Source organism: Ruminococcus sp. N15.MGS-57, assembly GCF_000980385.1.
Lineage (GTDB): Bacteria > Bacillota > Clostridia > Oscillospirales > Ruminococcaceae > Hominimerdicola > Hominimerdicola aceti.
Window position 1 is genome coordinate 1 of sequence record NZ_LARF01000002.1, and the last position, 57,671, is coordinate 57,671.

The 57,671-nt window shown below is 41.3% G+C and carries 54 protein-coding genes; 48 read left to right on the forward strand and 6 right to left on the reverse strand.

Translation table 11 applies throughout. From position 1 onward, the window contains the following. Positions 1-243 precede the first annotated feature (243 nt). The 3 genes from WS40_RS00415 to WS40_RS00425 all read left to right on the forward strand — a co-directional run bounded on the left by WS40_RS00415 (position 244) and on the right by WS40_RS00425 (position 4,154). Positions 244-708 carry an NUDIX domain-containing protein gene (locus tag WS40_RS00415; protein ID WP_046439244.1) on the forward strand — a complete coding sequence of 155 codons (465 nt, stop codon included), beginning with the start codon at positions 244-246 and terminating at the stop codon, positions 706-708. 19 nt (positions 709-727) lie between these two features. Next, positions 728-1,459 carry a nucleotidyltransferase domain-containing protein gene (locus WS40_RS00420; RefSeq protein ID WP_038671901.1) on the forward strand — a complete coding sequence of 244 codons (732 nt, stop codon included), beginning with the start codon at positions 728-730 and terminating at the stop codon, positions 1,457-1,459. 136 nt (positions 1,460-1,595) lie between these two features. Further along, the gene (locus tag WS40_RS00425) at positions 1,596-4,154 is read left to right on the forward strand and encodes an NYN domain-containing protein (RefSeq protein ID WP_046439249.1); all 2,559 of its coding nucleotides are present in this window, start codon (positions 1,596-1,598) and stop codon (positions 4,152-4,154) included. Positions 4,155-4,197: 43 nt separating this feature from the next. On the opposite strand, the gene WS40_RS00430 is transcribed toward WS40_RS00425, so the two are convergent. The 6 genes from WS40_RS00430 to WS40_RS00455 form a co-directional block, all read right to left on the reverse strand. After that, positions 4,198-4,377, reverse strand: a complete 180-nt coding sequence (locus WS40_RS00430) for a hypothetical protein (protein ID WP_046439251.1) — start codon at positions 4,375-4,377, stop codon at positions 4,198-4,200. A 14-nt stretch (positions 4,378-4,391) separates the two neighbouring features. Continuing rightward, the gene (gene gltS / locus WS40_RS00435; RefSeq protein WP_046439349.1) at positions 4,392-5,564 is read right to left on the reverse strand and encodes a sodium/glutamate symporter; all 1,173 of its coding nucleotides are present in this window, start codon (positions 5,562-5,564) and stop codon (positions 4,392-4,394) included. 17 nt (positions 5,565-5,581) lie between these two features. Beyond that, on the reverse strand, positions 5,582-6,544 hold the full coding sequence (locus tag WS40_RS00440) for a TAXI family TRAP transporter solute-binding subunit (RefSeq protein WP_046439253.1): 963 nt from the start codon (positions 6,542-6,544) through the stop codon (positions 5,582-5,584). A gap of 150 nt (positions 6,545-6,694) precedes the next feature. Further along, positions 6,695-9,376 (reverse strand): transglutaminase-like domain-containing protein, encoded by a 2,682-nt coding sequence (locus WS40_RS00445; protein WP_325208341.1) that lies wholly within the window; start codon positions 9,374-9,376, stop codon positions 6,695-6,697. 10 nt (positions 9,377-9,386) lie between these two features. Next, positions 9,387-10,481 (reverse strand): DUF58 domain-containing protein, encoded by a 1,095-nt coding sequence (locus WS40_RS00450; protein WP_278945915.1) that lies wholly within the window; start codon positions 10,479-10,481, stop codon positions 9,387-9,389. A 110-nt stretch (positions 10,482-10,591) separates the two neighbouring features. After that, positions 10,592-11,560, reverse strand: a complete 969-nt coding sequence (locus WS40_RS00455; protein WP_046439257.1) for an AAA family ATPase — start codon at positions 11,558-11,560, stop codon at positions 10,592-10,594. A gap of 221 nt (positions 11,561-11,781) precedes the next feature. Between WS40_RS00455 and WS40_RS00460 the strand changes: the two genes are divergently transcribed. The 45 genes from WS40_RS00460 to WS40_RS00680 all read left to right on the forward strand — a co-directional run bounded on the left by WS40_RS00460 (position 11,782) and on the right by WS40_RS00680 (position 57,669). Then, positions 11,782-12,717, forward strand: coding sequence for a hypothetical protein (locus WS40_RS00460; RefSeq protein ID WP_046439258.1), 936 nt, complete (start codon positions 11,782-11,784; stop codon positions 12,715-12,717). 1 nt (position 12,718) lies between these two features. Then, a complete protein-coding gene (locus tag WS40_RS00465) occupies positions 12,719-13,207 on the forward strand; it encodes a stage III sporulation protein AB (protein ID WP_046439259.1) in 489 nt (162 codons plus the stop codon). 40 nt (positions 13,208-13,247) lie between these two features. Further along, positions 13,248-13,445: a stage III sporulation protein AC gene (gene spoIIIAC, locus WS40_RS00470; protein ID WP_022286844.1), complete on the forward strand. Its 198-nt coding sequence runs from the start codon at positions 13,248-13,250 to the stop codon at positions 13,443-13,445. Then, positions 13,445-13,831, forward strand: a complete 387-nt coding sequence (locus tag WS40_RS00475) for a stage III sporulation AC/AD family protein (protein ID WP_267300373.1) — start codon at positions 13,445-13,447, stop codon at positions 13,829-13,831. Before spoIIIAC ends, WS40_RS00475 begins: the two co-directional genes overlap by 1 nt. A 9-nt stretch (positions 13,832-13,840) precedes the next feature. After that, positions 13,841-14,980, forward strand: coding sequence for a stage III sporulation protein AE (locus tag WS40_RS00480; protein ID WP_046439261.1), 1,140 nt, complete (start codon positions 13,841-13,843; stop codon positions 14,978-14,980). A 1-nt stretch (position 14,981) separates the two neighbouring features. Next, on the forward strand, positions 14,982-15,452 hold the full coding sequence (locus WS40_RS00485) for a stage III sporulation protein AF (RefSeq protein WP_046439263.1): 471 nt from the start codon (positions 14,982-14,984) through the stop codon (positions 15,450-15,452). A 3-nt stretch (positions 15,453-15,455) separates the two neighbouring features. Then, entirely contained in the window at positions 15,456-16,007 is a 552-nt protein-coding gene (locus WS40_RS00490; RefSeq protein WP_325208342.1) for a stage III sporulation protein AG, read from the forward strand. A gap of 18 nt (positions 16,008-16,025) precedes the next feature. Beyond that, positions 16,026-16,568 carry a SpoIIIAH-like family protein gene (locus WS40_RS00495; RefSeq protein WP_038671921.1) on the forward strand — a complete coding sequence of 181 codons (543 nt, stop codon included), beginning with the start codon at positions 16,026-16,028 and terminating at the stop codon, positions 16,566-16,568. Positions 16,569-16,694: 126 nt separating this feature from the next. Further along, positions 16,695-17,051, forward strand: a complete 357-nt coding sequence (locus WS40_RS00500; protein ID WP_022286850.1) for an Asp23/Gls24 family envelope stress response protein — start codon at positions 16,695-16,697, stop codon at positions 17,049-17,051. Positions 17,052-17,086: 35 nt separating this feature from the next. Next, positions 17,087-17,500, forward strand: coding sequence for a transcription antitermination factor NusB (gene nusB / locus WS40_RS00505; RefSeq protein WP_278945920.1), 414 nt, complete (start codon positions 17,087-17,089; stop codon positions 17,498-17,500). Next, positions 17,497-18,438 carry a peptidase M22 gene (locus WS40_RS00510; RefSeq protein ID WP_046439267.1) on the forward strand — a complete coding sequence of 314 codons (942 nt, stop codon included), beginning with the start codon at positions 17,497-17,499 and terminating at the stop codon, positions 18,436-18,438. The genes nusB and WS40_RS00510 overlap by 4 nt, the downstream gene beginning before the upstream one ends. Further along, positions 18,435-19,628, forward strand: a complete 1,194-nt coding sequence (gene xseA, locus WS40_RS00515) for an exodeoxyribonuclease VII large subunit (protein WP_046439269.1) — start codon at positions 18,435-18,437, stop codon at positions 19,626-19,628. The genes WS40_RS00510 and xseA overlap by 4 nt, the downstream gene beginning before the upstream one ends. 13 nt (positions 19,629-19,641) lie before the next feature. Continuing rightward, complete coding sequence (gene xseB / locus WS40_RS00520) at positions 19,642-19,830, forward strand: exodeoxyribonuclease VII small subunit (RefSeq protein ID WP_117958207.1); 189 nt, start codon at positions 19,642-19,644, stop codon at positions 19,828-19,830. Further along, the gene (locus WS40_RS00525) at positions 19,823-20,716 is read left to right on the forward strand and encodes a polyprenyl synthetase family protein (RefSeq protein ID WP_195551706.1); all 894 of its coding nucleotides are present in this window, start codon (positions 19,823-19,825) and stop codon (positions 20,714-20,716) included. Before xseB ends, WS40_RS00525 begins: the two co-directional genes overlap by 8 nt. Before the next feature lie 25 nt (positions 20,717-20,741). Further along, a complete protein-coding gene (gene dxs, locus WS40_RS00530) occupies positions 20,742-22,598 on the forward strand; it encodes a 1-deoxy-D-xylulose-5-phosphate synthase (RefSeq protein ID WP_046439273.1) in 1,857 nt (618 codons plus the stop codon). Continuing rightward, complete coding sequence (locus WS40_RS00535; protein WP_046439276.1) at positions 22,591-23,397, forward strand: TlyA family RNA methyltransferase; 807 nt, start codon at positions 22,591-22,593, stop codon at positions 23,395-23,397. The genes dxs and WS40_RS00535 overlap by 8 nt, the downstream gene beginning before the upstream one ends. 19 nt (positions 23,398-23,416) lie before the next feature. Next, positions 23,417-24,292, forward strand: a complete 876-nt coding sequence (locus WS40_RS00540) for an NAD(+)/NADH kinase (RefSeq protein ID WP_046439278.1) — start codon at positions 23,417-23,419, stop codon at positions 24,290-24,292. Beyond that, a complete protein-coding gene (gene argR / locus WS40_RS00545) occupies positions 24,289-24,747 on the forward strand; it encodes an arginine repressor (RefSeq protein ID WP_046439280.1) in 459 nt (152 codons plus the stop codon). The genes WS40_RS00540 and argR overlap by 4 nt, the downstream gene beginning before the upstream one ends. 21 nt (positions 24,748-24,768) lie before the next feature. Beyond that, the gene (recN, locus tag WS40_RS00550) at positions 24,769-26,439 is read left to right on the forward strand and encodes a DNA repair protein RecN (protein ID WP_022286860.1); all 1,671 of its coding nucleotides are present in this window, start codon (positions 24,769-24,771) and stop codon (positions 26,437-26,439) included. A gap of 107 nt (positions 26,440-26,546) precedes the next feature. Further along, a complete protein-coding gene (locus tag WS40_RS00555; protein ID WP_046439282.1) occupies positions 26,547-27,218 on the forward strand; it encodes a vitamin B12 dependent-methionine synthase activation domain-containing protein in 672 nt (223 codons plus the stop codon). Continuing rightward, on the forward strand, positions 27,208-29,574 hold the full coding sequence (locus WS40_RS00560; RefSeq protein ID WP_046439284.1) for a homocysteine S-methyltransferase family protein: 2,367 nt from the start codon (positions 27,208-27,210) through the stop codon (positions 29,572-29,574). The genes WS40_RS00555 and WS40_RS00560 overlap by 11 nt, the downstream gene beginning before the upstream one ends. Positions 29,575-29,634: 60 nt before the next feature. Then, entirely contained in the window at positions 29,635-29,871 is a 237-nt protein-coding gene (locus WS40_RS00565; RefSeq protein WP_046439286.1) for a hypothetical protein, read from the forward strand. Between the two features lie 95 nt (positions 29,872-29,966). Further along, complete coding sequence (locus WS40_RS00570; protein WP_046439288.1) at positions 29,967-33,323, forward strand: PD-(D/E)XK nuclease family protein; 3,357 nt, start codon at positions 29,967-29,969, stop codon at positions 33,321-33,323. After that, the gene (locus WS40_RS00575) at positions 33,324-37,034 is read left to right on the forward strand and encodes a UvrD-helicase domain-containing protein (RefSeq protein ID WP_046439290.1); all 3,711 of its coding nucleotides are present in this window, start codon (positions 33,324-33,326) and stop codon (positions 37,032-37,034) included. A 210-nt stretch (positions 37,035-37,244) separates the two neighbouring features. Then, positions 37,245-37,799, forward strand: a complete 555-nt coding sequence (infC, locus tag WS40_RS00580) for a translation initiation factor IF-3 (RefSeq protein WP_022286866.1) — start codon at positions 37,245-37,247, stop codon at positions 37,797-37,799. Between the two features lie 22 nt (positions 37,800-37,821). Then, positions 37,822-38,019, forward strand: coding sequence for a 50S ribosomal protein L35 (gene rpmI / locus WS40_RS00585; RefSeq protein ID WP_046439295.1), 198 nt, complete (start codon positions 37,822-37,824; stop codon positions 38,017-38,019). Positions 38,020-38,067: 48 nt separating this feature from the next. Next, positions 38,068-38,421: a 50S ribosomal protein L20 gene (gene rplT / locus WS40_RS00590; protein WP_022286868.1), complete on the forward strand. Its 354-nt coding sequence runs from the start codon at positions 38,068-38,070 to the stop codon at positions 38,419-38,421. 118 nt (positions 38,422-38,539) lie between these two features. Beyond that, the gene (locus WS40_RS00595) at positions 38,540-39,361 is read left to right on the forward strand and encodes a TrmH family RNA methyltransferase (protein WP_046439298.1); all 822 of its coding nucleotides are present in this window, start codon (positions 38,540-38,542) and stop codon (positions 39,359-39,361) included. Further along, on the forward strand, positions 39,354-40,586 hold the full coding sequence (locus WS40_RS00600; protein WP_046439300.1) for a DNA-processing protein DprA: 1,233 nt from the start codon (positions 39,354-39,356) through the stop codon (positions 40,584-40,586). The genes WS40_RS00595 and WS40_RS00600 overlap by 8 nt, the downstream gene beginning before the upstream one ends. Positions 40,587-40,611: 25 nt before the next feature. Continuing rightward, positions 40,612-42,702 (forward strand): type I DNA topoisomerase, encoded by a 2,091-nt coding sequence (gene topA, locus WS40_RS00605; RefSeq protein WP_046439302.1) that lies wholly within the window; start codon positions 40,612-40,614, stop codon positions 42,700-42,702. Beyond that, positions 42,692-44,008: a methylenetetrahydrofolate--tRNA-(uracil(54)-C(5))-methyltransferase (FADH(2)-oxidizing) TrmFO gene (gene trmFO, locus WS40_RS00610; protein ID WP_046439304.1), complete on the forward strand. Its 1,317-nt coding sequence runs from the start codon at positions 42,692-42,694 to the stop codon at positions 44,006-44,008. Before topA ends, trmFO begins: the two co-directional genes overlap by 11 nt. A 10-nt stretch (positions 44,009-44,018) precedes the next feature. Continuing rightward, a complete protein-coding gene (plsX, locus tag WS40_RS00615; RefSeq protein WP_046439360.1) occupies positions 44,019-45,029 on the forward strand; it encodes a phosphate acyltransferase PlsX in 1,011 nt (336 codons plus the stop codon). Continuing rightward, a complete protein-coding gene (gene rnc / locus WS40_RS00620) occupies positions 45,029-45,727 on the forward strand; it encodes a ribonuclease III (protein ID WP_022286874.1) in 699 nt (232 codons plus the stop codon). The genes plsX and rnc overlap by 1 nt, the downstream gene beginning before the upstream one ends. Continuing rightward, positions 45,714-46,739 (forward strand): elongator complex protein 3, encoded by a 1,026-nt coding sequence (locus WS40_RS00625; protein WP_046439306.1) that lies wholly within the window; start codon positions 45,714-45,716, stop codon positions 46,737-46,739. The genes rnc and WS40_RS00625 overlap by 14 nt, the downstream gene beginning before the upstream one ends. Next, a complete protein-coding gene (smc, locus tag WS40_RS00630; protein ID WP_046439308.1) occupies positions 46,739-50,305 on the forward strand; it encodes a chromosome segregation protein SMC in 3,567 nt (1,188 codons plus the stop codon). Before WS40_RS00625 ends, smc begins: the two co-directional genes overlap by 1 nt. Positions 50,306-50,315: 10 nt before the next feature. Then, positions 50,316-51,221 (forward strand): signal recognition particle-docking protein FtsY, encoded by a 906-nt coding sequence (gene ftsY / locus WS40_RS00635; protein WP_046439310.1) that lies wholly within the window; start codon positions 50,316-50,318, stop codon positions 51,219-51,221. 50 nt (positions 51,222-51,271) lie between these two features. Next, a complete protein-coding gene (locus WS40_RS00640; RefSeq protein WP_022286878.1) occupies positions 51,272-51,772 on the forward strand; it encodes an isochorismatase family protein in 501 nt (166 codons plus the stop codon). Between the two features lie 10 nt (positions 51,773-51,782). After that, on the forward strand, positions 51,783-52,361 hold the full coding sequence (gene rdgB, locus WS40_RS00645) for an RdgB/HAM1 family non-canonical purine NTP pyrophosphatase (RefSeq protein ID WP_046439313.1): 579 nt from the start codon (positions 51,783-51,785) through the stop codon (positions 52,359-52,361). Positions 52,362-52,379: 18 nt separating this feature from the next. Further along, positions 52,380-52,676 (forward strand): YhbY family RNA-binding protein, encoded by a 297-nt coding sequence (locus WS40_RS00650; protein ID WP_022286880.1) that lies wholly within the window; start codon positions 52,380-52,382, stop codon positions 52,674-52,676. Further along, positions 52,676-53,293, forward strand: coding sequence for a nicotinate (nicotinamide) nucleotide adenylyltransferase (nadD, locus tag WS40_RS00655; protein ID WP_046439315.1), 618 nt, complete (start codon positions 52,676-52,678; stop codon positions 53,291-53,293). Before WS40_RS00650 ends, nadD begins: the two co-directional genes overlap by 1 nt. After that, entirely contained in the window at positions 53,283-53,861 is a 579-nt protein-coding gene (yqeK, locus tag WS40_RS00660; RefSeq protein WP_046439317.1) for a bis(5'-nucleosyl)-tetraphosphatase (symmetrical) YqeK, read from the forward strand. The genes nadD and yqeK overlap by 11 nt, the downstream gene beginning before the upstream one ends. 11 nt (positions 53,862-53,872) lie before the next feature. Beyond that, positions 53,873-54,250 carry a ribosome silencing factor gene (gene rsfS, locus WS40_RS00665; RefSeq protein WP_022286883.1) on the forward strand — a complete coding sequence of 126 codons (378 nt, stop codon included), beginning with the start codon at positions 53,873-53,875 and terminating at the stop codon, positions 54,248-54,250. 36 nt (positions 54,251-54,286) lie between these two features. After that, positions 54,287-56,695: a leucine--tRNA ligase gene (gene leuS, locus WS40_RS00670; RefSeq protein WP_046439319.1), complete on the forward strand. Its 2,409-nt coding sequence runs from the start codon at positions 54,287-54,289 to the stop codon at positions 56,693-56,695. Between the two features lie 258 nt (positions 56,696-56,953). After that, positions 56,954-57,127, forward strand: a complete 174-nt coding sequence (rpsU, locus tag WS40_RS00675) for a 30S ribosomal protein S21 (protein ID WP_002847085.1) — start codon at positions 56,954-56,956, stop codon at positions 57,125-57,127. Between the two features lie 62 nt (positions 57,128-57,189). Continuing rightward, a complete protein-coding gene (locus tag WS40_RS00680; protein ID WP_046439324.1) occupies positions 57,190-57,669 on the forward strand; it encodes a YqeG family HAD IIIA-type phosphatase in 480 nt (159 codons plus the stop codon). Positions 57,670-57,671 lie beyond the last annotated feature (2 nt).

Consider the following 57,671-nt stretch of genomic DNA (forward strand, 5'->3'; position numbering starts at 1 on the left):
GTTCCACCATTCCCTTGTACAATAGGGGTTGAGTATGTTTTTCGTTGAACAACCGAGCCACGTGGAGTGTGTGGTATTGATAACAAGGAAAGCGCAGTAAATCAGGACAGTTAGCTTAGCGGTGTTGTTTACACACATTGGTTAAACATGCCGCTTTTTATAGGGCATGGCAGTTTAGCGTATAGGATAATATGTTTGTGGTGACAACAGTTCCACAGCGATACAAGTAACGTTGGAGATATTATGGATAGAACTGTAAGAAATGCAGCAAAAGCATTAATTATTAAAGATGATAAGATGTTGGCAATCAAAATAAGTGACGGAAAAGAAGAATGGTATATTATGCCCGGCGGCGGACAAGATGTGGAGGAACTTCTTCCTGAAGCAGTTTGTAGAGAAGTGGCAGAAGAAATGGGATTGCGGGTAGTTGTGAAAGATTTAGCGTTTGTTATAGAGGGTTTACATGGAGAAAAATTTCATCGTGTAGATTTGGTGTTTTTATGTGAGTATATTGGAAAACTTGAAAATGTCGTCTTGCAAAGTGATACAAATCAAGTTGGATATGATTGGTTAGATATTAAAACATTAAATACAACACCATTATATCCTTCAAAATTACGCCGACAGATCATGAATTTGTATGAAGGAAAAGCGTATAAAGTTTATTTAGGAAATGAAGAAATTGGAGACCCGGAAGTAACAGACTAAATAATGAAGGAACTTGTTTATGAGAAGAGTGATACCAGCAAATAAAGTAAATCATGATTATGAGAAAGTATTGAGTGAATTTGTGTCAGCCTTAAAAAATAGATTAGGTGAATACTTATTAATGGTTTATTTGACTGGAAGTTATGCGAGAGGAGATGCAAATGATAATTCTGATTTAGACGTGTTTTGTATCTTTAGTACAATAAATCAATATGTCTTAGAAAATGTTGGGCATTGTGCAAGAAACACATCTATCCCTTATGATTTGTTGGAGATAAATACTCAATGCTTATCCGTAGACGAATATAAAAGCAAAATATTTGAAGATTGGTCAGAATATGCAATTGCTGAACTAAATAGTGTTTTATTGTATGGTGAGCAATTGGTGAAAATCGAAAATATAAATGAAAAGATACAGTTATCCTATAAGAAAAATTTAGCAAATATTTTAATGAGTGTTCGCCATTATATATGTGTAGATGAGCCAAAAGAATTACTTACGCACCAAAAAATTTCGACATATATTTTGAAGCCGCTCATGTTTGCATTAAGACAAGAACGCTTTTGTGCAACAGGAGTTTATCCCTTGTCGATAGAAAGTTTATTAGAATCGTATCAGGATGATAATAGAATTATGGTTGAATACTTTCTAAATAAGGAAAGATTTGAAACGGACATTTTGTCTGATCATAAGGATGTTCTGATGTTTCTTAATGATAAAATACAAAACTTTCTTGAAAATGATTTATAATTAGATAGCATGAAGAAAGCATATATACGAACCCTTTATATCGCAGAAATGGGCATGTCTTTATATGAAAAGTTTGGATTTGTGCAAATGAAGAATGAAATGGAGTACATTGAAATTTAGTAAATAGGAAGAAAATATGAAAAAAACAGTAATAGGCATAATCGCCCACGTCGACTCAGGCAAGACGACGCTTTCGGAAGCAATGCTTTATTTGTCTGGCAAAATAAGAAAGGTCGGACGTGTAGACCACGGCGACGCTTTTCTTGACACGGATATGATTGAAAAAAACAGAGGTATAACTGTTTTCTCAAAACCCGCAGAATTTGAATATAAAAACACATCTTTCACCTTGCTTGACACACCAGGTCATGTCGATTTCTCAGCGGAAACTGAGCGTGCATTACAGGTGCTTGATCTTGCTGTGCTTGTTATAAGTGGCACAGACGGTGTGCAGAGCCATACCAAAACTCTTTGGAGGCTGTTAAAGCGTTATAACGTTCCAACCTTTGTTTTTGTAAACAAAATGGACTTGGACGGTGCTGATAAGACTTTTGTTATGAACAGCCTAGAGGGTCGCCTTGGCAGTGGATTTGTGGATTTCTGCCGTATGAAGTCCGAAGTCGCAGAGGATTGCGCCCTTTTTGATGAAAATATTATGAATGAGTTTCTTGAAACAGGATCAATGTCTGACAAGATACTGTCAGATGCCGTGGCTCATAGAAAAGTATTTCCATGCTTTTTCGGCTCAGCTTTAAAATCACAGGGCATAGAAAAATTTATGAACGCCCTTGCAGAGCTTGCACCGTGTGTAAATGACAGCGGTACTTTTGGTGCAAAAGTGTATAAAATTTCAGAGGACAGTGGCTCACGTCTGACTTTTATGAAGATAACAGGTGGCTGTCTTAAGGTTAGAGATCTAGTAGATTACACATCGGCTGACGGTGAAAGCTTCTCGGAAAAGGTCAGCAGGATAAGAATATATTCAGGGGCAAAATATCGTAATGCGGATAACGCTGAAACTGGCGTTGTTTGCGCTGTTGAGGGGTTGACTAAAACCTATGCAGGGCAGGGGCTTGGTTTTGAGCAGGATTCTGCAAAACCACTGTTGGAACCCGTTCTTACCTATCGTGTCGAGCCTGTGCGTGATTTGGATATGCACACTCTGCTGTCGTATTTCCGTGTGCTTGAAAATGAAGATCCACAGCTTCACGTCGATTGGAATGAACAGCTTGGCGAAATACATATCAGTATAATGGGTGAGGTGCAGCTTGAAATACTGAAAAGCATTTTCAAGCGGCGCTTTGATATCGACATTGATTTTGGCGAGGGAAGCATTGCATACAAAGAAACTATTGCAGAGTCTGTCTACGGCTATGGTCACTATGAGCCGCTCAGGCATTATGCTGAGGTGCATTTGAAGCTTGAGCCGCTGGAGCGTGGCAAGGGTCTGCGTTTTGCAACCGAATGCAGTGAAGATGCGCTGGACAAAAACTGGCAAAGACTTATTCTTACCCATTTGCAGGAGAAAAAGTATCTTGGCGTTCTCACAGGCTCTCCTATTACAGATATGAAAATAACGCTCGTTTCGGGAAGAGCGCACCTTAAACACACTGAGGGCGGCGACTTTCGTCAAGCAACATATCGTGCCGTCAGACAGGGACTTAGAAACGCAAAGTCCGTTCTTCTTGAGCCTTATTACAGCTTCACACTTGAAGTTCCACAGCAGAACGTGGGACGTGCTATAACAGATATACAGAACATGGGCGGAGTTTTCTCACAGCCGGAGGTATCGGGCGAATTTTCCGTTATAAAGGGAAGCGCACCAGTGGCGGAAATGCGTGGATATCAGTCGCAGGTCATAAGCTACACCAAGGGCGTTGGAAAGCTGATATGCACTTCTGACGGTTACCGTGAATGTCATAATACAGAAGTTGTGCTTGAAGAATATGGCTACGATCCTGACAGAGATCTTGAAAATACGGCAGATTCTGTATTTTGCACTCATGGCGCAGGTTACAATGTCAAATGGAACGAAGTCCCTGATAAGCTTCACATACCTCCAGAGGACAAACGCAGGCAGGTTTCTCAGCCACAGACATACGCTTGTGCCGAAGATTTTGTAAGACGTGCAGCAAGTGATAAGGAGCTTATGGAGATATTTGAGCGCACTTACGGAAAGATAGAACGTGATAAGTACTATGCGATGCGCAGACCTGAAAAATCTGTAAAGTCAGCGTCAAAGCCGAAGCAGATATACTCAGGCGTGGAATATTTGCTGGTTGACGGCTATAACATAATTTTCTCTTGGGACGAGCTGAAAAAGGCTGCCAATGAGAGCCTTGACCTTGCACGAAGTATGCTTGTGAACAGGCTTTGCAACTATCAGGGATACAAGCAATGTGAGCTGATACTCGTCTTTGACGCATACAAGGTCAAAGAGCAGGAGCGTGTAGTGGAAAATTACCACAATATCAGTATAGTTTACACCAAAGAAGCCGAAACGGCTGACACTTATATCGAACGCACTGCTCACAAGCTCAGCCGAGAGCATAAGGTAAGGGTCGCCACATCTGACGGCATGGAGCAGGTCATAATCATGGGCAGCGGTGCTTTCAGAATGTCAGCTCAGGAGCTTCACGAGGACGTTATCCGTGTGGAAAAAGAGATAAGAGAATATATCTCCAATATGAAATAAAAAAAACGATTTTCTGAAAATAAACAGAAAATCGTTTTTTTTGTTATCTTTTCCTTTTCTTGGACTTTATTTTTATCTCAGGTATTGCTAAGTTGTCGAATATTACGCCTGATTCGTTATTATTTTCGTTTTCATCATTCTCAGTTTTTACATCTTCAACGTGAACTTCTGGAAAAGCAAGGTTATCTGTATAACAGTCAAGATGTTTGTTCTTTTTGTTCATATTCTTTTCCTCCGTTAATTAATAAAGTTGATAAATCCTGTTATAACAAGGCTGTTTATAAAATCGGCAAACATACTTCCGACAATAGGAACAAGCATATAAGCCTTTATTGAAGGGGCAAATTTTGCTGTTAAAGCCTGCATATTAGCCATAGCGTTTGGCGTTGCACCCATTCCGAAGCCGCAAGTTCCTGCCGCAAGCACTGCCGCATCATAGTTTCTGCCCATTATATTATATACGATAAAGTATGAGAACATTGCCATAAGAAGCACCTGTGCAACAAGCATGATTATCATAGGCAATGCAAGCTCGGCAAGCTGCCAGAGTTTCAATGTTATCATGGCTATTCCGAGAAAAAGCGAAAGACAAATACCACCAATATCATTTATTTCACCCATGTGTATGTGTATTTTACCGCTGTATTCACCGATGTTTCTCATAAATGCTGCAACGATCATTGATCCGATATACACAGGAAAAGTCATGCCTGAATATGAAAGCACCCATGATACAAACGTGCCTATTCCCATTGCTATCGCAAGCTGATAAGCTGCAGGTGCATACATGCTTACAGAACGGTGATGTTTTTGTTCGTCCTCGACAAGTATAGAGTCGTCCTCAGGAATAACAGTTTTCAGCAGATCGTGTTTGAGTATAAGCTTTCTGCCGATAGGTCCGCCCATTACAGAGCCTATAATCAATCCAAAAGTAGCCGCTGCTGTGCAGAGGCTTGTTGCTCCTTGCTGACCAAGGTCCTCAAGCACTGTGCCAAAAGCACCTGACGTTCCGTGACCGCCTACCATAGGGATAGATCCTGTACACATACCTACCAGCGAGCTTACTCCCAATAGCTTTGAAAGTCCTACGGCAACCGCATTCTGCGCAAATATCAGAACTATCAGGCATAATAAAAATACAATAAGACTTTTACCTCCTGCTTTCAAAACTTTAATGTTTGCCTGAAAGCCAACAGAAGTGAAGAACATGACCATGCAAACCGTTTTTAGCGTTTCATCAAACTGAAATTCGACTATTCCTGCGACGTGAAGAATACATGATATGATAGCAAAAATAACTCCGCCGATGACAGGAGAGGGAATACAGAAGGTTTCAAGAAATCTGACTTTCTTTTTGAGAAATCCCCCTAAATACAAGACTCCTACTGCCACCGCAAGAGTTTGATACATATCCACATTTATTGTTTTCAAATTTGATCCTCCTCTGTTATAGCAGTTCCAATGCTGTTATAATATTCCACTGCCCCTTTATGAAAAGCACACGGGATATTATCTGTCGCAAATTTTGTGTCATTATTCGCAAATGAGATCCTTTTCTTTATCTGGTCATTTTCCTCAAAAAGCATTTTCGTGATATCCGCTACAGTGTCGCTGTCCATCTTTTGGCTTGCCACAAGAACAGCCTTTACGCCGACAGTCTTGACGTCCTCGTCAATGCCTTTATAAGTTCCTGCCTTTATTACAGTTTCATAGTATCCGTCATAAAGATTTGTCATATATGATATCGTTCTGTCATCAAGAGGCAATATTCTTATATCCATTTCCTCAGAAAGCTGTGTTATAACATCACATGGAGCACCAAGTACCACGAAAAATGCATCGATAGAGCCGTTTTTAAGTGCCTCAGCAGACTTCTGATAGTTCATGTTGCACACATCTATCATGTTATAGTCAAGACTTACAGAGTTTAAAATGTACTCAGCATTTTTTGCTACGCCAGAATCTTCTTCGCCCACAGAGACCTTTTTGCCTTTAAGATCAGCAGGAGTTTGAATATCTGAGTCAGCCGGAACGATTATCTGAAAAGACTCCATGTAAAGAGCCGCAACTGCACGAACGTTGTTTATTTTGTTACCATTAAAATCTCCTGTGCCATTCACTGCTTCAGACAGGACATCACTTTGGACTATTCCCATGTTGATAAAACCGTCCTTTAAAAGCCTCATGTTAGCCTGAGAACCAGCTGTTCTTATATTTGTGATGTTTTCATCAATATCACTGAGAGTGTCAGCAAATTTATAATATATACCACCTTCGTTGCCGGATCCCAGTTTTATCTCAGAGCGTTTACAGCAAGAGCAGAACATTGTAAATATAGCAACTGTAACAATAAATATTATTGTATTTTTTATTTTTCGCAATCCGATCATTCCTTTCTAAAATATTCAAAAAGTTATCCTACTGATAATATCATATCCATATTTGCATTAAACATATATTTCATATGAAAAAATCACCGATCAGCTTTTTGGTAATATCATTGAGGTTAAAAAAGCCACACCAAGCGTGGCTTTTTCCCTCTAATATAGACAGTAAACAAATTTTGCATTAAGAAGCTTAGCACCCGAAAGCTTTGGCAGGACGATCTTGTCCTTTACGATTTCAAAATAAGAAAGTGCGGTTTCAAGTTCCCCATCAGATATTACTGAGTTGCTCATTTCCGCTTTGACTGCAAGTTCTCCGATATATTTTATCATATGAGAGAAATCATTGATTTGCATTTCCTGGCATTTTTCTGTTAACCTGTCACAAAGCTGTAAGTCTGTAATATTTCTGCTGTCGGTAATGCCTATAAGCTTTAAATATTTGAGCATATAGCGGTATACCGCCACAGTGCGTGATCTATTGTCCCCATTACTTAGTTCCGAACGCATTTTTTTTACTTTTATATCTCTATGGACTACAACACCGAAGCCTATAATCAGAAGTCCGCCCAGAGTGATGAAAATTCCTACAAATGAGCCATGGTCGCTGTTGTTTTCTGTTATTCTTGATGAAACAGAAGTTTTCCCAGTGCCTGACATCACTCCGGCTCCATGTCCGTTGCTTGCAGAATTTGTTTTCTTTGTTGTTGAAGCTTTTGAACTGTTTGCAGGCTTTTTAGTAACCACTGAAGTTGTGCCACCCTGACCGCCATTTTGTGTGGTAGTCGTAGGCTTGCTTTCTGTGCTTTTAGTTGTTGTGACTTCCTTAGGGTCTTTCTCTTGTTGTGTAAGATTAGGATTATCATTATCATAACCTGGTGTGAATTCTGCAGGATACCAACCTGCATTGTCTATAAATACCTCAGCCCATGCGTGCGCACATTTGTCCTTTACACTTACCTCATATGTTGAATCATCTTCAGGTTCACCGAGCTGTGAATTAAGCACCACATATCCCTCTACATATCTTGACGGATAGCCAAACATTCTTAAAAGCTCTGCACCCGCTGTTGCGAAATATGAACAATAGCCCTCCTTTTGTGTACCTAAAAAATAATCTATGAAATCTTCACCTTTTGGAGTAACACCCGGTTCAAGGGTATAAGTGAAGTTATCAGAGAAATAGTTTTTTATTGCAGTGCTTATTTCTTCATAAGTCCAATCACCCTTGTGGTAAATATCCACGCCAAGATATTCGTTGAGTATCTCTTTATATGCCTTATCAAGCTCATCAGACTTTGAAACGTCCATATATTTCTGGTGAACAAACTCTGAGTAAGCGTCAACACCTCTGTCCTTATTAACAGACAATGCAGGCACTTCTGTGGCTATAGCCTCAGGGAGGGCTTCAAGCCTTCCTTCTATAAGAGAGGGGTCAAAATAGTAAAGAGAATACTTTGTTGAACTTAATTTGACATATGACTCAGTGGTAGGACGCATTTTTTTATCGTCTGTATTTCCATCACTTGAATATAAAGAAGCGTATGGCGCATACACAAATTTCTTGCTTGCGCCGAGAACAGATACAGAAATCTGAGCAGGGGTCAGATCAGCGTATTTGCGTTGGATAAGGTCATAATCCAGATCCTGCACCCATATCTTGCCTTGCTCAAAATCATCAGAGAAGGTGTCTTCATTGCCATTCACGTCAACAGGAGTCCAGCTATTGTCGTTATAAACGCCTGCTACATATCCACGGAGATATAGTGTATTAGAGAATTTTGGAGTGACCACTTTTAGTGCTGTTGAGCCGTTGAAGCTAATGCCTGCTGTCTTTCCAAGAACGCCTCCGTTTGTGCCACCAACTGTTTTTATACCAAACAGATCAAATCCGCCGTCATAATCTGAAAAAGCATTTCTCAGGTCAGTGAGAGAGAAATTTGACACTGCTGTAGAAATATCATGTCTGTATTTTGCAAATGACTCAGGACGTGTAAAGCCTGTTATTGCTGAGAAAAGCATTATAACTACAAGTACCAACGAGCTTAAAATAGCCGTGAATTTCATGAATACGTTATAGAAACAAGCTTTTTGCTTTTCAGATGTAAAATAAAACGTGCGTTTTCGCTCATGCACCGCAAAGGTGTTTTTTCTTCCTGCCTTATTAGTTGTGTGGTTTATTATGTGCAGTGCAAGCACTGTCACCCAGCATACAAACAGACCAATAACAGTCCACATTGACGGCTCCCAGCCCCAATACATTCCAAGCTCGAAAACAGGAAATGTAATGATGAACAGCAGTGGAAAATCTATCCTATAAAGGCAGGCTGCTGCCGTTCCAAGGCAAACAAGAGTTATAAAAAATACAAAAAAATTTGACGCAAGATATGGGTAGTCGATAGTAGAAATTCCACTAAGCTGAACGCCAAGAGTTGAGTTAGGTTGATTTGCCCTTGAAAGATATCTGTCTATAACAACGAACAAGCCGTATTTTATTGTAGATATCCTGCTCACAAGGTAAATTACATGAAGTATCATCACACCAAGTGCAGAAAACTTAATTATCTTGTGTGACGATTTCATCAGACCAAACACAAGTGAAAGCATGGCGGAGTAATATATGATCGTGGTCTTGTATATTTCCATATCAAGGAATGATACTGCCATAAACGCTGTGCATATGGTCGCCACAAAGGTCAGAAGTATCTGAAACCATAGAAATGAGCCTGAATTATGCTCACGCTCACAATTCATAAGGATATCTCCGTCAATGCAGATACCATTGCTGCTGATAAATCCTATATCTTTGTTTTTGCTTTTTATTCTTTTCTTTTTCATGTTGTCACCTTTATAGACATATTTCCTGTATGCTTTCGGCAACGTGTTTTGCAGTAACGTTCACGACCTCTGCAAACTCATCGTTTATAACGTCGTCTTTCTTTTTGTTTGTGATAAGCATATAGGAATAGCGGAACGCCAGATCGTTATCGTTCATAACGCCGCTGAGATTGCTGTTATATGCGGGAGAAAAATACATCAAGTGACCGCATTTATATCTCTCAGGTTCATTGATGTAATTTATCATAGACAGGTCAGGCTCATCATAAACAGAAGCCTGCAACAGCAGACTTATAAGCAGCCTTGCACTTTCTTCGTCTGTAACGTTCACTACTTCGCTGTTATCTTTCTTTTTATCATACCACACTACCTTATGAGGTGTGTCATTTTCTATGAGATAATAGGATATAGACGCTATAGCCTCTACAAGAGTATCATATATGAGCATATAATCGTCTGTATTTGTATCAAGGTGGAGATCCGCCATAAGCACGATAGAGTTTGATATTGGCAGAGAGTAATCCTTGACCATAGTCTTATCCTGCTTTGCAGTAAGCTTCCAGTGTATCCTGTTTATTTTGTCACCATCATGATATTCGTGTATATCAAAAATCTCAGAGGGATCATCGCCCTTTGATGTCTTGGAATAATCATCGGTTTCAAGACCCATTTCAGCATAATTCGCAATGTTGTTTTCTATAGGGATATAATCAGGCACGATAGTGAAAGTGCTCTCTCCGAACAGCTGTGACGCTGCATTCGTGCTCACCTTTACCTTGAAAAGCTTCAGCATATCCACAATGCGACAGCGTTTTATGTTCATTCTGACAGTGCCATAATGCTTTGCAGAAACGTGCAAAGTAAGATACTGAACATCATCAGGATAAAGGGGAGTGTTTATCTTCATTGTATTTTTGTCGCCGTCAAGTGTGTTGTAATATTCTATCTCTATAATCATGTTGGCAACAGGCAACTTTGAACGGTTTTGCAATCTCAGCACAACAGGTATCTTTGACGATCTGCCTGCGGTTTTCTGAGTGTTCACAAAACCAACGCTTATTTTCTTTGACATTTTTTTGAGCATAACGAATAAGATTATAGGCATAACAAGTAAAAATGCAAAGAGATAAAAAGAGAAGCTACCCACATATAATATATAGAAGAAAATAGAGGCGATAAATAATATTATATATAAAACCAGCATTTGCTCCTCCGTTATTTGCTAACTCTAGGAACCTGAACTGAGGAAATAACTCCTTTGAGTATCTGTTCTCCTGTGAAGCCGTTTATCTTTGCCTTTGAGTTGAACACAAGTCTGTGAAGAACAACGTCCTTGAAGCTGTATATAACGTCATCGGGGATAACATAATCTCTGCCTTTAAGAAGCGCTGTCGCCTTTGTCATTCTTAGTAGTGCGATAGTTCCTCTAGGTGAAAGACCCAGCTTTATATATTCATTGTGTCTAGTTGCATTTGCAAGCATAACGATATACTGGAAAACCTGATCTGAAACATAAATATTTTCCACAACTTTTCTTGCCTGAAGGATATCCTCCGCAGACACCACAGGCCTTACATTATCTACAGGGACGAGATTTTGCTTTGATTTTAGCATTGCGACTTCGCTTTCAAGATTAGGATAACCCATTGTGATCCTTACGATAAATCTGTCCATTTGCGACTCAGGGAGCATTTGCGTACCTATAGAGCCAACCGGGTTTTGCGTTGCGATAACGATATAAGGGTCAGGCATTTTATGCGTGATACCATCTACAGTTACCTTGCCCTCCTCCATTACTTCAAGAAGCGCAGACTGCGTCTTACTTGAGGTTCTGTTTATCTCGTCTGCAAGAAAAAGATTTGTGAGTGCTGCACCCTGCTTATATTCAAACTTGTGTGTTTCTTTATTTAGTATGGTAAAACCTGTCACGTCTGTTGGCAAAACATCAGGGGTGAATTGTAGTCTTTTATAGTCAAGTGAAAGCGCCTTTGAAAGAGCCACGGCAAGAGTGGTCTTTCCTACTCCCGGAATATCCTCAATAAGGATATGACCGCCTGCAAGTATGGACAGCAGGACTTTTATGATTATCTCGTCTTTGCCGATAATGACCTTTCTTACCTCATTTATCACGCTTTGTGACATATTCAGTACTTTTACCTGTTCTTCAGTTAAGCTGTTGTTCATAATTTTCTCCTTTGTTTTGTATGTTTCTTTTATCTTCACAATATTTGTGCATATTGCATTAACATTATATCACAAATACAACATTATTTCAAGCATTTTGCGTGATAATTAAATACAATAATGGATATCTGCGTATGTAGGAGAATACAAATATCTTGTACTAAAATGCAGGCTCACAGCATAGTTATTTCATAGGACAAGTCAAAAGGAGCGTGAAAAAAATGATAAGAGAAGTCAGCAAGATAAAATACGTTTACGAACTGCTCACCCCTCGCATAAGGGGAGCAATTATGTCAGTGCCAGAAATAGAGCGTGACAGGATACAGGAAATAAGACTTCGCAGAGGCAGACGGCTGTCTGTTACCATATTCTCGAAAGAGTATTTCGTTAATGATAACGGCAGACTAATGAACAATATCGGGGATAGCGTTCAAGTTACCACAGATGATATTGAAACTATCTATCAGCGAGCATTTCAGAACTCTCTTCACAGCTTTCACCGTGAGATAGCAAGAGGCTACATAACGGTTTCAGGAGGGTGCAGAGTAGGCTTCTGCGGAACTGCCGTTCTTGATCCTGCAAGGAGTTATGCCGTGGAGTCGGTAAAAAATATATCTTCTCTTAGTATAAGGATAGCTCGTGAAATGATAGGCAGTTCAGACGAGATATATGCAAAATGCTTTTCTGACAAACCAATGAGCCTGCTTATTGCTTCACCGCCATCGGGAGGAAAAACTACAGTGCTTCGTGATCTTGCAAGAAAGCTTGGCGAACGCTGGCGTGTTGCGCTTATAGACGAGCGAAACGAGTTTGCCGCAACAGTGGCAGGTGAGCCGCAAAATCTTATAGGTGCAATGACAGACGTGTTTAATTCCTACAACAAATATGAGGGCATAATGACGGCTGTCAAGGTCATGTCACCGAAAATACTCATATGCGACGAGATAGGTTCTTCTGAGGACAACGAAGCTTTGCAGTATGCGCTCAACTCAGGAGTGAAGCTTATTGCTTCATGCCATGCTTCAAGCCTTGATGAGCTTAAAAAGCGGCGTTATATCTCAAAACTCATAAAAGATAAGGCTTTCGACGCACTTGCGGTACTAGGCACAGGAACAATGTGTGGCAGGCTGGTATCATTTACAAAAACAGGAGCATGAAATGATAAAGCTAATAGGCTGTGTGCTGATTATATCCGCCTGCACACAAATGGGATGTGCAATGGCGACGGACAAGATACGGCAAATGAAATATCTCAAGCTTCTCAGACGGTTGATATTTGAAACAAGGGCAATGGTTGAGGGTGGAATGACTTTCGGGGAAATTATCTTAAAGCTTAGCTTGCAGAAGGATTATTCTGACTTTACATTTTTGTCGCAAGATACCTCTTCGCCTGATGTCCGCAGAAAAATAACCGAGGATATATATAAGTCAAAGCTTTTTGACAATGAAATCAGGCAGACCGCCATAGATTTTTTTGAAAAACTCGGTACAACAGACACAAATGGACAGCTTGCATACATTTCCATGAGCCTTGCCGCACTTGATGAGCAGATAAGCAGACTTTCAGAGAATTTCACCTCACAGGTGCGGCTATGCAGGGCTTTGGGCGTTCTCAGCGGGGCTTTTATCGCTATTCTGCTAATATAGCCATAGCAAAGGATAACCATAATGAAGGGAACAAAATTTTATGGACATAGATCTTATTTTCAAAATCGCTGCCATAGGAATTATCGTTGCCGTGTTAAATCTCTTGCTGAAACGAGCGGAGCGTGACGAGCAGGCAATGATGACAACTCTTGCAGGGCTTATTGTCGTTCTGCTTATGATAGTAAGGCAGATCGGAAATCTATTTGAAACGATAAAAGAAGTGTTTGGATTGTATTAATGAAAATATTTACAATAGCGTGCTTTTGTATTTTCTCAACCATAGTGTGCAAAGCCATTGAGAAAGACAGTCGTGAGATAAAATATGCGGCTGTGCTTGCGGCGGCGGCACTGGTGCTTTTTCATTCGGTGGCATTTGTGAAAGAACTTATCTCTGTATTTGAGGACCTTTTCACTCTGTCAGGAATCGACAATATGTATCTTACCATACTGTTCAAGTCACTTGGCATATGCTATATCGTACAGCTTGCATCTGATTATTGTAAGGACTGCGGAGAAAACGCACTTGCGTCACAGGTCACTTTGGCAGGAAAGCTTGCAATGCTTTCGGTATCGCTGCCGCTTTTCAAAGCATTTGTAGAAATAGTAAAAGCATTGCTTATATAGGATTGACATATGAAAAAAATAATTGCCACTGTCATCATAGTACTTGCGGTCATGTTTACACCACAGGGAGTATATGCAGACAGTGAGGAACAGAACAATGAATATTATGACAGGCTCATAAGCGAAATAAACGAGGGACTTTCTTTTGAGGGTGATGAAGATGTAAAAACTGTACTTGAAGATAATAACATCACGTTGGAAGATCCGTCCTCTGCCGCAAATATAAGTGTCTCTGATGTGATAAAGCATATATTTGAAAGCTTTACCGCTGCTTTGCGAAGCCCTCTTATAATGCTCGGGAAAATAACAGCCGCCACTATGCTCTGCGTGTTGGTAAGGTCAATGTCAGCTGAGGGTACAGTGGACAAGGTATTCACGCTCATATGTGTTCTTACCACAGTGCTTGTTATAAGCGATACTGTCACCGACAGCCTTTATTCTGTAAAGACTTCCATGGAACAAATGAACAGATTCATGATGTCCTACATACCCATATTTTCAAGCGTGGCGACAGCAGGCGGTAGTGCGGCGGCAGGAGCAGGCTATTACGGCGTTATGCTGATAATATGTGAAAGCGCAGGTATATTGGCAGATACGATACTTGTGCCGTTTTTGTCGGCAGTGCTTGCAGTGACCCTTGTTTCTGCAATAAACCCATCTCTTGACCTTGGAAGCCTTGCAGAGTCGGTGAAAAAGCTGGTCATATGGGTGCTTAGCATTGTGATGACCCTTTTTACAGGGCTGTTATCTATTCAAAGCTTTGCAGGAGCGGCGGCTGATAATCTCTCCGCAAGAGCCGTTAAATTTGCGGCTTCAAGCTTTATACCTGTCATAGGCGGCTCGGTCTCTGAAGCTTATTCAGCGGTAAAGGGAAGTATAGGCGTAATAAGAACAAGCGTCGGCGTGATAGGCGTTATAATAATGTCTGTGATAGTTGTGAAACCTTTGCTTACGCTTCTTGCAGTAAAACTTGCAGTGTGGATAGGCGCTACCATAAACGATATTTTTGGCATAAGCAACAGTGGTGGACTTCTTAAAAGCATAAACTCGGTTTTATCAATTGGTGTGAGCATCCTTGCGGCTTATTCTATAATGTTCGTTATTTCCACATCAGTTGTAATAATGACAGCCATGAACACAGGAGCTTAAAATGAATACAGTTAAATCAGTGATATTTATTGCCTGCATTATAGGCGTGATAACTTCTATGACGGATATTGCCACACCTGAGGGAACTTTGAAAAAACAGCTTAGATCAGTGCTTGCTGTGATACTTTTACTTGCGGTCATAACACCTGTAATGGGACATGGCTTCAAAGTCACCCTAAGCGACTATACAGAGCTTGCAGATCTGCCTGAGTTTGACAGCGTTTCAACAGCGACGAAACTTTATTATTTGTCTGAATCCGAAAGCAGGCTTGAAGAATATTTTTTGGATAAGCTGAATAAGAATGGCATAGAAAACGTCAGAGTGGACATAACCACAGATATAAATGAATATAATGAAATAGAGATAACAGCGGTAAGGGTATATCTGACTAAAACAAGCGACAGAGGGCTTATTGAAAAGCTTATTGCAGAAGATCTGCCTGATACTCAAGTTATCGTGCAGGAGGAATAAACGTTGCTGAAAAGTAAAGTTGAGTGGAAAATAAAGGCTCTTAAAAAGCTTCCTATGAAAACGAAGATAGTGATAGCCGTAGGTCTTGCAGGGATATTACTTATATTTGTTTCTGAGATGTTTCCTGCTAAAAATACGGCAGAGAGCAAGAGCATTCCCACGGAAAGCGTTGCCACTGATGATACAGACAGCTACAAAAAGCAGATAGAAAAAGAGCTTAAAGATGTTCTTTCTCAAGTCAGGGGAGTTGGCGAGTGTGAGGTAATGGTGACAGTTGAGGGAACTACCGAATATGTTTATGCCGAAAATCTTACCAAAAGCACAGACAATAATGGTGACAGAACAAGCGACAGGTATGAAAACGAGATAGTAATAACTGATAATGACGGCAAAAAGGAGGCATTGGTCAGAAAAATAATAAAACCGCAGATATGCGGCGTTGTCATTGTTTGCGAAGGAGGTGGAGATATAAAAGTAAACGAACGTGTGCTTAAATCGGTTTCGACAGTACTAGGTATATCAAGCAGCAAGATCTGCGTTGAGGGCAGAAAATAACAGAAAGAGGTAATAAAGATGAAAAAACCGACCATGATAATAGGCAAAAAGCAGATAATCCTTGCAGGAATGACGCTGATACTCGGTCTTGCAGTATACATAAATTATGCAGTATCGACCTCAGACGGCAAGATAAAGGCGACGGACGTTGTGAAAAGTCAAAGCGTGAATTACGGCGACGCACAGCTCGTAAGCACTGACAGTACTTCAGATTATTTTGCACAGGCAAGAATAGACAGAATGAATTCAAGGGACGAGGCGGTAGAAACATTAAAGAATATAATGAACGGCGGCGATTCCACAGAGGAAGAAAAGAAAGTCGCTGAAGAAGAAGCTTCAGCCATGACAGGGCTCATGGAGTCGGAGAGCAAGGTAGAAACACTCGTGAAAGCAGCAGGCTTTGAGGACTGTGTTGTTTATCTTGACGGTGACAACGCAAATATCGTTGTAAAGACCGACAGCGACGGGCTTGTTGCAAGCGAAGCGGCACAGATAAAAGATATCCTCCTTAGCGAAGTTTCAGTTGCAAATGAAAACATCAGAATTTATGATGTAGAATAAAATTTGTCAGCAAATAAAAAAAGTCCTTCAAAATACTTGTAACCTATTGATTTTTATGATATAATGGTTGCAAGTATAGATTGAAGGATTTCTTTTTTATATCTAAAAAGGGAGGCTTGGATAAATATGAATGATGTTTCAAAGAAAGTAGAAAAAAGCCTGCACATAAGTCAGGACGTAATAGCACAGATCGTTACAAACTCTGTTAATGAGATAGAGGGCGTTTATGGTATCGCTCCTGTTATGAAGACTCCACGTCAGCTCTGGTTTAGACAGGAAAATTTCGGCAATATCAGGATAGGCCTTGTTGACGATGTGCTGTCAGTGTCTATAGGTATAATACTTTGCCGTGGAGCTAAGGCGGTTTCCGTTGCCGAGGAGATACAGGATAAAGTAAAAAGTGCAGTTCAGAATATGCTTGGACTTACAGTTGCAAAGGTAAATGTGACCATATGCGGAGTTGACCTTTCGGAAAAGGAATAGGATTCAGACAAATATAAGATGAAGGAAGTGTTTTTGTGCCAATTAAAAGGCGTGAAATAAGAGAATCAGCATTTTTGCTGATATTTGAGAAAATTTTTAGACAGGACGAGGAGCTTGACGATATTTTCATGTCTGCCATGGAAGTGAATGAGATCATCGTAAATGATGAAGTTAAAAAGCTCGTGGAAAATGTTTGCGAAAAGCAGGACGAGATCGACAGCATAATCAGCAAGTTCAGCAACAAGAGAACTGTTGAAAGAATACCTAAGATAAATCTTGCAATACTCAGACTTGCTATTTACGAGGCAATATATGAGGAGAACGTTCCTGTGAACGTTGCCATAAGCGAGGCTGTGGCTCTTGCAGGAAAATATGCCCTCGAGCCTGACGTTTCATTTGTAAACGGTGTGCTTGGCTCATTTGCAAAGGAACAAGAGGAAAAGCAGTGAGTTTTGTACTCGGAATAGACACAAGCAATTATACCACTTCATGTGCACTGCTTGATACTGCGGATATGAGCGTCAGGTCATGCAAAAAACTTCTTCCTGTCAAGCAGGGAGAGCGAGGACTAAGACAATCCGACGCTGTGTTTCACCATACTAAACAGCTTCCAGAACTTATGAAACAGCTTTTTGATAAAAGGTATGACTTAAGTGCAGTTGGGTATTCTTATGCACCAAGGTGTGCAGAGGGGTCGTATATGCCTTGCTTTCTTGTCGGAGAAAATGTTGCACAAGCTGTGTCACTTGCCTGTGGAGCTGACCTTGAAAAGACTTCGCATCAGGTGGGACATATACTTGCGGCACTTTATTCCTGCGGAAAGCTTGATATGCTCAGTTCTGATAAGCCTTTTGCGGCTTTTCACGTCAGCGGTGGCACTACAGATCTTCTTTTGTGCGAGCCCGACAAGGCTAAGCTGATAAATATAACTCAGATCGGCGGAAGCCGTGACCTTAAAGGCGGACAAGCCATAGACAGAACAGGCGTAAGGCTTGGGCTGTCTTTTCCATGTGGTAAAGAGCTTGAAAGGCTTGCGTCTGGAAGCGAACATAAAATAAAGCCAAAAGCATCAGTTGACGGGCTTTATTGTTCACTTTCTGGAATAGAAAATCAGTGCATGAAGCTTATAGACGAGAGCTGTTCGGTGGCTGATGTTGCGGCATACTGTATTGATTGTGTGTGCCTTGCGGTGGAGAAAATGACAGTTAATCTTCGCCATGAGTATAAGGATATACCTATTATATATGCAGGCGGTGTGATGTCTAATCGCTTTATAAAAAGCAATCTTGAAAAGTACGGCAGTTTTGCTGAGCCTGAGTTTTCAAGTGATAACGCAGTGGGCGTTGCGGTCTATGCTGCGATCAGGAAAGGGAAGATCAAAATATGAGTTCAGTTATCACTGTTTCTCAGCTAAACAGATATCTTGCTTCAAAACTGCGGTCTGACCTTAAGCTGAAAGGTATTGCCGTCAAGGGCGAGATATCCAATTTTAATATACATTACAAATCAGGTCATGCCTATTTTACAGTAAAGGACAGCAGTTCTGCACTTAAAGCTGTTATGTTTTCAAGCAGTGTTTCAAGGCTTAAATTCGTGCCTGAGGACGGCATGAGCGTGCTTGTTATGGGCAATATAGAGGTCTATGAGCGTGACGGCGTTTATCAGATAATAGCTACGGAGATAGCACCTCTTGGAGTGGGCATTATGCACGTTCAGCTCGAACAGACCAAGAAAAAGCTTGAAAAAATGGGCGTATTTGATGTGAACCAAAAAAAGAAAATACCCCTTGTTCCAAAGAAGATAGCTGTTGTTACGTCGCTTACTGCGGCGGCTTTGCAGGATATAATCCATATAGCTGAAAGGCGTTATCCTGTGTGCAATATTGAAGTTTATCCTGCGCAGGTGCAGGGTACGGCGGCAGTACAAACTATATGCAAAGCACTTTCAGCGGCTGATAAAAGCGGTGCGGATACCATAATTTTAGCTCGTGGCGGTGGCTCTAGCGAGGATCTTATGGTGTTCAATGACGAGGCTGTGGCACTGGCTGTTTACGCCTGCAATACACCTGTGATATCGGCTGTAGGTCACGAAACTGACACCACCCTTGCAGACTATGCCGCGGATATGCGTGCACCAACTCCGTCAGCGGCGGCTGAGATTGCTACTCCTGACAAGGCGGATATACTTAATGCTGTGAGGCTTTTAAGGCAAAAGCTTGACAAGGCTATGGAGCTTAAACTTGATAAGGCTGTGTCACAGATAGAAAGCTGTGATAAGCTTTTGAAATTATATTCTCCTGAAAAGAGATTAGAGCAGAGCGAAAAAGCAGTGTGCGACCTTGAAAAAAGGCTGTCACAGATCATGGAACGCAGGCTTGAAAAGCTGTCAGTTAAGCTTAACGGCTATGTTTCTTCTCTGAATATGCTTAGTCCGTTCAATATTCTGGGCAGGGGATATGCTATCGTTCAGAAAGACGAAAGCGTTGTCGACAGTGTATCAATGCTGAACGTTGGCGACGAGGTAGACATAAAGCTGTCAGACGGCAGTGTATCTGCTAAAATAACATTTGTCAAATGAAAGGCTGTTTAAAATGACTTTTGAAGAAAATCTTACAAGACTTAATGATATAGTTGGTCAGCTTGAAAATGACAAGCTTCCTCTTGAGAAAGCTTTGGCACTTTATAAAGAGGGGATAGATCTGTCGGTCGACTGCAAAAAAAGCCTTGAAAGTGCAAAGCTTTCCGTAAAGGCTATGAACGGAGATAATAGCGATGAATGATATGAACAAAGCCACACTTGATTATTATGTGGAGCTTATAGATAATAAACTGCTGGAGCTTACCCACTCAAAGCCTGAGCTTCAGGGTCAGGTAGTTGAGGCTATGGAGTATTCCTTGCAGGCAGGGGGCAAAAGGCTCAGACCTGTGCTTATGCTTGAATTTTGCCGTATGTGCGGCGAGCGTCAGCCTGAAAAGTATGCAGAGATAGCTTGTTCTATTGAACTTATACACACTTTTTCTCTTATACACGACGATCTGCCTTGTATGGACGATGATGATTACAGACGTGGAAAGCCCTCATGTCATAAAGCCTTTCCTGAAAATATCGCACTACTTGCAGGCGACGCACTGAACACTCTTGCTTTTGAGGTCATAGCCAACAGTGCCATGAACGGCGTTATATCTGCCGACAAGGCCGTTATGCTTATCTCTGTTCTGGCAAGAGCAGTAGGCACTGACGGCATGATAGGCGGTCAGGTGATAGACCTTAAATATGAAAATAAAGAAATAGATGTTGATACACTGAATATTTTGCAGACCTGCAAAACAGGCGCACTTATCGAGGCTGCCTGCGTAATGGGCGTTATTCTCGGCGATAAGCTTGAGGCTATCCCCTTTGCGGCAGACTATGCTCAGGCAATGGGCAGAGCATTTCAGATAGTTGACGATATCCTTGACGTAACAGGCACTTTTGAGGAGCTTGGCAAGCCTATCGGCAGTGACAACGAACAGCATAAAAACACATATGTATCCCTCCTTGGACTTGACAAATCAGAACAGATAGCAAAACAACTGACAGTTCAAGCACTGGGTCATCTTAAATATTTTGAGGACAGCGTTTTCCTCACAGAGCTTACATCTGATATGCTTACAAGAAGAAGTTGATAAAAAGATTGGAGATCTAGATATAATGTCGGAAATAAAAAAGCCTGATATTTATAAAATGAATTTGCCTGCCGACCTGAAAAAGCTTTCCACTGCACAGTGTGAGGAGCTTTGCGGTGATATAAGGAAAATTCTTATAGATACGGTTTCAAAAAACGGCGGTCATCTTGCGTCAAATCTTGGTACTGTGGAGCTTACAATGGCTATCCACAGAGTTTTTGAATCACCTAAAGATAAAATCGTCTGGGACGTTGGTCATCAGGCATATACACATAAAATACTTACGGGTAGACTCAAAGAGTTTAAAACTCTCAGACAGGAAAACGGTATTTCGGGTTTTTGCAGACCTGACGAGTCAGTGCATGATGCTTTTATAAGTGGTCACAGCTCTACGTCTGTTTCTGCGGCGCTTGGGATCGCCACAGCAATGAAGCTGAGCGGAGATAAAATTCACCATGCTATAGCTGTAGTCGGTGACGGTGCTTCAACAGGCGGCGAGCTTTACGAGGGACTTAACAATGCAGGCAAAAGTGATACAAATATCATCGTTATTCTCAACTACAATGAAATGTCTATCTCAAAAAATGTTGGCGGAATGGCAAAATATCTTTCCTCCATGCGTACAAAAGAGAGCTATCAGCGCACAAAGGGCAGAGTAGAGAGAATGCTTGATAAGACGCCTGTTATAGGTAAACCTGTGAAAAATGCCGTTCGTAACTCCAAAAATGCGGTCAAGAACATGATACTTCACAGCACCATGTTTGAAGATCTTGGCTTTCACTATATTGGACCTATCGACGGACACAATCTTGAAGAACTTGAACAGGGACTTATGGCTGCAAAGGCAGTAAACAAGCCTGTTTTTGTTCATGTGAATACTATAAAAGGCAAGGGATATGCTCCTGCAGAAGCTAACCCAGGAGAGTTTCACGGGGTCGGCTCCTTTGAGATAAAAACGGGCAATCCCGACGTTGTACTTTCTGACAGCTTTTCTTCTATAATGGGAAAAGAGCTTTGTGAAATGGGAGAAAAGAATAAGCGCCTTTGTGCAGTCACTGCGGCAATGAAATACGGCACGGGGCTTCAGTATTTTGCGAAGCGTTTTCCTGAACGCTTCTTTGATGTAGGCATTGCCGAAGAACACGCAGTTACTTTCTGTGCTGGGCTTGCTTCTATGAACTATGTACCTGTTTTTGCGGTGTACTCATCGTTTTTGCAAAGGTCATACGATCAACTTATTCATGATATGGCAATAGGAGGCTGTCATGCAGTTATATGTGTTGACCGCGCAGGTATAGTCGGTGATGATGGTGAAACACATCAGGGAATTTTTGATGTTTCTTTTCTTACCTCTGTGCCAAATATGAGGATATACTCCCCGTCTAATTATGACGAACTCAGGCTGTGCCTGCATAAGGCTGTTGAGGACGACAGTGGCATTTGTGCTGTGAGATATCCAAGGGGCAGGGATCAATCGCTGTATGATACATCTGATCCTGTTTCAACTTACGTTTATCGTCATATAGAGGGCGCAAAGGTTCTGCTTGTTACATATGGCAGGCTTGCAAATGATCTTTTTACAGCTATAGAAATACTCAGAAATCGTGATATAAAGTGCGATGTTATTAAGCTCGTGAATATTTTCCCTATAGACAATGAGGTGGTTGATATAATGTCAGCCTACGATGCAGTGCTGTTCTTTGAGGAAGCTTATTACTGTGGAAGTATTTCAGAGAAGTATGCTTCTATCTGCCCAAATGTGGCACAGTTTGCTATTGACGGTTTCGTGAAGCACGGAAAATGTGATGTGCTACTTGACGAGCTTGGTTTTTCAGCAGAGAAAATGGCTGATACAGTTGAGGGCTTTTTAAAAGATGAGTGAAAGACTTGATGTGTATATAGTTACGAACTGCGGCGTAAAAAGCCGAGAACGTGCCAAGCAGCTTATAAAAAATGGATTTGTGTCGGTAAACGGCAAGGTCTGCGTCAAGCCTTCTATATTGGTTGATGAGAACGACGGGGTGAAATGTAGGCCTGACGATATGAAGTTTGTCGGCAGGGGCGGACTTAAGCTTGAACACGCCTGCGATGTTTTCGGGCTTGACTTGACAGGTAAAGTTTGTGCAGATATCGGTGCTTCAACCGGGGGATTTACTCAGTGTATGCTTGAACATGGCGCAGAATTTGTCTATGCGGTGGACGTGGGTCACGGACAGCTTGATGAAAGTTTGTGCAATGACAGCAGGGTGAAAAACTGTGAGGGCGTGAATGCACGATATCTGACAGCGAATTTTTTTGACAGACCTGTGCAGTTCATAAGTGGTGACCTTTCGTTTATTTCTCTAAAACTTGTTATAAAATCCCTTTGCGATTGTCTTTGCGATGGCGGCGAAATGGTTCTTCTTATAAAACCTCAGTTTGAGGCTGGCAAGCAGGCTCTCAATAAAAAGGGTATCGTCAAAGATCGTAAAGACCATGTGAGAGTGATAACCGAGCTTCTTGGCTGTTTTCGAGCAGAGGGGCTTGCGGCTGAAAAGATAACAATTTCACCTGTTAAGGGCGGCGACGGCAATCTTGAATATCTTATTCTACTTAAAAAAGCTGACATGACGGCTGACAAGCTTGGTCAGCTCAATATAAAAGAATTTGTGAACGAAGCTTTTGATAGCTTCAAAGACTAAACGCAAGAGTGGTAATATTATGAAAATCTATCTTTATCCAAATCTTGATAAAACTCATTGCTTTGAGTATACGACCGCAACATATGAAAGGCTGCGCAAAAATGGTGCAAAACTTTTTATGGATAGATGCTATAAGCACGTTTTCGGAAAGCTCGATATCACTTTCTGTAGCGAAGACGAGTGTGTAAAGCAGTGTGATATGATTATTGCGATCGGCGGTGACGGAACGATACTCAAATGCTCTCTTAAGGGCTGTGAGTTTGAGAAGCCTATACTTGGCATAAACTGTGGCAGACTCGGTTTTATGGCCTCTCTTGAACATTCACAGCTTGAATTGCTGGACAAGCTTTTTTCTGGAGAATATACCCTCAGCCGCCGAATGATGTTAAACGTAAATGTCGAATGTGGCAGTGAAAATAAGTCATATACTGCGCTTAATGACGTTGCAGTAACAAAAGCTGACGATTGTAAGATAGCCGATTTTGAGGTGTCAAAAAACGGCAGACTTATTTCTTCACTTCGTGCAGACGGCGTTATACTTTCTACAGCCACAGGCTCAACAGCCTATTCAATGTCAGCAGGTGGACCTATAATCGAACCTGAAATGAAGTGTATAGAGTTCACACAGATATGTGCTCACTCGCTTTTTGCAAGATCTATGATACTTTCAGAGGACAGCGTTATGAAAGTCAAGTGTCACACTAACAGTGGCTCTCACGCAATCGTCAGCATTGACGGTAATAATGTTTTCAGACTTTCGGCAGAGGACACTGTGATAGTATCAAAGTCAAAGTATTTTGTTGAAATCATAGATATAAGCGGCGGCAGCTTTTTCTCATCAATAAACAAAAAGCTTATGCAGCCGTTGAAGGAATCAGCGGAGGACGGCATATGAAAAATCAGCGTCAGAATTTGATAATGCAGATTGTCAAAGACGAAAATATCGGCACTCAGGAGGAACTTCGTGAAGCGCTTAAAAGGCATGGTCTGAAAGTCACTCAGGCAACAGTTTCAAGGGATATAAAAGAGCTTTCACTTGTAAAGACCATTGGTTCAGACGGCAATTATAAATACAGCCTGCCTGCACTCAAAAAAGATATTGCAGAGCAAAACAACGGCATTTTCGGCATAATTTCAGACGCAGTTGTGTCGGTGGATCATGCACTTAACACTGTAGTTGTGAAATGTCATACGGGCATGGCACAGGCGGTGTGTGCAAAGCTTGACAAGTTAGGGCTTGACAATATTGTTGGTACGCTTGCAGGTGACGACACGATATTCATACTTATGCGGACAGAAAAAGATGCGTCCCATATGGCAGAGGAACTGAGATCCTTTATTATTTCTTAAACAGCAGAGGAATGATCTAAAATGTTAAGTGAACTTTATATTGAAAATCTTGCCGTGATAGAAAAGGCAACTATAGATTTTTCTGATAAGCTTAATGTTTTCACAGGCGAAACGGGAGCAGGTAAGTCCATACTTATAAATGGAATAAATGCTATCCTCGGTCAGCGTGTCACTAAGGATATTGTGAGAACAGGCACGGACAAGGCTGTTATTTCAGCGTTGTTTACTGACATTGGGGACAATGTTTTGCAGGTACTAGACGAGCTTGGTATAAGCGCAGAAGACGGACAGCTTTTTCTTACCCGTGAGATACGTTCAGATGGTGGAAGCGTTGCAAGAGTCAACTCGAGAGCGGTGAACGTTTCCGTACTTAAAGCTATCGGAGAAACGCTTGTAACTATCCATGGACAGCACGACAATCAGATACTCATGGCTCCTGAACGTCATATAGAGATACTTGACAGCTATGCCGAATCGGAAGCTCTTATAGAAGATTATCACAGCTCTTTCAGAGAGCTTCAAAGCATTGCAAAGAAGATAAACAAGATAAAAACTGAGCAAAGCAAAAAAGAGTTTCGCATGGCTGAGCTTGCTGATATTGTCGAGGAGATAAATGCGCTAAACATTCATGAAGGCGAGGATAAAGAGATAGAAGCAGAGCTTAACATCTCTAAAAATGCTGTTGCAATCTCTGAGGCTCTTTATATGGCAAAACAACTTCTTTCGGGCGATGATGACACAGATGGTGCAGTGGAGATGACGCAGAGAGCTTCAAAATCGGTTGAGGGATATACTGATATAATGACTGAGATATCGCCTATATATGACAGACTCAGTTCTGCGGCTATTGAAATGGAGGATATTTCCGAGGAGATAGGCTCGCTTCTTGACAGCCTCGATATCGACCCGAAACGTTATGATTACCTTAATCAGCGTTCTGATGAACTCAGGCGTATCATGAAGAAATATGGACCTGAACTTGATGATGTACTGACTACTCTTGAAAATTCACAGAATGAGCTTGATGAACTGAGCGGAGCAGAGCAGAGCTTAGACGAGCTTAATAAAGAAAAGGAAAGACTTCTTGCGGAAGTATCAAAGAAAGCCAAAGCACTTTCAGACCATAGAAAAAAAGCAGGAGAGCGGTTTGTTTCTCAGGTAACAGAGGAGCTTGAATTTCTCAATATGCCAAAGGTCAAGCTGGTGGTTCAACAGAAAACAGGCAAGCTCACCATAAATGGTATGGATAGCATAGAGTTTCTTATTTCTGCAAACCTAGGCGAAGAGCCAAAGCCTATAGCGAAGATTGCTTCAGGCGGTGAGCTTTCAAGAATAATGCTTGCACTGAAAAACGTAATTGCAGAAAAGGACAGTATCGGCACGCTGATATTTGACGAGATAGACACAGGAGTAAGCGGCAGAGCGGCTCAGAAGATAGGTATAAAGCTGAAACAGATATCTCGCCTTAGGCAAGTTCTTTGCGTGACCCACCTTGCTCAAATGGCTGTTATGGCGGATAATCATTTGCTTATTGAGAAAAATATACAGGGCGACAGGACAGTTACAACTGTTAGAACTCTCGACCATGAACAGAGAAAGTATGAGATAGCAAGGATAATGGGCGGTGAAAATATCACAGAGCTTATGCTTGAAAATGCTGAACAGTATCTTAAAGACGCTGACAATATGTAACACAAAGTCCCTGATGATTGCGGGGACTTTTTTGTGAACGTACATTTATTATTTATTGTTGTAAAATTCATAGTAATGTGGTATAATAACAATCGGTAGGTGATTATTTGAAACTTGAACATATAAACGTCAAAGAAGCCGTGAGATATATGGGAATGGGCAATAACAAGCCAGACGAACGCACGGCTTTGTTGATAGATGAATGTGAAAAAGAGCTTTTGAAGGTCATTGAGCCTAAATTTGTGTACAGAGTGTTTGATGTCGCTCATAAAGAGAACGGTGTTGAGGTCATCGGTACTCCGTTGTTTCTTGGCGGCAATGATATATGCAGACACCTTGAGGGGTGCAGTAAATGCGTGCTTTTTGCAGCGACTATTTCTTCGGGCGTTGATAGAAAGCTTCGTGCTTATGAAGCAGAGGATATGGCTAAAGCTATGATAGCGGATTGCCTTGCAAGTGCGGCTGTGGAGCAGGTATGCGATATAGTTGACAACACTGTGAAAGAAAAGCTCAGCGGATATAATCAGACATGGAGGTTTTCTCCTGGTTATGGCGATCTGCCTATCAGCGTGCAGAGAGTTTTTCTTGACGTACTCAATGCGCAGAAATTTATCGGACTTAATGCAACTGAAAATAATATACTGACGCCGAGAAAGTCTGTCACGGCGATAATCGGATTGTCAGAAAATGAAATATCAAAGGGCAGACGTGGTTGTGCCTGCTGTAATATGAGGGAAGTCTGTCAATTCAGAAAAAGAGGAGATCATTGTGGATTTTAGAACATTACTTAAAACAAAAGAATTTGTCATACTTGACGGAGCAATGGGTACGATGCTTCAGGCAAAAGGACTTGAAATGGGTGGCACTCCTGAAGCCCTTAACATAGACAAGCCTGATTGGCTGGTGGACATACACCGCCAGTATATAAACGCAGGCTCAGACATTGTTTACGCCAATACTTTCGGTGCAAACAGACACAAGCTTGAAAAGTGCGGATATACTGTCCAGCAGGCTATTCCTGCGGCTATAAAAAATGCAAGAAAAGCCTGTGAGGGTACTGATACCCTTGTTGCTCTTGATATCGGACCTATCGGACAGCTTCTAGAGCCAACAGGAACGCTCACTTTTGAAGAAGCTTACGATATTTATAAGGAGCAGATACTTGCAGGAGCTGACGCAGACCTTATCGTTTTTGAAACAATGACAGATCTCTATGAACTTAAAGCGGCTGTTCTTGCGGCAAAGGAAAACAGCGATCTTCCTATAGTCTGCACAATGACTTTTGAGGAAAATATGCGTACATTTACGGGCGTTGCCATAAGCTCCATGGCTTTGACGTTGGAGGGTCTGGGCGTTGACGCAATCGGTGTGAACTGCTCATTAGGGCCAAAGGAGCTTTATCCTGTTGTGAAGGAGCTTTGCAAGTGGACAAATCTCCCTGTTGTAGTAAAGCCTAATGCAGGACTTCCTGACCCTGTTACAAATGAATATAACTGTTCACCTGAAGATTTTGCGGAGTTTGCAGAAAAGCTTATCCCATTGGGAGTTAAGGTGCTTGGAGGTTGTTGCGGAACTAATCCTGAGTATATCAAAAAGCTGGCTGAAATGCTCAAAGGCAAGAAGCACGTCAGCGTGCATAATGATATCCCTGCCGCTTGCTGTTCACCGACACATACTGTAGTTATAGACCAGCCAAGAATAATCGGTGAGCGTATCAATCCTACTGGCAAGAAGCGTTTTAAAGAAGCACTGCTTGCAAACGATATTGACTATATCCTTGGTCAGGCTATTGAGCAGATACACGCAGGTGCGGATATTCTTGATGTAAATGTTGGTCTGCCGGGAATCGACGAAAAGAGTATGATGGTCAAGGCTGTAAAGTCTTTGCAGGGCGTTGTCGATGTGCCTTTGCAGGTGGATTCAACTATACCTGAGGTGCTTGAAGCGGCTCTGAGGGCTTATAATGGCAAGCCTATCGTCAATTCTGTAAACGCTGAGGACAGCTCCATTGAAAATGTTCTTCCTCTTGTAAAGAAATATGGTGCGGCTGTGGTAGGTCTTACTCTCGATGAAAACGGCATACCAAAGAGTGCTGACAAGAGATTTGAGCTTGCTAAAAAGATACTTGACAAGGCGCTTGAATACGGCATTAGAAAAGAAGATGTGTATATAGATTGTCTTACTCTTACCGCTTCTGCGGAGCAGGAAAATGTTATGCAGACAGTAAATGCAGTGGAACGAGTAAAGAACGAGCTTGGACTTAAAACAGTTCTCGGTGTATCGAATATCAGCTTTGGTCTGCCTAGCAGAGAGATAGTTAATCACAACTTTCTTATGATGGCGCTCACAAAGGGTCTTGACCTGCCGATAATGAATCCTAATATTGATTCCATGACGGCAACTGTTCGTGCCTACAAGCTTCTGACAAACATTGATAAAAACTCTGTTGACTTTATTTCTCACTACGGTGGCGAGAAAAAAACTGCTCCTGCCGCAACAGGCGCAAAAGCTGAGATAGACTTGCCGTATGCTATCGAAAACGGTCTGAAGAAAGAAGCAGCTGACCTTACTGCAAAGCTTTTGCAGGAAACAGAAGCCATGAACATTGTCAATGATATGCTTATCCCGGCACTTGATAAGGCTGGTGCAGAATTTGAAAAGGGCAAGCTTTTCCTGCCACAGCTTATCCAGACAGCAGGCACTGCACAGGCTTGCTTTGAGGTAATAAAAAATTACATTCTGTCAACGGGTGAAAAAAGCGTTTCTAAGGGCAAGATAATCCTTGCAACAGTAAAGGGTGATATCCACGATATCGGCAAGAACATTGTAAAGGTACTTCTTGAAAACTATGGTTATGACGTTATTGACCTTGGCAAGGACGTTGACTATCAGACAGTAGTTGATTGTGCAATAGAAAATGACGTACATCTTATCGGTCTTTCTGCGCTTATGACAACAACTCTTGTGAGCATGGAAAATACAGTTAAGCTTCTTCGTGAAAACAATGTTGACTGCAAGATAATAGTAGGCGGTGCGGTGGTAACGGCTGACTATGCAGAGCAGATAGGCGCTGACTATTATGCAAAAGACGCAAAAGAGTCGGTAGATATCGCAAGAAAATTTTTCGGAAACTGAATAAAATAATTATGACCTCCCATAATCTGAACAACAGATATTTATGGGAGGCCATTTTTAATGAAAAAGTTTGTTACAGCTATCATCATTTCATTTGTCGTTACGGTAAGTTCTGCAGGCATCAAAGCCGCTGCTTTTTCCTCATCAAATCTTGGGGCAGCATTCGTTTTGAGCAATGTTATGTCAGATGAAAAAAACGATAAAAATGGCAGTGGTATAACTGTTATAGACGGCAATAGGGAAGATATAAAGTTTACTTTTAAAATAGCTGAGATAATTAAAAGCCTTTTTAACTAAGTGTACATTTATTTGTACTCATATCAAAAGTACGATTGACTTTTGAGCCTTGCCGTGTTATTATATAAATATCAATCATAACGGAGGCTCATTCAATGGTAACAGTTATAAGCGGTGGCTCTCACAGTGGACGTGACAAAGTTTTCATAGATAAGATCAAGTCTGCTGTAAAAAACGGCGAGCAGGTCATGGTCATAATACCAGATCAGTTTTCTTTCGAATATGATAAAAAACTGTATGAACACCTTGGTGCGGCAGATTTCAACGTCATACAGACTGCAGGTTTTAACCGTATCGCTGAGTTCACAGAGAAGCTTTATGGCGGTAGGGCAAAAGAAAATGCCGATGATAACGTCCGCACTATCCTTATGTATAAGTCTGTCAGACGTCTTAAGCAGACCAAGGATATCCGCTTTTATAAAAAGAGTCTTGAAAAGGGCAGTTTCTTAGCCGAACTTAACGAACTTGTGAGCCAGTTTCGTGAAAGCGGAATAACACCGCAGGATCTAGCTCTTGCTGCTGAGAAGCAGAGCGGCTCTCTTGCCATGAAACTTTTTGATATTTCAAGGCTTTATGATTTTTACATGGATGAGCTTGAAAAGGCAGGAATGCAGGATACACTGTCTGCAATGGCAAGAAGTGTGGATCAGGTGAAGGAAAACGGATATTTCCGTGGGATGACAGTTTTTGTTGACGCTTTCAACGATTTCTCTTTTGATGAACTTAAAATGCTTGACGCTTGTATCGCACAGTGCAAGAGTATAACGTTCTCTCTATGTATCGATAATGAAAGCATCAGAAGATATGCAAATCACCCTTTTGCTGATACTCTTAAAACGTTGCAGCAGATAACAGATATTTCCGCTGATCATAATTACAAGGTCAACACGGTAGAGTGTCGTAACAGCTCATTTAGAGTCCCTGAACTTGAATATGTGAGCAAAGAGATTTACAACACATGTAAAAAGCCATACGTCGGAAAGTGCGAAAATGTTTCTGTTATATCAGCAACGGATATTTACGAAGAAAGTGAATTTGTCAGTGGAAAGATATGGGAACTTATCAGAGAAAAAGGATATAAATTCAGTGACATAGCTTTGCTTGCAAGAAACCTTAAAGATTGTGCTTCCGTTTTTGAGGGTACGTTTGACAGATATGAGATACCATATTTTTCAGACTGCAGTGACAGTGTTTCTTCATCATTTCTGGTGAGGTATATGAACTCGCTTTTCAAGTGCTTGCTTTCAAGAAAATATTCCACGGACAATATTTTGAAATACATAAAATCGCCGCTTTTTCCAATGCTGAATATCGAGATATCAAATCTGGAAGACTATTGCATACGCTGGAGCGTTGAGGGTGATATGTGGCTCAGCGATTTTACTGTTGCAGGTGATCTCAGCGAAAAACAGCTTGAAAAAATAAACTGCTCAAGACGAAAGATAATCGAGCCTTTTGAAGCATTTAAGAGCAAACTTGTTAAAGACGTTACAGCAGGGGAACTGTGCCGTGGGCTTTATGATCTTCTTGGCAGCATTGAACTTTCTCAGCAGACCTTTTCTGTAGTAAAAAAGGCAGGAACTTCGGATAACGAAACTCAGCTTGAAATGGCAAGAGGATTGAAACAACTTTGGAACTCTGTTCTTTCGGCTATCAAATCCGTCTATGACTGCATGAATGACGAAGTTATCTCCCTCAGACAGTTTTATGAGCTTTTCAAGCTCATGCTTTCGCAAATGAGTGTTTCACGTCCTCCGCAGAAACTTGACTGCGTAAGGATATGCGACCCGAGCCATTCAAGGCTTGAAGGCGTAAAGGCTGTCTTTCTTGTTGAGGTGAACGACGGCATATTTCCTGCGTCTTTAAGCTCTGGTGGACTTATCACAGAAAATGAAAAAATGATATTAGAGGGAAGCGATATTCATATCTCACACAGCGCAAGAAAATCTTTTCAGACAGAGAAGCTTGTGTGCTACAACGCTTTTACCCTTGCAGACGAAAAGCTCTTTGTGCTTTATTCAGAATCTGACCTTGTAGGAGAAGTTCACCGCCCCTCTGCACTTGTTTCTGAGCTTAACGGAATGTTCGGCCAAATTAATACCAAAGCTCAGGATATGGGGCTTGATTTTTACTGCACTTCTTTCAGAACAGCTTACTATAAATATATGGAACATTCCCGTGATAAAAACGCTACAATTTCTGCGATTAGGTCTGTGTTGGGGTTATCGCAGGAATATGCCGAGAAACTTATGCGAACAAAGAATCTTCATGAAAACGGTGACTATAAGCTTGAAGAAAAGACCGCAGAAAAGCTTTTCATGTCAGAACAGCCTGCAAAGGTCTCGCCTACTCAACTTGATACATATTATAAATGCCCGTTCAATTATTTCTGTAAGTATGGTCTTGGTCTCAAAACTGTCAGAAAGGCAGATATCGACGGGCTTAACAGGGGACTTATCATTCATCAGCTTCTTGAAAAGATAATGCGTAAAGATGATGACGGCACAGGCTTTGACAATGCTTTCCTTACTCTCTCAGATGATGAGATAAAAGAGTATATCCACAAAAACGTTACCGAATATATAAAGGAAAGCCTTGGTGGAATGTTCGGAAAATCTCCGTCATTTGTATTTTTACAGGAGCGTATGGAAAGCAATATCCTGCATATCATTCGTTTTATGCAGAATGAGCTTCTTCACTCAAAATTCAGACCTGCGCTTTTGGAATACAAAATAGACAAGTCCGAAGGAGAAGACAGACTTATCATAGACGTAAACGGCAGAGATAAGATAATCCTTACGGGAATTATCGACAGAGTTGACGTTTTCGAGGACGAGAATGGTGAAAAATATGTGAGAATAATCGATTATAAAACAGGCTCTATTGATCTTAAATATTCAATGCTCTACAATGGCCTTAATTTGCAGATGTTCGTGTATCTTACCGCTTTACTTGAAACCAAAAATCCAGTGAATATAGACGGTGGATTGAAGCAGGCTGGTATCGTATACTACACGCTAGGAAACAAGCCTAAAACATACGAGCAGACAGCCGACGCTGACGTAGAAGAAGCCGAGAGCAGATCACGGCTAAACGCTTTCAAGCCTATAGGAAAAGTCGTTGATATAAAGGCTGTCACTGAAGCTTTCAGTTCAGAAGAAAATTACGCCTATGCGCCTTTTAAATATTCTAAAACCAACGGCATTTCAGGCACTATTCCAGACGGCTTTTTTACAAAGCTCAGAGAATTTGCTATAGGCAAAGTGGCGCAATTTGGTGAACAACTTTGCCAGGGAAACATTCAGGCAAGACCTGTGGCGGAAGCCTGCAAGCACTGTGATTTTCACGATATCTGCGGCAGGATAAACCAAGAGGATGTTACAGACGTGAAAGACAGCGTTTATGAAGAAAAACTTATGGAAGAACTAACTGACAGAAAGGAGAAAAAATAATTGGCTGATACAAAATGGACCAAAGAGCAGGAAAGAGCCATTAGTGACCGTGGCAAGGGCATTATAGTTTCAGCGGCGGCAGGAAGCGGCAAAACCACAGTGCTTATAGAACGAATGATACAACTTCTTTCTGATGAAAAAAATAAAATACCTGCCGACAGACTTCTTGCAGTAACATTCACAAAAGAAGCCGCTTCAAGCATGAAAGAAAAACTCAGCCGTGCTTTTGACGAACAGCTTCGCCGTGACCCTGAAAATAAGTGGTTGCTTAGTCAGCAAAATCTTATCCAACTTGCGAGGATATCTACAATAAATTCTTTCTGTCTTGACCTTGTGAAAAGTAATCTACATGAATTTGATTTTCAGGGCGGACTTGATATACTTGATGACAGTGTGCAAAATCTTATTTTGCAGGAAGCTATCACGCAGGCTTATGAAAAGCTTTGTGAAGAAGATTACGAAAGCTACAAACTGCTGAAAAACGCTTTTGCGGATAAAACTCTCAATGAAATCACCGACAATCTTTATAAATTCATGCGTTCGCTGCCGTTTCCTAAGCGTTGGATAGCAGAGGTACATAAAAACTTTACTGATGATAAGATTTTTGAAAGCTTTATAAAAGATAATATATGTGTAGCTCAAACAAAGCTGAAAGAAGCATTTTCAATGTATGAAGTTTTTGAAGAATATGCCTGCCGTAAAGAGATAGAAGGCATACCTTTTATAAAACATATCAAAATGAATGAAACTGCCGACAGTGACAGAGAACTTCTTCATAGGTTAAGAAAGCTTCTTGAAAGCGGCGATATAGATACTATTGCTAAGTCAGATTGGAAATTCAGCACCATAAAAAGGTTTCCCACGAACAAGGCTTTCAATGCATCACTTGACGATGATATTCGCATTAGGTTCAAGGACAATTATGCCTTCTGTGCATCATACAGAAACAAATATAAAGATATCGTAGCTAAAATTACCGATATGTTCAATAACACAAAACTAATCATGAAGGAAAATATGCTTGAATCTGACAGAATATTTATTGTTCTGTGCAGGGTATGCGAAGATATAGACAAGATCTCACAAGAAATGAAACTTGAACGAAATGGCGTTACTTTTTCTGACGTTGAGATAATGGCGAGAGAATTGCTTGTAAAAGATACCGAGAATGGACCTGTTCGCACGGAGCTTTGCGAGGAAATTCGCAGAAACAAGCTATATGAGCTTATTTTCATAGACGAGTTTCAGGACGTGAATAATCTTCAGGAGCTTGTTTTCCGCTCGCTTTCTGATTCTGATAACTTGGATATCATGGGCAAAAATGTTTTTGTGGTTGGCGATATAAAGCAGGCTATATATCGTTTCAGACTCTCAAATCCCGAACTTTTCAGCAAAACGAGAAATGACGCTTCCGCACCTGAAAACAGCGAACAGCTCGAGGCTATCTTGCTAAGCAAGAATTTCAGAAGTCGTGAGTCTGTGGTTGATTTTGTAAATTTTCTGTTTCACTATCTTATGACACAGCACACAGGTCAGGTGGATTATGATAGAAATGAAGAACTTCGATATGGTGAACTTTATGATGAAAATAACAAGCCTACAGAAATAATGCTAATACCTTTTGATAAGGACTACAAAAAGACAAATGGCTATTCTGTGGAGAACAAAGTAATAGCACAAAAGATAAAGCACATGCTTGAAAACGGTGAGGAAGTCAAAGATCATGGCTCTCTAAGACCGTGCCGTGCAGGAGATTTTTGTATACTTGTTCAAAAGAATGATGAAATTACCCTTATGGCAAAAGCCCTTGAAGAAGTAGGTCTGAAAGCATATTCTGAGGATACAAACGGATACATGAAGTCAAGAGAGATAACACTTGTGCTGAATATGCTCAGGATAATTGACAATCCTATGAACGATATTGCAATGACAGCTATTATGATGTCGCCTATCATGGGATTTACGCCTGATGAAATGGCGGCAGTAACAGAAAAGTCAAAGAAGCCTAACAGCAAACTGAAAGACCATATCTATCAGGTGGTAGCGGCATCAGCTTCTGCTGAGGACAGCCACGAAAAGGAAGCTACTCATATAAGCTTTAATAATAAAACATTGCAGGATAAGTGCATAGAGCTTAATGAGCTTATTAATTCCCTGCGTTATCTTTCAATGTGCATGGGTCTTGAACGGCTCATAAGAAAAATATACGACATGACCGACCTTATGGGAATCGTTTCGCTGTATCTTGATTCTGATAAAAAGCGAGCAAACCTTCGTCTGCTTCTTGAATATGTTTCGTCCTATGAGCAAAATAGCCAGGAGGGCGTAACTGGTTTTCTAAGATATATCGACTCTGTGTCCTCAAATGAAAAAGCCTTTAAGCAGGCAATGACAGTAACAGAGGGCTCAGATTCCGTTTACATAAAGACCTACCATGCTTCAAAAGGTCTTGAATATCCATTTGTATTTTTATGTCAGCTTGACATACCGCTTATAAAGAAAGACAAAGGTTACTGTTCACATAACAAGCTGGGCTTTGCTTTCAGTTTTATGGATAACAGCAAACTTATGAGAAAAACTTCACTTTACTATGATAAGCTTTCAAAGGAATCAAAAGCAGAGGAAAAAAGTGAAAAACTCCGCCTGCTTTATGTTGGGTGCACAAGAGCAAAAGAAAGACTTTTTGTAAGCTATGCACCGATTATTTACAGCAATACCACATATGAAAAGGTTATTGAACGTAAGGTGGGAATAGTTGACAGGCTTAGAAACATATACTCAAAGCAGGGAGATTCTCTTGAAAATGTTGTGGCGGACGCTGAAACGATGCTTGATTGGATAACAATAACGCTTGCACTTCACTCCACGGGTGATCAACTCACATCTTGGCTTGGCACTGATAATATAGCTGTCAGCGGGGACGAATACCCTGAGCCTGAGATAATATATAATGAATACGGCATTGAAAATACAGAGCCGACACAGGAAGAAGATACAGCTATTAGCGAAATAGAAGCGGACAAAACAATGCTTAGAAATCTTCTTGACAAATTTGCATTTGAGTATGACTGGTCAGGAGTATCAACACCAGCAAAGCTTACTGTTACGGAGATAACTGCGGCTGAAAAAGAGAAGCAGACAGAGAAAAACGAACCTGAGTTTTATCCTAGTCTTCCACGGCTTGATGATGAGTTTGATAAACTATCAGCAGCGGAAAAGGGAACTTTTACCCACAAATTTATGGAGTTATCGGACTATGATAAGGCACATGAAAGCGTAAAAACAGAGCTTGAACGTCTTGTGAATCAGGGGTACTTCAGCCAGAAAGAAGCTGACGGAGTTTATGTTGAAGCACTTGAAGCATTCTTTAGATCAGATTTTTATGAGCGTGTGAAAAATTCCGATAATGTGATGCGTGAAAAGAAGTTTCTTGTTTCAATGAGAGATCTTGACTTAAGTGAAAATCTTCCTGAATATAATGGTAACAGCGGTATGCTTCAAGGTATCGCCGATTGTATCTTCCACGAGCCTGACGGATATGTTATTGTTGATTATAAAACTGACAGATTTAATGATTTGTCACAGCTTATGGGCTATAAAACACAGCTTGCACTGTATAAAGCATCGTTTGAGATGATACTCGGAGAGAAAATAAAAAGCTGTTATATTTATTCATTTTGGCTGCGGAAAGGGGTTGAAATCAAGCTCTGAATGTGATATAATGACATATAGAGAGCTTGATAATATTTTTTTGAAATAATTTGAGAAAAGGTATTGACAAGTGTGTAAAAGTGTAGTATAATATCATGGTAAACAAAGCAGAACAATGTCCGTTCTCACCTTAAGCGCAGTTCTCTGTAGTAAAAAGGTCAACATGAATTTGCATATCGATGTGATTTTATGCGGGTACGGATCAGTTCTGTGCCCGTTTTATTTTATTTTTGGAGGTGCTGCGTCATTAGCAACAGGGAACATCAGATCAACGAAGAGATCCGTGATAAAGAACTCAGGGTCATAGACGTTGACGGAAATCAGCTTGGTATTTTAAGTGCTGACGAGGCTCTTAAAATTGCATTTGAGAAAGATCTTGATCTTGTAAAGATCGCTCCTCAGGCAACTCCGCCTGTATGCCGTATCATGGATTATGGCAAGTTCTGTTTTGAACAGACAAAGCGTGCGAAGGAAGCAAAGAAAAATCAGAAAGTTATCGAGATCAAGGAAGTTAGAATGTCATCTACGATCGACACTCATGATTTTAATGTAAAGGTCAATCAGGCTGTTAAATTCCTTAACGGAGGAGATAAGATAAAAGTTTCTGTAAGGTTCAAGAAAAGAACTTTGGCTCATCCACAGTTCGGTGAAGAACTTCTTGCAAAATTCAAAGACGCTATCTCTGAAGCCGGCGTTGTTGACAAGCCATCAAAAATGGAGGGACGCAGTCTTGTGATGTTCGTTTCTCCGAAAGTAAACAAGTAAAATAATAAGGAGGATAAATACAATGCCAAAGATCAAAACACATTCTGGTGCTAAGAAGCGTTTCAGTGTTACCGGTAGCGGTAAGGTTAAGTTCCAGCACACAAACAAAAGACACAGACTTACTCAGAAGGATCACAAGCGTAAGAGAATCCTGCGTGGTGTAGCTTATGCAGATGATACCAACATCAAGAACGTAAAGGCTCTTATCCCTTACAAATAAACGAGTTGTAGGGAAAACAAATTTTAAAAATTTCAGGAGGTAATAACTATGGCTCGTGTAAAGGGAGCAATGATGACTCGTAAGAGAAGAAATAAGACTCTGAAGCTTGCTAAGGGATACTTTGGTGCCAAGAGCAAGCACTTCAAAATGGCTAAACAGGCTGTAATGAAGTCAGGTCAGTATGCATACATTGGAAGAAAGCAGAAGAAGAGAGATTTCAGAAAGCTTTGGATCACAAGAATTTCAGCAGCTGCTAAAATGAACGGTATGAATTATTCAACATTCATGAACGGCGTAAACAAGGCTGGTATCAATCTTAACAGAAAGATGCTCTCCGAAATAGCTATCAGCGATCCTGCTGGTTTCACAGCGATCGCAGAAAAGGCGAAGGCTGCTCTTTAATAGTCAAAAACACGCACGTTCTTGTAACCTGCGTGTTTTGTTGTATATTAAGGCAACACCATATATGACGCATTTGGCAACTAAATGATTAAATTTTCAGAATAAGAGGTGACGCAGTTTGCATATTAATAGTAAAGATAACCCTAGAGTGAAGCTTTTCAGAAAGCTTCTGTCATCAAAAAAAGCTAGGGAAGAACATGGATTGTTTGCTGTTGAAGGTGCAAGAAACTGCGTTGACACCGCTTATGAAGCTGTGTGCGGAAGAATAAAAGTCCATTCTGTTTTCTATACTCAAACGGCCTTGACTAAATATAAAAATACACTTAAAACCGATAGTCTTTTCTTGTGCACAAGACCCGAAGATGTTTTTGAAATATCTGATGAGCTTGCGAAAAAAATGACAGATGAGGGAAACTCTCAGGGCATTTATATGATCGTTTTCAAGGTCGATTTGCCTTTTGTGGCTGAGTATATTGACAAAAACGGGAAGTATCTCGTGCTTGACAATTTACAGGACCCAGGTAATTTGGGTACGCTTTTAAGAACTGCCGATGCCGTAGGCGTTAGTGGAGTAGTTATGACAGATAATTGCGTTGATCTGTATAACCCAAAGGTGGTTCGTTCCGCTATGGGAAGTACTACAAGACTTGATCTTTTTGTAGTGGATAATTTTCTGAACGTCGCAACACTTTTTGATGAGCTTGGTATCGTTACAAATGCTGCAGTTGTCAGAAACGGTGAAAATATCACAGAATTTGATTTTGATAGACCGTGTGCTGTTGTAATAGGAAATGAGGGCAAAGGTTTGCCTAAAGAACATTCAGACATTTGTAAAAATCGTGTGACTATTTCTATGCACGGCAACATAGAATCACTTAATGCTGCTTGCGCAGGCACAATCATTTTGTGGGAAATGTTTCGAGGTGGCAGTCATGGATAAAGAAAGACTTTTATTGTGGATAAGAGCGGTTTTGATTTTCACTCCATCGAGCAAACGTATATGGGAAGTTTCTGCAAATTATGATGATATAGTTGAGTTCATGACTGCACTCGATGATCATATGGTCAGCGGACTTAATGATAAAGAGCTGCAGAGGATAGGAAAATATAGTCTTAAAGACGCAGAAATCATAAAAAAACGCTGTGAAGAGCTTGGCATAAATATTTATTGTTACGAAAGTGAGGGCTATCCTGACAGACTTAAACGGATCGCAAATCCACCTGCTGTTCTGTATACTTATGGTAACCTTGACTTTTTAAACGATAAATGCGTTATTTCAGTAGTAGGCTCCCGTGAGCCGTCTGAATATTCTGTAAAGATAACGAAGCATATTTGCGCAGATCTTATAAGAAGGAACTGTCTGCTTGCTTCGGGGTTTGCAGGCGGTATAGATCAGATCGCTAATAGGGTAGCTATTGAAAATAATAGTAGACCTATAGCTGTGTGTGGTACAGCTCTTGATTGTGATTACCCTAAGGGAAGTAACGAGCTAAAAAAACAGATCGCTGAGAATGGAGTAGTAATATCAGAGTATTTTCCGGGTTATAAACCATTTGGAAATGCTTTTGTGAATCGCAATAGGATTCTTACAGGACTTTCAAATGCAGTGCTTTTTACTGAGTGTAGCAAGGAAAGCCATGGTCTTGATAATGTCAATCACGCCATATCTCAAGGAAAACAGGTATTTGTAGTACCGCCACATGATATCTATGACAGTCGATATTTCGGACAACGTGATCTCATAAGAAATGAGTGTCAACCTGTGTTCGGCGCAGAGGATATAGTGTATTCGCTTGGCAATGAAAGGTATCAATCTCTTAGACTTGTGGAAAGCCTGGGAGAGTTCACGCTTCCTGCTGAGGATTCTGCTATACTTAACAATGGCGAGCCAAAGACAGTGAAGCACAGAAAAAGCAAAAGAAAAGTGCCTGACAGCAAGACTGTTTCTGAAACAGAAGAGGTAAAGCCAACACCTGAGCCTGATCTTTCAGGGCTTGATTACACACAAAAGAGCATTTGCAAACTGTTAAAAAGCGGAAATATGCTTGTGGACGAGATAGCCGCAAAGCTTGGTATGGATATCTCTGATGTGCTTGCACAGCTAACGGAGCTTGAACTTTATGGTACTGTTAAGTCATATCCGGGCAAAATGTTTGGACTTTAATATATATTAAGAATGGAGAATAGATTTGTCTAATTTGATCATAGTTGAGTCACCAACGAAGATAAAAACAATTAAGCGTTATCTTAGCGATGATTATGAAGTCGTGGCTTCAAAAGGTCATGTCCGTGACCTGCCAAAATCAAAGCTGGGCGTCGATATAGATAATAATTTTGAACCTAAATATGTCAATATAAAAGACAAAGAGGGCGTTATAAAAGATATAAAAAAGCTTGCAAAGAAAAGCGACCATGTTTATCTTGCAGGAGACCCTGATCGAGAGGGAGAAGCCATTTCATGGCATCTTGCATTGCTTTTGGGCCTTGATTTGAATGATAAAAACCGAGTAACTTTCAACGAACTTACTGAAACTGGTATCAAAGCTGGAATGAGCCACCCACGTTCTATTGATATAAACCTTGTTAATGCACAGCAGGCAAGACGTATCCTTGACAGACTTGTGGGCTATAAGCTTTCACCTTTTCTTTGGAGAAAGATAAGAAAAGGACTTTCAGCGGGCAGAGTTCAGTCTGTCGCAGTTAAAATGATATGCGACAGAGAAAACGAGATAAGGGCATTTGTATCTCAGGAATATTGGTCCATTGACGGAAAATTTTCCGCAAACGGCGAAAGAAAGACCTTTGCTGCAAAGCTTAATACAGTTGACGGAGAAAAGCCAGAGTTGAAAAATAAAGAGCAGGCTGACGAGATACTGAAAAGACTTGAGGGTGCCGAGTTTGTTATCGACAAGGTAAAAAAGAGCGTTCACAGAAAATCTCCTGCCGCACCATTCACCACCTCGACTTTACAGCAGGAAGCGTCAAGACGTCTCAGCTTTCAGGCGAGAAGAACGATGAAAACTGCTCAGGAGCTTTATGAGGGTGTTGAGATAAACGATATGGGTCAGACAGGTCTTATCACCTATATGCGTACCGACAGCCTTAGAATTTCTGATGAAGCAAGAGCAGCGGCATATGATTTTATCAGAAAAAAATATGGCGATAAGTATATCCCTGACACACCGAAAAAATATAAAACTAAGGGCAACGCTCAGGACGCTCACGAAGCCATCCGACCAACACACCCAGAGGTAACACCTGATATGGTAAAGGCAAGCGGAGTGACGAGTGACCAGTACAAGCTTTATAAACTCATTTGGGAGAGATTTATAGCTTCTCAGATGTCAAACTGCCTTATGGACACTGTTTCTGTTGATATCTCTGCAAACGGTTGTAACTTCAAGGCAACAGGCTATTCTGTAAAGTTCGACGGATTTACTGTTCTTTATGAAGAGGCTAAAGACGATGAGGGTGAAAAGAAAAACGTGCTTCCTCCAATAAAATCCGGTGATTCAATAAAGGTGCGTAACCTTGAAGGAAATCAGCATTTCACTCAGCCACCTGCAAGATACACAGAAGCGACCCTCGTAAAAGCGTTTGAGGAAACAGGCATCGGCAGACCTTCGACTTATGTTCCAACTATTACAACCATAATAAACAGAAATTATGTTGAGCGTGACGGAAAACAGCTTAAGCCGACTTCGCTTGGCGAAGTAACAAACCAGCTTATGAGCGAGCATTTTGATAAAATAGTTGATGTTAAGTTTACTGCAAACATGGAGAAATCTCTTGACGAAGTGGAAAATGGCAAGAAAAGTTGGGTAAAAACTTTGCAGGACTTTTATAGTGACTTCGACGAGGAATTGACTGAAGCCGAGGAAGCCATGGACGGGAAGCGTATCAAAGTGCCTGACGAAGAAACAGATCAGGTGTGCGAGCTTTGCGGCAAACCTATGGTAATAAAGATAGGCAGATATGGCAAATTTATGGCTTGCTCAGGTTTTCCTGAGTGCAAGAATACCAAGAAAATAGTTCAGGAAACAGGCGGAATTTGCCCTTACTGCGGAAAGAAAGTGCTTTTGAAAAAGTCCAAAAAGGGCAAAAAGTATTACGGCTGTGAGGACAATCCTGAGTGCAAGTTCATGACATGGGACGTTCCTACCGAAGAGAAATGCCCTAAGTGTGGCAGTACGCTTTTCCAGAAAGGCGGAAAGAACGGAATACTCATTTGCCATAAGCCTGATTGCGGATATGAAAGGAATTTATCTAATGGCGGTTAAGGTAATAGGTGCAGGACTTGCAGGCTGTGAAGCTGCGTGGCAGTTAGCCCAAGCAGGAATAGACGTTGAGCTTTATGAAATGAAGCCGAAAAAGTTTACGCCTGCCCATAAATATAAGGGCTTTGCAGAGCTTGTCTGCTCAAATTCATTGAAAGCGGACAGAATAGATTCAGCTGCAGGTATGCTAAAAGAGGAAATGCGCAGGCTTGGCTCTGTCACAATGGAATGTGCAGCTGAAACTAAGGTATCAGCAGGCGGAGCACTTGCTGTTGACAGGGAAAAGTTTTCCGATATGGTCACGGCAAAGATAATGGAAAATCCTCACATCACTGTTATTGAGGAAGAAGTCACAGATATACCTGATGGCGATGTTATAATCGCAACAGGTCCTCTTACAAGCGATGGGCTTGCAGAGAGTATCGGCAAAATATGCGGTGATTATCTGTATTTTCATGATGCTGCCGCACCTATCGTCACATATGAAAGTCTTGATAAGGATAAGGTGTTTTTTGCTTCGAGATATGGCAAGGGCGAGGCTGATTATATAAACTGCCCTATGAATAAGGAAGAATATCTCAGGTTCTATAATGAACTTATCAATGCGGAATCCGCTCCGCTCCATGATTTTGATAAGGAGCACTTTTCAAAGGACGGGTTCAAGGTGTATGAAGGCTGTATGCCGGTTGAGGTCCTTGCCAAAAGAGGAGAGGACACAATGCGTTTTGGACCATTGAAGCCTGTGGGTTTGACAGATCCACGAACAGGAAACAGACCTTATGCTGTCGTTCAGCTTCGTGCAGAGAACGCAGAGGGAAGTCTGTATAACCTTGTGGGCTTTCAAACAAACCTTAAATTTGGTGAGCAGAAAAGAGTATTTTCTCTTATCACAGGACTTGAAAATGCAGAATTTATACGCTATGGAGTTATGCATAGAAACACTTTCATCAATTCGCCTAAGCTCTTAAATCCGCAGTTTAATATGCGAGATAGAGAAAACCTTTATTTTGCAGGTCAAATGACAGGCGTTGAGGGATATATCGAATCGGCGGCAAGCGGAATTTTTGCAGGGTTAAGCATGGCAAGACGTTTGCAGGGCAAGCCTGCGGTTACCTTGCCTGATACCACAATGCTGGGTGCGCTTTCAAAGTATATAAGCGATCCTACTGTGGAGAAGTTCCAGCCTATGGGATGTAATATGGGTATCCTGCCTGAACTGCCCGAACGTATAAGAGATAAGAAACTGAAATATAAGATGATAGCTGAAAGGGGTCTTGCAGACCTTGACAAGGCTATTGAGGAATTTTAAGGAGAATGTTATGAACATAGTAATTGACGCTTTCGGCGGAGATAACGCACCTCTCGAAGTCATAAAAGGTTCAATTGACGCACAGAAAGATTTCGGTGTTGACGTTACTCTTGTTGGTGATGAAGAAAAAATAAAAAAATGTGCACAGGAAAACGGACTTGATATCACAGCTTTACATATCAAGCACGCTGATACTGTTATCGAGATATGTGAAGAGCCTACAGAAGTAATCAAGAGCAAGAAGGATTGTTCAATGGCTGTGGGCATGAAAATGCTTGCAGACGGCGAGGGCGACGCTTTCGTTTCAGCTGGCTCAACAGGCGCACTTGTAGTTGGAGCAACGTTTATCGTAAAGAGAATAAAGGGAATCAAAAGACCAGCTCTTGCAACAATACTTCCTACGGCAACGACGCCTACGATGCTTCTTGACAGCGGTGCAAACGCAGACTGCCGTCCTGAAATGCTTACTCAGTTTGGAATAATGGGTTCGGCTTATATGAACAAGATACTTGGTGTTAAGTCACCAAGAGTAGGTCTTGCAAATATTGGTGCAGAGGAGTCAAAGGGCAGAGAGCTGGAGCTTGAAACTTACAAGCAGTTGAAAAACGCACCTGTAAACTTTGTTGGAAATATCGAAGCAAGACAGCTTCCTATGGGCGATTGTGACGTATGCGTGGCTGACGGCTTCTGCGGAAACCTTATGCTCAAGCTTTACGAGGGCATGGCAAAATTCTTCTCAGGGGAACTTAAAACGCTTCTGACTAAGGATACAAAGTCAAAGATCGCTGCTCTTATGGTAATGAAGAATGTTAAAGAATTCAAGAAAAAGGTAGACTACTCTGAGTATGGCGGAGCGCCTCTACTTGGTACTGCAAAGCCTGTTATCAAGGCACATGGCTCATCAAATGCAAGAGCATTCTATAACGCTATCAGACAAGCAAAACAATTTACTGAAACTAATGTGATAGACGAGATCACAACTGCTATCGAGCAGTTGAAAAGCAAACAGGAGATGTTATAATGGACGAGCAAAAGGCTCTTAAAGAGTTTCAGGAAAGAATAGGTTATCAATTCAAAGACGAAAAGCTCCTTTACGAAGCTCTTTCCCATTCATCATTTGCAAATGAAAACAAGAAGGCAAGAAACAGCAATGAAAGGCTTGAATTTCTTGGAGATTCAGTGCTTTCTATAGTTGTGTCAGATCACATTTTCGAGCATTACAAGCATATGCCTGAGGGCGAGCTGACAAAAATGAGAGCTTCACTTGTGTGCGAAAAAGCATTGTTTGAGTTCTCAAAGAAAATAGAACTTGGCAAGTATATCTTTCTCGGAAAAGGCGAGGAGATAACAGGGGGCAGAGAAAGACCGTCAATTATTTCAGACGCTTTTGAAGCAGTTATCGCTGCAATTTATCTTGACGGTGGTATCGAGCCTGTTTCAAAATATATACTTTCATTCATACCTGAAAATATCACGCCTGATGGAGTTGTTTTTCATGATTACAAGACTATTCTTCAGGAGATAATCCAGAAAAATCCTGAGGAGAGAATAGAATATCACCTTAAAGGCGAGTCAGGTCCTGACCATAATAAAAAATTTACTGTTCAGGTACTTTTGAATACGAATGTTATCGGCGAGGGTACAGGCAGATCGAAAAAGACCGCTGAACAGTTGGCGGCTAAAGAAGCATTGGAACTAATGGGTTATGGGGCACAGTAATATATCTGTCTTCGTGCCGCATATAGGCTGTCCGCATATGTGTGCGTTCTGCAATCAGCGCACCATAACTGGTACAGAGAAGATACCGCACGCTGATGATGTGAAGCGTATCTGCACACAGGCAATGAACGAAGTCAAGGACGTTTCACAGACGGAGATAGCCTTTTTCGGTGGTAGCTTTACAGCAGTGCCGAGAGAATATATGCTCGAACTTCTTGGTGCAGCGCAGGAGTTTATAGGCAACGACAAATTCAAGGGTATAAGGATATCCACCAGACCTGACTATATCAGCACTGAGATACTTGACATTCTCAGAGATAATCACGTTACGGCTATCGAGCTTGGCGCACAGTCTATGTCAGATGTTGTTCTTGAAGCCAACGAGCGTGGACATACTGTTCAGGACGTCGAAAACGCTGCAAAGCTTATAAAAAGCTATGGTTGCTTTGACCTTGGTCTGCAAATGATGATAGGACTTTATAAAAGCAACCGTGAAACTGAGCTGGAAACTTGGTCGAAGATAGCGGCGCTGTCTCCTAAAACAGTACGTATTTATCCCGTTGTTATCCTTAATGGTACAAGGCTCGGAGAGCTTTACAAAAGTGGCGAATATAAGCCTATGGACTTTGACGAGGTAGTGAAAATCTGTTCTTATCTTCTCACAGAAGCCGATAAACTTGGTATAGATGTTATAAAGCTTGGTCTGCACGCAAGCGAGGTCGTGGAGGAGCAAATGTTGGGCGGATTTTATCACCCTGCATTCCGAGAACTTTGCGAAGGCAGAAATTACCGCAGTCTTATAGCAGAAGAGCTTGAAAAGCATGGCAATATAAGCGATATAGCTTCCGTTGTGATATCTGTACCGAAAAGGCAGATAAGCAAGGCAATAGGTCAGAAAAAAGCTAATATAGAATATTTCAAAGATCTTGGTGTCAATATAAAAATTGTAGGTCACGAGGGCAGCGATAAAATAAAGATAAACGAAATCATAATGAGGGGTGGTGAAAAATAATGTATCTTAAATCACTTGAATTGCAGGGCTTTAAGTCTTTTCCAGATAAAATAGAGCTGAAATTCAATAAGGGTATCACCGCAGTTGTCGGTCCTAACGGCTCAGGCAAGAGTAATATCGGTGACGCTATGCGCTGGGTAATGGGCGAGCAATCTTCCAAAGCCCTGAGAGGTGAAAAAATGGCTGGCGTTATTTTTCACGGCACTCAAACTAGACCAAAAGCGCCTTTTGCTCAGGTAACTATCACCATAGACAACGAGGACGGTGCACTTGAATATGACAGCGACACCGTGTCAGTATCACGAAAGCTTTACCGCAATGGCGACAGCTTTTACATGATAAACGGTAAAGAAGTAAATTTAAAGGATATCGTGGAACTGTTTATGGACACCGGTCTTGGCAGGGATGGTTATTCGATAATCGGTCAGGGCAGGATAGCAGATATCGTAAACGGAAAATCCAATGACCGCCGTGAGATATTTGAAGAAGCGGCAGGTATTTCAAAATTCCGTTCAAAGAAAAAAGAAGCCGAAAAAAAGCTTGCGGCGGCTGAGGATAATCTCTCTCGTATCAATGACATCATGGGAGAGATAGAAGGACGAATAGGTCCGCTTAAAGCGCAGGCTGAAAAGGCGGAGAAGTTCAGAGTCCTTGATGAAGAAAAGAGAAAGCTGGAAGTCTCCGTATGGGTGCATAAACTCAACAAGTATATGAGCCAAATAGCAGGTTATGAGGAGAAGCTTTCTGCTGTAAAAAAAGAGTACGAGGTCATCACGCAGGAGCTTGAAAGCATTGAAGATGATATAAATGACAGCTTTGCAAAGAGCGCTGAAAAATCTGAGCTTGCTGACAGCTACAAAAATCAGATACATCAGGTGGAGCTTGAAAACTCTCAGGCACTGTCAAAGATCGCAGTATATGAGAATGATATTTCTCACCTTGAAGATAATATTTTGAAGCTTAAAGAGCAGATAAGTGAGTCCAACTCATCAAAATACTATCTTGAGGCTGAGCTGAAAACACGCAGACAGGAGCTTGAAGAACTCGACGAGAAAAAAGCAAAGCAGCAGGAAGCCGTAGATTGTAAGGAAAAAGAGCTTTCTGAGCTTATTGATAAAACTGCATTATCTGACAAGTCGGTAAGTGAAGCTGGAAGCTTTATAAATGAGCTTTACATGAAAAAGTCGGAAGTTTCATTCAGACTTGAAAATTCTAAAAACAACCTTTCGGATATTGATGAGCAGATCGAAAATTCTTTTGAAAGAAAAAAACAGCTTGAAGAACATTCAAAACTTTCTTCAAAGGAATTAAAGGAACTGCGTGAATCAAAATGCAAAGCTGACGAAAACAAGCAGGAGCTTACAAACCGCATGAGCGGACTTGCAAAGCTTCTTGAAACTAGAAACACAAAGCTCTCAGAATGTCGCAAAAATCTCACAGATACGGAAATACAGCTCCGTGACGTTGAGAACAGGATAAAGACTATAGCCGACCTTGAAAACTCCATGGAGGGCTTTCAGTTCAGCGTAAAGCATATAATGAAAGCCTCACAGCAGGGTAGGATAAGCGGCATTTGCGGTACTGTTTCTCAGCTTATATCTGTTGAAACAAAATACTCTGTAGCCATTGAAACTGCGTTGGGTGGGGCACTTCAGAACATTGTCGTAAACAATGAGGACTCTGCTAAGAGAGGTATCAGGCTTCTGAAAGAGAACAGAGCAGGCCGTGCAACATTTCTGCCTGTTACATCAGTTCGAGGAAACAGGCTAAATATGCCGCAACTTGAAAATGAGGACGGCTTTGTGGCTCTAGGCTGTGAGCTTGTTAAGTATGACAGCCAGTTTGAGGGCGTAATCAACAGCCTTTTAGGCAGGATATGTATAGCAGAGGATATCGATAGTGCAACCCTTATCGCAAAGAAATACGGCTATAAATTCCGCATCGTTACCCTGGACGGACAGGTGATAAACGCGGGCGGCTCATTCACAGGAGGAAGCGTTTCCAAACAGACAGGTCTGCTTACAAGAAAAAATGAAGCGGAAGCACTTGCTAAAAAGAAAACAGCACTTGAAAACTCCTTTACAGGGCTTAAACAGCATGTTGAGAAGCTAAATCAAGAGGTTTCAAAATACACCGCTGATACCGAGGGACTAAGGGAAAAGCTTTCACAGGTAAACAGCGATATACTCCGTTTTGAAATGGAAATAAAGCGTGTTTCAGAGTATTATTCTGACTATGAAAACAAGCTTGATGAGATAGAAACATTTATCGAAACGCTGAAAAATAAATACAAGATAGTAAGCGGAGATATCGACAAGGCTCAGACAGAACTTTCAGAGATCGAAGCTGAGATATCAGATAATGAAGCCAAGCTTGCCGACTCTCAGAACGAGCAGGCAGAACTTAAAAATAAGCGTGAACAGCTCAGCGAAGAGCTTTCGCAAATGAAGATAATGGCGGCAGAGTTATCCAAAGACCTTGATGCCTGCAAGCTTTCAATATCACAGCTTGAAGAAACTATCGGCGACAGTGATACTGACAGCGGCAAGTTGAACGATAATATCTCCGAGTGTGAAAAGAAAATAGCCGAGAAGAAAGAGCTTATTTTTCAGACCAAACAGGAACTCAGTGGTGCTGACGAAAAGATAGCCGCCGCACAGAAAATGGCGGAGCAGGCTCAGCGTGAGCATATTGAGCTTGACAATGCAGCAAACAAACTTCGCACCAAGCAGAAGCACAAAATGGACGAGAAGGAAACACTTTCAGGTCAGATTACAAGAGCGGAGGAACAGAAAAAATCTGTTACTGCAGGCTTTGATAAGCTTGTGGCACAGCTTTGGGACGATTATGAGCTTACAAGAAGCGACGCTGCAGAGATAGCCGAGGATATTGTGGATATAACGGTAGCTAATAGGCGACTCAACGAACTTCGTGGAAAGATAAGAAATCTTGGAAGCGTAAACCTTGGAGCTATAGAGGAATACGCAGAAGTGTCACAGCGACACGAATTTCTCACAGGTCAGCTTAATGACGTAAATACGTCAAAAACAGAACTTGAAAAACTTATCGAGGATCTGACAGAAAATATGAAGAATATGTTCACCGACAGCTTTGAACGTATAAATGCGAACTTCAAGAAAATTTTCACCGAGCTTTTCGGTGGTGGTCAGTGCGAGCTTATTCTCACAGATCCAAACAATGTCCTTGAATGTGGTATTGAGATAAACGTTCAGCCGCCAGGCAAGGTCATAACAAACCTTATGTCCCTTTCAGGCGGTGAGCAGGCTCTGGTGGCTATTGCAATTTATTTTGCAATCCTGAAAATTTCTCCATCACCTTTCTGTCTTCTCGATGAGATAGAAGCGGCGCTTGATGATGTGAACGTAAGTAAATATGCACAATATCTGCACCACCTTACAGATAAAACACAGTTTATCACCATTACTCACAGACGTGGAACGATGGAAGAAGCTGACGTTCTGTATGGCGTAACGATGCAAGAAAAGGGTGTTTCCAAGCTTCTTAAAATGGACGTTTCGGAAACACGTCAAATGAAACTTGAATAGGAGTGAAGAAATGGGATTTTTTGAAAAGCTGAAAAATGGTCTTAAAAAGACTAAAGACTCAATGATGGGCAGAATAGAAAGTCTGCTCCATTCATTCAGCAAAATAGATGAAGATCTTTTTGAGGAGCTTGAAGAAACGCTTATCCTCTGCGATATCGGTGTTACAACTTCTGAAAAGATATGCGATAAGCTCAGACAGAAAGTCAAGCAGGAGGGTGTTAAAGAGCCTGAAAAAATCAAGGATATGCTTAAAGAGATAATCACAGAAATGCTCGGTGAGGATCAGAAGCTCGATATGTCAACAATACCGTCAGTTATACTGGTTATCGGAGTAAACGGTGTTGGCAAAACAACAACTATCGGTAAGCTTGCTTATCAGCTTCACAAACAAGGCAAAAAGGTTATCGTTGCGGCGGCTGATACTTTCAGAGCGGCTGCTATTGACCAGCTCGAAGTGTGGACAGAGCGTGCAGGGGTAGACATAATCAAGCACAACGAAGGTTCAGACCCTGCTTCCGTGGTATTTGACGCACTGGTGGCGGCTAAGGCAAGACAGGCTGACGTTGTTATATGCGATACCGCAGGACGTCTTCACAATAAGAAAAACCTTATGGACGAGCTGAAAAAGATATCCCGTATAGTTCACCAGCAGGCAGAGGGCTGCGCTCTCGAAGTTCTGCTTGCGCTTGACGCTACAACGGGACAGAACGCAGTTAATCAGGCAAGACAGTTCAACGAAGTAGCTGATATAACGGGTATTATTCTTACCAAGCTTGACGGCACAGCCAAGGGTGGAATAATTATCAGCATAACCGATGATCTGCAAGTGCCTGTAAAGCTTGTTACAGTAGGCGAAAAAATAGACGACATACAGCCGTTTTCAGCAAGAGATTTTGTTGAAGCGCTGTTTGAATAATAGAATATTGGATTAGACACTTAAAAGTATAAAATCAGGGGGAATTTTTTATGGATAAGGTTTTGTTTGTAGTTGATATGCAGGAAATGTATGTAGGAAGGGGCAGAGATAAAACCACATACTCATATGATGCCGAATCACTTATCGACGCCATAAACAAGCGTATCTCTGCTTATAAAGCTGAGGAGGTCTTTTATATCGTCAGCTACAAAAAGGGACTTTTGGGTGGAGGAATGCCCAAAGAGGGAACACCTGCGGCTAGCTTTCCAGCAAAGCTGAAAGTTGTATCCAAAAATATTTATTCCAAAAGCAAGCCCGATGCTTTTTCAAACGTTGCTCTTGAAGATTTTATGAGAGCAAGGAATGTGAAAGAGATAGAATTTGTAGGTGTTGATGGTGGTATCTCCGTTATCAACACTGCAATAGGTGCTATTGAATGTGGAATGAAAGTTGTTTTCAACGAAGAATGTATCGGTACAGTTTTCAAAGATAAGGCAAACAAATGCCGTGAAAAATTAAAGAAAAATAAGGTAACTTATATACACAACTAAAGGAGAAAAAATGAAACTTGTTATTGCAAGCAACAATAAAGGCAAGATAAGAGAATATAAACAGATTCTTGAGCCGCTTGGTTATGAGGTGTTCTCGCAATCAGAGGCAGGTCTGATACTTGATGTTGAGGAAACAGGCACTACTTTTGCTGAAAACTCTGCACTAAAAGCAAGAGCTGCATTCAAGCTTTGCGGCTGTGCTGTACTTGCAGACGACAGCGGTCTTGAGATAGACGCCCTGGATGGTGAGCCTGGAGTATATTCAGCAAGATATGGCGGACTCGAAACTGATGATGAGCGTACCGCTCTTGTGCTTAAAAAAATGAAAGAAATACCTGATGATAAAAGGGGAGCACACTTTACCTGTACAATACACTTTATCAAAGCAGACGGTGAAGAGATAGCCGTTGAGGGAAAAGTATTCGGTAAGATAGCTCATGAGCCTGTTGGCAGAAACGGTTTCGGCTATGACCCTATTTTCATGTATGGGAACAAGAGCTTTGCTCAGGTGGACTCAGAAACAAAGAATACCGTTTCCCATAGAGCAAACGCACTGAAAGCTTTGCTTGAACAGCTCACAAAGCAGTAAACTGAAAGGATTTAGATTATGATTACAACTAAACAAAGAGCAGAACTTAAAGGTATGGCTTCGCTTATACAGCCTGCTTTTCAGATAGGCAAGGGCGGAGTTAATGACGCTCAGGTGGCACAGATAGACGATTATCTGAGAGTTCACGAGCTTGTAAAAATAAAGGTGCTTGACAACTCAATGTACACCGCAAGGGAAGCCGCAGAGGAGATCGCTGAAAAGATATCTGCTGAAGTCGTTCAGGTAATAGGCTCAAAGGCGGTACTTTATAAACGCAATGAGAAGCAGCCTGTTATAAAATTAAAGTCAAAGTAATGAAAATAGGTGTTTTCGGCGGCACGTTCAATCCTGTTCACTTAGGGCATTTAAATTGCCTTAAAAGCGTAGCGGAGCAGGCGGGTCTTGACAAGATGATCGTCATGCCTGACAGAATACCTCCACATAAGCAAGCGGAGGACTTAGCTTCCTCTGAGGATAGGTTGAATATGTGCAGACTTGCTTTTGCAGATATCCCATGTGTGGAAATATCCGATTGGGAACTTAAGCAAGAGGGCAAAAGCTATTCAGTGATAACACTCAGACATCTAAAAGAGATATATCCACATGATAAGCTGTTTTTTATAATGGGCAGTGATATGTTGCTTTCATTTGAAGAATGGTATCAGTATAAGGAGATATTATCACTTTCGGCACTTATCTGCGTTGCACGCTCGCATGAGGACATTGACCACATAGAGGTGAAAGCCAAACAGCTCAAAGCCGAGGGTGGAGAGATAATCATAGTAAAAACTGACCCATTTGAGGTGTCTTCAACTGAGATACGTCAAATGCTCAAAAAAAATGTTGATTGCTCTTGCTATTTGAGTGAAAATGTTGTACAATATATAGTGGACAAAAATTTGTATAACCGAGGTTTTCTAAGTGGCAGATAAAAAAACAATAGGCATTTATAAAGCATACCTAAAAGAACATTTATCAAAAAAGAGATACACACACTCTATGAACGTGGCAAATTCCGCTGTGGAGCTTGCAAAAAGATATGGTGCTGACGCAGACAAGGCTTATGTTGCAGGACTTTTGCATGATGTTGCAAAAGAGATACCAGCATTGGAGCTTGCGGCTATAGTTTCTAAATCTTCACTTGATGTGTGCGATATAGAGAAAAAGGCTGTTCCTCTGTTTCACGGTATTGCAGGGGCAGAGCTTGTGCAGACGCTTTTTGATATCCATGATCCTGAGATAATCTCAGCTATACGCTATCATACAGTTGCCTGTGGCAATATGCCCAAGCTTAGCCAGATAGTATATCTTGCAGACCTTATTTCTGCGGACAGGGATTATAAAGACGTAAAGAAAATGAGAAAGTATGCCGAACAAAGCTTGGAGAAAGCAATGTTTGAGGCTTTGAAATTCTCAATAAAAGACTCAGTGGAAAAGGGTAATACTATCCCTGTTTCCACACTTGAAGCATATAATGATTTTGCCGATAATTCAAAATAAAGGAGATTTTTATGGATAATATTTCACAGAATGAAAAGCTGTCAACTATTGTTAAAGCTCTTGATTCAAAAAGAGCAGAGGACATCAGGATAATAAAGATCGGTGACCTGACTATAGTTGCGGATTATTTTGTTATAGCAAATGGTACTTCAAGCACTCAGACAAAGGCCCTTGCTGAGGAAGTTGAGTTCAAAATGAGCCAGCTTGGCATTGAACCTAACAGAACAGAGGGCTATCAGGGTGCAACTTGGGTCGTACTTGATTACGGTGATATCATAGTTCATGTTTTCTATAAGGAAACAAGAGATCATTACAATCTTGAAAGACTATGGTCTGACGGCAAGGATATCGACGTAAAGCAGTTCTTACCAGACGAGCCACAGGATTAATTTTGACAATTATAATTTAACAAAGGATTGATAAAGATGAAAGAATACAATTTTTCGGCCATAGAAAGCAAATGGCAGAAATACTGGGACGAGCATAAGACCTTTGAGGCAAGCAATGACTTTTCGAAGAAAAAATTTTACGGACTTGTAGAGTTTCCTTATCCGTCAGGTCACGGTATGCATGTTGGACACATCAAGGCTTATTCTGGTCTAGAAGTTGTAAGCCGTAAAAGACGTTTGCAGGGCTATAATGTTCTTTTCCCTATAGGCTTTGACGCTTACGGTCTGCCTACAGAGAACACAGCTATTAAAACAGGTGTTCACCCAAGAAAAGTAACTGACGACAACATTAAGAAGTTCACGGGGCAGCTCAAAAGAGTAGGTTTTTCATTCGATTGGTCAAGAGTTATTGATACGACCGACGAAAACTACTATAAGTGGACACAGTGGATATTCCTTAAAATGTTTGAGAACGGTCTTGTTTTCAGAGATAAGACTCTCGTAAATTATTGCCCAAGCTGTAAGGTCGTTCTTTCAAATGAGGACTCACAGGGCGGTCACTGCGATGTTTGCCACAGCGAGATAGTTCAGAAAACTAAAGAAGTATGGTATCTGAGGATCACAGAATACGCTGACAAGCTTCTTCAGGGACTTGAAGAAGTTGACTATCTGCCTAACATCAAACTCCAGCAGCAGAATTGGATAGGAAAATCAACAGGTGCTTTTGTAAACTTCAAGATCAAAGAGCAGGACGAGCAGCTCAAGATCTACACTACACGTCCTGACACACTTTACGGCGTCACATTCATGGTAATCGCTCCTGAACATCCTATCATCCAGAAATACAGAAATAGTATTGCAAACATTGCTGACCTTGACGCTTATAAGACAGAGTGTGCAAAGAAGAGCGAATTTGAGAGAACTCAGCTCGTTAAGGATAAAACAGGCGTTAAGATAGATGGTCTGACAGCTATCAATCCTATCACAGGCAAAGAGATACCTATCTACATCTCAGACTATGTTATGATGGGATACGGCACAGGCGCTATCATGGCTGTACCTGCTCACGATACCAGGGACTATGATTTTGCAAAGAAGTTCGGCATTGACATAATCGAAGTCATCAAGGGCGGCGACATTTCTAAGGAAGCCTACACAGGCGACGGCGAAATGGTCAACTCTGGTGAGCTTAACGGCATAACAAACAAGAAAGAAGCTATTGAAAAGATGCTTACTGTTCTTGAAAAACTGGGCTGCGGTGAAAAGGGCGTTCAGTATAAGATGAAAGACTGGGCTTTCAATCGTCAGAGATATTGGGGCGAGCCTATCCCGATAGTACATTGCCCTCACTGCGGAATGGTCGCTGTGCCATATGATGAGCTTCCACTTAAATTGCCACCGGTAGAGAACTTTGAGCCTGGTACAGACGGCGAAAGCCCTCTGGCTAAGATAGACTCTTTCGTACACTGCAAATGTCCTAAGTGTGGCTGTGACGCAAAGAGAGAAACAGATACAATGCCACAGTGGGCTGGTTCTTCATGGTACTTCCTGCGTTATTGCGATCCTAACAACAATGATGAGTTTGCTTCACAGGAAGCACTGAAATATTGGATGCCTGTTGATTGGTATAACGGTGGTATGGAGCACGTTACACGTCATATGATCTATTCACGTTTCTGGCACAAGTTCCTCTACGATCTCGGTCTTGTACCAACTTCAGAGCCTTATGCAAAGAGAACAGCTCAGGGTCTTATCCTTGGACCTGATGGTGAGAAGATGAGTAAGTCAAGAGGAAACGTTGTTGACCCTAACGATGTTGTTGACGAATACGGTGCAGATGTTCTCAGACTTTATGTTCTGTTCATGGGTGACTATGAAAAGGCAGCTCCATGGAGCGAGAGCAGTGTTAAGGGCTGTAAGAGATTTGTGGACAGAATTTGGGCTTTGCAGGATAAGGTAGTTGACAGCGACGAGTACAGCGACAAGCTGAGATCACTCATGCACAAGACTATCAAGAAGGTATCAGATGATATCGAGTCAATGAAGTTCAATACTGCTATTGCCGCAATGATGACGCTTCTTAATGAGATATATAATGTTGGTTCTATCACAAAGAAAGAGTTCAGAGATCTTCTTATCATACTCAATCCTTTTGCACCTCATGTTACAGAAGAACTTTATCAGATGATCGGTTGCGAGGGAGTTCTTGACGAGCAGGAGTGGGTAACATATGATGAAGCACTCTGCAAGGACGATACTATCGAGATCGTTTGTCAGATAAACGGCAAGGTAAAATCCAAGCTCACAATACCTACAGACGCAGCTAAGGACGACGTTATCGCACTTGCTAAGGCTGACGAAGCTATCGTTAAGGCAACGGAAGGCAAAAATATAGTCAAGGAAATCTATGTTCCTAACAAGCTTGTAAATCTGGTTGTAAAGTAAGCGAAAATTTCCTCAGAAAAATCAAAAAAAGAGCCAGAAAGCTATTGACTTTTTGGTGGAAATATAGTATAATTAAATTTGTAATTATATCGGTTTTATAAATTCCGCAGATTAAAGACAGAGCGGTCCGAAAGAGTAGGACTGGGGGAACGTAAAGCGTTTCAGTTTGCTTTTGCAGACACCTTCACTATCACCGTTGATTTTCGGAAATTCCGATAGAATTGCCTCTGTCACAGGTGGCAAAGGGAGGGAATAATTTTGGCAGAAATCCGTGTTGGAAAGAACGAAACTTTGGATACAGCACTTAAGCGTTTCAAGAGATCATGTGCAAGAGACGGCGTTATCGCAGAGGTTCGTAAAAGAGAACACTACGAAAAGCCTTCGGTAAAGCGTAAGAAGAAGTCCGAAGCTGCTCGTAAGCGTAAATACTAATATGTAATTAAAGGCGGGCATTTTTATGTCCGCTTTTTATTTTATACTACAGGAGTTTTTTTATGTTCAAACCAACTTATGTTTTTGACAAGGTAGGAGAGATAACCCCCGATTTTCTTGCTAAAAAGCATATCAAGGGGCTGCTCCTCGATCTTGATAATACGCTGACAACACATAACAATCCCGTTCCCCCGCAGTCGAGTCTTGATTGGCTTGCTAAGATGAAAGCGGCAGGGATAAAGCTTATGATCGTTTCAAACAATCATGCTCCAAGGGTAAAGCCTTTTGCAGAGCAGTTGGAGCTTGACTTTGTACCTGAAGGCAAAAAACCGCTGACCTTTGGATATACCAAAGCTATAGCTAAGCTGGGGCTTAATAAGAAACATGTTGCGGCTGTGGGTGATCAGATATTCACTGACGTGCTTGGCTCAAATCTAAAAGGTATACGCTCCATATTTGTGTTCCCAATAGAGCCTGAAACGAGCTTGCCATTTCGATTTAAAAGAGCCTGTGAAAAGCCGTTTTTACCAAAGCTCAAATAGCA

Excerpts from the sequence above, each read along its gene's own strand:
- WS40_RS00415 (WP_046439244.1), top strand. The coding sequence starts at position 244 with ATGGATAGAACTGTAAGAAATGCAGCAAAAGCATTAATTATTAAAGAT.
- WS40_RS00420 (WP_038671901.1), top strand. The coding sequence starts at position 728 with ATGAGAAGAGTGATACCAGCAAATAAAGTAAATCATGATTATGAGAAA.
- WS40_RS00425 (WP_046439249.1), top strand. The coding sequence starts at position 1,596 with ATGAAAAAAACAGTAATAGGCATAATCGCCCACGTCGACTCAGGCAAG.
- WS40_RS00430 (WP_046439251.1), bottom strand. The coding sequence starts at position 4,377 with ATGAACAAAAAGAACAAACATCTTGACTGTTATACAGATAACCTTGCT.
- gltS (WP_046439349.1), bottom strand. The coding sequence starts at position 5,564 with ATGTATCAAACTCTTGCGGTGGCAGTAGGAGTCTTGTATTTAGGGGGA.
- WS40_RS00440 (WP_046439253.1), bottom strand. The coding sequence starts at position 6,544 with ATGATCGGATTGCGAAAAATAAAAAATACAATAATATTTATTGTTACA.
- WS40_RS00445 (WP_325208341.1), bottom strand. The coding sequence starts at position 9,376 with ATGAAAAAGAAAAGAATAAAAAGCAAAAACAAAGATATAGGATTTATC.
- WS40_RS00450 (WP_278945915.1), bottom strand. The coding sequence starts at position 10,481 with ATGCCTATAATCTTATTCGTTATGCTCAAAAAAATGTCAAAGAAAATA.
- WS40_RS00455 (WP_046439257.1), bottom strand. The coding sequence starts at position 11,560 with ATGAACAACAGCTTAACTGAAGAACAGGTAAAAGTACTGAATATGTCA.
- WS40_RS00460 (WP_046439258.1), top strand. The coding sequence starts at position 11,782 with ATGATAAGAGAAGTCAGCAAGATAAAATACGTTTACGAACTGCTCACC.
- WS40_RS00465 (WP_046439259.1), top strand. The coding sequence starts at position 12,719 with ATGATAAAGCTAATAGGCTGTGTGCTGATTATATCCGCCTGCACACAA.
- spoIIIAC (WP_022286844.1), top strand. The coding sequence starts at position 13,248 with ATGGACATAGATCTTATTTTCAAAATCGCTGCCATAGGAATTATCGTT.
- WS40_RS00475 (WP_267300373.1), top strand. The coding sequence starts at position 13,445 with ATGAAAATATTTACAATAGCGTGCTTTTGTATTTTCTCAACCATAGTG.
- WS40_RS00480 (WP_046439261.1), top strand. The coding sequence starts at position 13,841 with ATGAAAAAAATAATTGCCACTGTCATCATAGTACTTGCGGTCATGTTT.
- WS40_RS00485 (WP_046439263.1), top strand. The coding sequence starts at position 14,982 with ATGAATACAGTTAAATCAGTGATATTTATTGCCTGCATTATAGGCGTG.
- WS40_RS00495 (WP_038671921.1), top strand. The coding sequence starts at position 16,026 with ATGAAAAAACCGACCATGATAATAGGCAAAAAGCAGATAATCCTTGCA.
- WS40_RS00500 (WP_022286850.1), top strand. The coding sequence starts at position 16,695 with ATGAATGATGTTTCAAAGAAAGTAGAAAAAAGCCTGCACATAAGTCAG.
- xseA (WP_046439269.1), top strand. The coding sequence starts at position 18,435 with ATGAGTTCAGTTATCACTGTTTCTCAGCTAAACAGATATCTTGCTTCA.
- xseB (WP_117958207.1), top strand. The coding sequence starts at position 19,642 with ATGACTTTTGAAGAAAATCTTACAAGACTTAATGATATAGTTGGTCAG.
- WS40_RS00525 (WP_195551706.1), top strand. The coding sequence starts at position 19,823 with ATGAATGATATGAACAAAGCCACACTTGATTATTATGTGGAGCTTATA.
- dxs (WP_046439273.1), top strand. The coding sequence starts at position 20,742 with ATGTCGGAAATAAAAAAGCCTGATATTTATAAAATGAATTTGCCTGCC.
- WS40_RS00535 (WP_046439276.1), top strand. The coding sequence starts at position 22,591 with ATGAGTGAAAGACTTGATGTGTATATAGTTACGAACTGCGGCGTAAAA.
- WS40_RS00540 (WP_046439278.1), top strand. The coding sequence starts at position 23,417 with ATGAAAATCTATCTTTATCCAAATCTTGATAAAACTCATTGCTTTGAG.
- argR (WP_046439280.1), top strand. The coding sequence starts at position 24,289 with ATGAAAAATCAGCGTCAGAATTTGATAATGCAGATTGTCAAAGACGAA.
- recN (WP_022286860.1), top strand. The coding sequence starts at position 24,769 with ATGTTAAGTGAACTTTATATTGAAAATCTTGCCGTGATAGAAAAGGCA.
- WS40_RS00565 (WP_046439286.1), top strand. The coding sequence starts at position 29,635 with ATGAAAAAGTTTGTTACAGCTATCATCATTTCATTTGTCGTTACGGTA.
- WS40_RS00570 (WP_046439288.1), top strand. The coding sequence starts at position 29,967 with ATGGTAACAGTTATAAGCGGTGGCTCTCACAGTGGACGTGACAAAGTT.
- rpmI (WP_046439295.1), top strand. The coding sequence starts at position 37,822 with ATGCCAAAGATCAAAACACATTCTGGTGCTAAGAAGCGTTTCAGTGTT.
- rplT (WP_022286868.1), top strand. The coding sequence starts at position 38,068 with ATGGCTCGTGTAAAGGGAGCAATGATGACTCGTAAGAGAAGAAATAAG.
- WS40_RS00600 (WP_046439300.1), top strand. The coding sequence starts at position 39,354 with ATGGATAAAGAAAGACTTTTATTGTGGATAAGAGCGGTTTTGATTTTC.
- trmFO (WP_046439304.1), top strand. The coding sequence starts at position 42,692 with ATGGCGGTTAAGGTAATAGGTGCAGGACTTGCAGGCTGTGAAGCTGCG.
- plsX (WP_046439360.1), top strand. The coding sequence starts at position 44,019 with ATGAACATAGTAATTGACGCTTTCGGCGGAGATAACGCACCTCTCGAA.
- rnc (WP_022286874.1), top strand. The coding sequence starts at position 45,029 with ATGGACGAGCAAAAGGCTCTTAAAGAGTTTCAGGAAAGAATAGGTTAT.
- WS40_RS00625 (WP_046439306.1), top strand. The coding sequence starts at position 45,714 with ATGGGGCACAGTAATATATCTGTCTTCGTGCCGCATATAGGCTGTCCG.
- smc (WP_046439308.1), top strand. The coding sequence starts at position 46,739 with ATGTATCTTAAATCACTTGAATTGCAGGGCTTTAAGTCTTTTCCAGAT.
- ftsY (WP_046439310.1), top strand. The coding sequence starts at position 50,316 with ATGGGATTTTTTGAAAAGCTGAAAAATGGTCTTAAAAAGACTAAAGAC.
- WS40_RS00640 (WP_022286878.1), top strand. The coding sequence starts at position 51,272 with ATGGATAAGGTTTTGTTTGTAGTTGATATGCAGGAAATGTATGTAGGA.
- rdgB (WP_046439313.1), top strand. The coding sequence starts at position 51,783 with ATGAAACTTGTTATTGCAAGCAACAATAAAGGCAAGATAAGAGAATAT.
- WS40_RS00650 (WP_022286880.1), top strand. The coding sequence starts at position 52,380 with ATGATTACAACTAAACAAAGAGCAGAACTTAAAGGTATGGCTTCGCTT.
- nadD (WP_046439315.1), top strand. The coding sequence starts at position 52,676 with ATGAAAATAGGTGTTTTCGGCGGCACGTTCAATCCTGTTCACTTAGGG.
- rsfS (WP_022286883.1), top strand. The coding sequence starts at position 53,873 with ATGGATAATATTTCACAGAATGAAAAGCTGTCAACTATTGTTAAAGCT.
- leuS (WP_046439319.1), top strand. The coding sequence starts at position 54,287 with ATGAAAGAATACAATTTTTCGGCCATAGAAAGCAAATGGCAGAAATAC.
- WS40_RS00680 (WP_046439324.1), top strand. The coding sequence starts at position 57,190 with ATGTTCAAACCAACTTATGTTTTTGACAAGGTAGGAGAGATAACCCCC.